We start from the raw sequence: 57,105 nt of genomic DNA, 5'->3' as shown, positions 1-57,105 counted from the left end.
TGTAATCGGGCATGGCGTCGTAATCGATGCCCGGGTCGTAGGCCGGTGGCGTTTCCTGGGGTGCGCTTTGCACCAGTTGGCTCACGGCTTCACCGCTGAGGCCGGTAATTTCGGTCAGGCGTTGACGCATCAGGATGCGCAGGTTGGCGCCCGGTACCTTGTCGATCAGCGGCGCCGCGAGGGTGGCCATGTGGGCCTTGCCTTCGAGCGAGCGCGGGTCCGACTCTTCGGTCAGTTGCTGGAAAAAATAGTCGGCCAGCGGCTGCGCATGCTGGTTGATTCGCGCACGGAAGGCGTCAGTGCCCTCGGAGCGGACCAGGGTGTCCGGGTCTTCGCCCTCGGGCAGGAACAGGAAACGTGCCCGTCGCCCGTCTTGCAGGCAAGGTAGTGCGGCTTCCAGTGCGCGCCATGCGGCGTTGCGCCCGGCCTGGTCACCGTCAAAGCAGAACAGTACGTTGGGCACGACACGAAACAGTCGCTTCAAGTGCTCTTCGCTGGTGGCGGTGCCCAAGGTTGCGACAGCATTGCGCAGGCCTTGCTGGGCAAGGGCGATGACATCCATGTAGCCTTCGACGACGATGATTTCGTCGAGGTTGCGGTTGTTCTTGCGTGCTTCATAAAGACCGTAGAGTTCCTGGCCCTTATGGAAAACCGGGGTTTCCGGTGAGTTCAGGTATTTCGGCTTGTCGTCGCCCAATACCCGGCCGCCGAAGGCGATGATGCGCCCGCGACTGTCGCGGATCGGGAACATCACGCGATCGCGGAAGCGGTCATAGCGTTTGCCGGTTTCGGCGTTCTCGATCAGCAGGCCGGCATCGATCATGGCTTTTTGTTGCAGGGTGTCGCTGCTCAGATGCTTGAACAGATTGTCCCAGCCGGGCGGAGCAAAACCGAGGCCGAAGTCCCGGGCGATCTCGCCGGTCAGGCCGCGACCTTTCAAATAATCCACCGCCGCTTTACGCGATGGATGGCTTTTCAGGGCCTGACGGTAAAAATCGGCGGCGGCGGTGAGCAGCGGGTACAGCGGCGAGTCAGTCGGTTGCCGCGGTTTATGCGGCCGGCCGCTTTCCTCGCGGGGGATTTCCATGCCGGCGGCTTTGGCCAGTTCTTCGACAGCCTGGACGAAGTCCAGATTGTCGTGGTCCATCATGAAGCCGAGGGCATTGCCGCCAGCGCCGCAGCCGAAGCAGTAATAGAACTGTTTGTCGGGACTGACGCTGAAGGACGGGGTTTTCTCTTTGTGAAACGGGCAGCAAGCGGTGTAGTTCTTGCCGGCTTTTTTCATTTGCAGGCGCGAGCTGACCACGTCGACGATGTCGGTGCGGTTCAGAAGGTCGTCAATGAAGCTCTGGGGAATTAGCCCGGCCATGGCGTTCTCGTCATCTGCGCTGAAATGGACCCAAAACGAAGGGCGGCCGAACGTGGGTCGTTGTTTGAGGCGCGCAAAGTGTGCGGCTCGACCAGTGTCGTCTGCGTAATCGCTGTCGGGAAGTGTATCTGCCGAAAATCCACTGACGTTAGTACCAATCAGCATTCGACTATTCGAAAGTGTTGCGCTGAATCCGGCGACGGCCAGTCAATGGCCTCGGATAGCTCAATAAGCGGGCACGCAAGCAGGTGCCTTGGGCTGATCGTCGTGAGAGGAATCAGTGGGTGTGCTCGTCAGTAGCCTTGTTAGGCTCGTCAGAAAAGACGTGCACCGCTGGCAAAAGAGCCAGGTCTGACGTGATGAAGCAGATTTGTCTCGGTCGCGTCGGCGGCTTTGACGGTGAAACATCAAGCGATGTACGCAAATGCCAATAGCCCGGCTGAGGGCCGGGCTTGGCAGAAGCTTGCTACGAACGTCTGTGTATTAGTACAGACGAACGGCGCGGCGCTGCTCGCGCTGAACTTTCTTGGCGTGACGCTTAACAGCGGCTGCTGCTTTACGCTTACGCTCAGAAGTCGGCTTCTCGTAAAATTCGCGGCTACGAACTTCAGCCAGAACACCGGCTTTTTCGCAGGAGCGCTTGAAACGACGCAGAGCTACGTCGAAGGGTTCGTTCTCTTTTACTTTGACGGCTGGCATCCAGAGCTACCTTCATTCATTACCGGGGTCAACATCCTCGCGGCAAAAATGCACTTGAAGACGTCGGTTTTTAAGGGTTGCGGATGTTAACCCCTCATCGCTCGGAATGCAAAGCCTCTGATCGAAAACAGCTGGTAGGGGCCGGAAGTGGCGACTATTATGCGCGCCTTCGAATTTAGCCTCTACAAGGCGCAAACCCATGCTAGTACTGGGATTAGAAACCTCCTGCGACGAAACCGGTGTCGCACTTTACGACAGTGAGCGCGGCCTGCTGGCCGACGCGCTGTTCAGCCAGATCGACCTGCATCGTGCCTATGGTGGCGTGGTGCCGGAGCTGGCTTCGCGCGATCACGTCAAACGCATGCTGCCCTTGATTCGTCAGGTCCTGGCAGAGGCCGATTGCGTGTCGACCGAGATCGATGCCATCGCCTACACCGCGGGCCCCGGGCTTGTCGGGGCGTTACTGGTCGGCGCCTCATGTGCTCAGGCGCTGGCGTTTGCCTGGGGCATTCCGGCCCTTGGTGTGCATCACATGGAAGGTCATTTACTGGCGCCGATGCTGGAGGAAAAACCTCCGGAGTTTCCGTTCGTCGCTTTGTTGGTTTCTGGTGGGCATACCCAGTTGGTTCGGGTCGATGGGATCGGCCAATACGAGCTATTGGGTGAGACACTTGATGATGCCGCCGGCGAGGCTTTCGACAAGACGGCGAAGATGATGGGGCTGAATTATCCGGGTGGGCCGGAAATCGCTCGGCTGGCGGCGCAAGGCGTTGCCGGACGTTTCGTCTTCCCGCGTCCGATGTGTGATCGCCCGGGTCTGGATTTCAGCTTCAGTGGCTTGAAAACCTTTGCCTTGAACACATGGCAGCAGTGCGTCAGCGCTGGGGACGACAGTGAGCAAACCCGTTGCGACATCTCGCTGGCCTTCCAGCAGGCAGTGGTGGAGACTTTGACCATCAAGTGCAAGCGAGCCTTGAAGCAAGCCGGCCTCAAGCGTCTGGTCATCGCTGGCGGTGTGAGTGCCAACAAGGCGTTGCGGGTTTCGCTGGAAAAAATGCTCGGTGACATGAAAGGCGACGTTTACTACGCACGTCCGGAGTTCTGTACGGATAACGGCGCGATGATCGCTTTTGCCGGTTGTCAGCGTTTGCAGGCCGGGCAGTGCGAAAGTCTGGCGATCAGCGTGCAGGCGCGTTGGCCGATGGAGCAATTGTCGCCGCTGTAGGCAGGTGTCATGTCGAGAGTGGCCGATGAATGTGAGCCGCTCTCATCATCAGGATTTAAAAATGCCGTTCGCGCCCGGCAAACAGGTCGCGTAGATTGCCGCGATGGCGCCAGACGATCAGTGCTGTGACTGCGCTCATGGGCAACAATGCGGCGGGCTCTAGCCAGGCAAGCAGTGGCAGGGTGAGCGGAGTGGCGATCAGGGCGGCCAGCGAGCTGGTGCGGGTGAGGTAGAAGGTCAGTAGCCAGGTACAGAGGGCCAGGAGTGCAGCGGGCGGATACAGCCCCAGCAGCATCCCGGCGGCGGTGGCGACGCCTTTGCCGCCGCGAAAACGGAAGTACAGCGGGAACAGGTGGCCGATGACGGCACATAAGCCGACCCAGGCCTGTTGCTGTAATGACAAACCCGCCAGGCTGGCGATCAGTACTGGCAGCAGGCCTTTGCAGAGATCGCCAAGCAAGGTCAGCACTGCAAGTTTTTTTCCGGCCAGGCGCAGCATGTTGGTGGCGCCGGCATTGCCCGAACCACTCATTCGCGGATCGGGGGTTCCGGTCAGGCGGCTGAGCAATATGGCAAAGGACAGAGAGCCAAGCAGGTAGGCGAGGATCGCCAGTAACCAAAACATGCTAACTATTCCGGGCGAGGACGCCCTGATTCTAACGGCGCATTGCGCCATTGTCGTGCTGCGGAGAAGAGTGCTTGGACAGAGTGTTTATCGAGGGCCTGGAAGTCGACACGGTGATCGGTGCCTACGACTGGGAGCGAGGCATCCGACAGTGCCTGCGTCTTGATCTGAGCTTCGCCTGGGATAATCGCCCGGCAGCCGCAGGTGATGACCTGACCCTGGCGCTGGACTATGCGAGCGTTTCTTCGCGTATTCAGGCATTTGCCGAGCAGGCACAGTTCCAGCTGGTCGAGACTTTCGCCGAGCGTCTGGCTGAAGTTCTGATGAGCGAATTCAACATCAGCTGGATGCACCTCAAGCTGACCAAGCCAGGTGCCATCCCGGCGGCCACGGGTGTGGGCGTGGAGATCGAGCGCGGATGTCGCTGACTCAGGTGTATCTCGGGCTCGGTAGCAATATCGAGCGCGAATCCCATTTGCAGGCTGGCCTGGACGCCCTGGCGGGTTTCCTGGTGGATCTGCGCTGCTCGGCGGTGTTCGAAAGCCAGTCGGTGGGGATCAAGAGCGGGCCGTTTTTTAATTTTGTGGTCTCGGCCTTCACCGATCTGTCGCTGATGGAGCTGGATCGACGGCTGAAGTTCATCGAGGCGGATAACGGCCGTTATGCGCCAGACCGAAAGGGCTTGCCGCTGGATATCGACGTGCTGCTGTTCGGCGATCTGGTGGGCAACTTTGATGGTTTGATCTTGCCGCGAGCAGAGATTCTGAAAAATGCCTTCGTGCTGTGGCCGTTGTCGCTGATTGCGCCGGACAGAGTGCATCCGGGCGTAGGCAAGACCTTTGCGACCCTGTGGCGCGAGGCGCAGATCGATCAGGTGTTGGCGCCGGTGGCTTTTGAGTGGCGCGGTGAGCAGTTGACCCCATCGAATTTGCTGTGACCTGACTGACGTCTTCGCGGGCAAGCCCGCTCCCACAGGGTTTGCACAATACCTGTGGGAGCGGGCTTGCCCGCGAAGCTTTTCAGGCTGACGCCGCCTCTTTGTAAGCCTTCAACGCCTTGAGCCGTTCACGCTTGATCGCCTCGCCCAATTCCGGTCCCTTGAATCCCTTCTCCAGCAACGGCTGAACCGCCACGCTTCGCGCCGCGGTCGCCGCCCCGCGCAAATAATCCGCCTGTGGATAACTTATCTGCTCCAGGCCTTTACGCCCCCGAGCGTCCATCTCGCACGCCGCGATAAACTCCTCAAGGCGTTGAGGTCGACGATAGACGTCGAAACTCTGCAGCAACCCCAGCAGGGTTGACGGTTTCAGCTCCAGTGCACGATGGCCGTGGGTGTGATATTCGCCTACCAGCAGCGCCAGTTCCTGACAGTCCTTCGGTGCCTTGAAGCGTTCGTTGACCGCTTTGATCAGCTTCAGGCCCTTGTACTCATGGGCAATGTGGCGGGGCCATTCTTCCTCGGGCGTCAATCCTTTGCCCAGGTCATGCACCAGGCAGGCCCAGCGTACGGTCAGCGGTTGTTTGTGCGCCGCCGCCTGCTCCAGCACACTCAGGGTATGCAAGCCCGTATCTATTTCCGGATGATGGGCTTCGGGTTGCGGTATGCCGAACAACGCGTCGACTTCCGGCATCAGCACCTTGAGCGCACCGCACTCGCGCAGCACCTCGATGAACACTTGGGGCTGGTCTTCCATCAACGCGCGGGAGATTTCTTTCCAGCTGCGTTCCGCGGTCAGCGCCTCGAGTTCACCTGATTCGCTGAGCTGGTGCATCAACTCCAGAGTTTCGGGGGCGACGGTGAAGCCCAGTCCCGCATAACGCGCAGCGAAGCGGGCAACGCGCAGAACACGGAGCGGATCTTCGGCGAACGCGGGGGAAACGTGACGAAGCAGGCGAGCCTCGAGATCCCGCTGACCATGGTAGGGGTCGGTCAGGTTTTGCTGATCGTCTTCAGCCATGGCGTTGATCGTCAGGTCACGGCGGATCAGATCCTCTTCAAGCGTGACCTCGGGGCTTGCGTGAAAGGTGAAGCCGCCATAGCCGCGTCCGCTTTTGCGTTCGGTCCGGGCGAGGGCGTATTCCTCGCCGCTCTGCGGGTGCAGGAATACCGGGAAGTCAGCGCCTACCGGGCGAAACCCCCTGGCAAGCATTTCTTCTGTGGTAGCACCCACCACGACCCAGTCGATATCGGTGACAGGCTTGCCCAGCAAGCGATCGCGCACCGCGCCGCCGACTTTATAAATCTGCATAAAAAACCTCCGTTAGCTCGACAGGATAACCCTTGCGTCGAACTTTCGGAGGCGTGGGGTGGAATCAAAGGTGGATGACGGCCAGATCCAGTCGGCCGTAATCGCCCTCGCCGTGCTCGTTCCTTGGCGGTACGTGGTGGGTTTTCATCACTTGGTCGCCTTGCAGGGTCTCCAGGTGAATATCGAAGCCCCAGAGCCGGTGCAGGTGCTTGAGCACTTCGTCGGTGGAGTCTCCCAGTGGTTTGCGGTCGTGCTGCTGGTGACGCAAGGTCAGCGAGCGGTCACCACGCCGGTCGATGCTGTAGATCTGTATGTTGGGTTCGCGATTGCCCAGGTTGTATTGCGCCGCCAGGGTTTCGCGAATGGTTCGATAGCCGTCTTCGTCGTGTATCGCCGGAACCAGCAGATCGTCCTTCTGATCATCATCGAGGATGCTGAACAGTTTCAGGTCGCGGATCACCTTGGGTGACAGGTACTGCAGGATGAAGCTCTCGTCCTTGAAGCTGCTCATGGCGAATTTGATGCTGGACAGCCAGTCGGTGCCGGCGATTTCCGGGAACCAGTGGTAGTCCTCTTCGGTGGGCTCTTCGCATATCCGCCGGATATCACGATACATTGCAAAACCCAGGGTGTAGGGGTTGATTCCGTTGTAGTAGGGGCTGTCGAAGCCGGGCTGAAAGACCACGTTGGTATGGGAAGTGAGGAATTCCACCATGAAGCCGTCAGTGACCAGGCCCTCGTCATATAAGTCGTTCATCAAGGTGTAGTGCCAGAAGGTGGCCCAGCCTTCGTTCATCACCTGGGTCTGGCGTTGAGGGTAAAAGTACTGCGCGATCTTGCGCACGATACGCACTATTTCCCGCTGCCATGGCTCCAGCAACGGTGCATGTTTTTCGATGAAATAGAGGATATTTTCCTGAGGTTCGGCGGGGAAGCGCGCATTGTCCTTGTCGCTGAATTTGTCTGCGCCTTTGGGGATGGTGCGCCAGAGGTCGTTGATCTGTTTCTGCAGATGCTCTTCCCGATCTTTCTGCCGGCGCCGCTCTTCCTCCGCAGAAATCGGATACGGGCGTTTGTAACGGTCGACACCGTAGTTCATCAGCGCGTGGCAGGAGTCCAGCAGGTCTTCTACCGCATCGATGCCATGACGCTCCTCGCATTGCATGATGTACTGCTTGGCGAACACCAGGTAATCGATGATCGAGCTGGCATCCGTCCAGGTACGGAACAGGTAATTACCTTTGAAAAAGCTGTTGTGGCCATAGCAGGCGTGGGCCACCACCAGCGCCTGCATGCAGATGGTGTTTTCCTCCATCAGATAGGCGATACAGGGGTCCGAGTTGATCACGATTTCGTAGGCCAGCCCCATCTGGCCGCGAGTGTAGGACTTTTCGGTGCTGAGGAAATGTTTGCCATAGGACCAATGGTGATAACCCAGAGGCATGCCCACAGAAGCATAGGCATCCATCATCTGTTCGGCGGTGATCACTTCAATCTGGTTGGGGTAGGTATCCAGGGCGTAACGGGCCGCGAGACGACTGATTTCGCGGTCGTAGGCCTGGATCAGCTCGAACGTCCATTCGGAGCCGGTGGATATGGGGATGCGTTTCTGCTCTCTGGCGGTCATGTCACTAACCTGCGCTGGAAGAGTTCACGGAAGACCGGATAGATATCTCCGGCCGAGACCAATTGTTGCTGAGCGAAGGTGTCGTCAAAGGCTTCGGCAATCCGTTCGTACTCGAACCACAGAGCCTGATGTTCGCGCGGGGTAATCTCTACATAAGTGTAGTACTGCACGAATGGCATGATCTGGTTGATCAGGATGTCGCGGCAGATCGGCGAATCATCGTTCCAGTTGTCGCCGTCGGAAGCCTGTGCCGCGTAGATGTTCCACTCATTGCTCGGATAGCGTTCGGCCATGATTTCCTGCATCAGCTTCAAGGCGCTGGAAACGATAGTGCCGCCTGTTTCACGGGAATAGAAAAACTCCTCCTCGTCGACTTCCCGGGCGCTGGTGTGGTGGCGGATGAACACCACGTCGATCTTCTCGTAATTACGCTTGAGGAACAGGTACAGCAGGATGAAGAAGCGTTTGGCGATGTCCTTGGTCGCTTGCGTCATGGAGCCGGAGACGTCCATCAGACAGAACATCACAGCTTTTGAGCTGGGATTGGGTTGTTTGATCAGCAGGTTGTACTTGAGGTCGAAGGTGTCGAGAAACGGCACACGATTGATGCGGGCACTAAGGCGCTCGATTTCCGCTTCCATTTCCTGAATATCGCCGAAATTATCCGGCTCTTCGCGTCTAAGGCGCTCCAGCTCGTCTTTTGCCTCACGCAGTTTTGCCCGACTGCTGCCGGACAGCGCGATTCGTCGGGCATGGGCTGAACGCAGTGTGCGGATGATATTGATCCGCGAAGGGTTGCCTTCGTTGCTGATACCGGCACGGACAGTTTTAAAGGTGTCGGTTCCAGTCAGGTTGCGTTTGACCAGGTTGGGCAGTTCCAGGTCTTCGAACATGAACTCGAGAAACTCTTCCTGAGTGATCTGGAAGACGAATTCGTCCATGCCTTCGCCGGAGTTACCGGCCCTGCCCGGTCCTCTGCCTCCGCCGCCGCCAGGTGGGCGGGGGATATGTTCGCCGCTGGTGAATTCCTTGTTTCCAGGGTGAACCACGGTCTGCTTGCCGCCGCGGCCATGGTGAAGCACCGGCTCGTCGATGTCGCGGCCGGGGATACTGATTTGTTCACCGTGCTCCATGTCGGTGATGGAGCGACGGCTGACGGCTTCTTCAACTGCTTTCTTGATGTGATCACGGTAGCGCCGTAGAAACCGTTGGCGGTTTACCGTGCTCTTGTTCTTGCCATTGAGACGTCGGTCGATCACATAGCTCATGACTGCTCCTTAGAAGCTGTCTTGAAAGCGGCGAACGGGTCTGGCGGCACAAGCAAGCTGGAGGCGGGCGATTAAGCCTCCCGAGCTGTTTGCACTGCCTGGACCTCGCTACCGACTTTCGACACCTTCCAGAAACCTGTGTAGCAGAAATCGCTGAAACAGGCTTCTGGCTAACGACAACCGGTGCAACCGGCAGCGGGTTACTGTGATTTTCTGACCCGCAGATACCACTCGGAGAGCAGTCGTACCTGTTTGTCGGTGTAGCCGCGCTCGACCATCCGTGTGACGAAGTCGTTGTGTTTCTGCTGGTCCTCTTTGCTGGCCTTGGCGTTGAAGCTGATAACCGGCAGCAGATCCTCGGTGTTCGAGAACATTTTCTTCTCGATAACCACCCGTAGCTTCTCGTAGCTGAGCCAGGTTGGATTCTTGCCATTGTTGTTGGCCCGGGCGCGCAGCACGAAGTTGACGATTTCGTTGCGGAAATCCTTCGGATTGCTGATGCCGGCCGGTTTCTCGATTTTCTCCAGTTCTTCGTTCAGGGCTACGCGGTTGAGGATCTCTCCGGTTTCCGGATCGCGGTACTCCTGATCCTGAATCCAGAAGTCTGCGTAGAGCACATACCGGTCGAAGATGTTCTGGCCGTACTCGCTGTAGGACTCGAGGTAGGCGGTCTGAATCTCCTTGCCGATGAACTCGATATAGCGCGGCGCCAGGTATTCCTTGAGGAAACGCAGGTAGCGCTCACGGGTTTCAGCCTGGAATTGCTCCTGTTCGATCTGTTGTTCGAGCACATAGAGCAAATGCACGGGGTTTGCGGCGATCTCGTGAGGGTCGAAGTTGAAGACCTTCGACAGGATCTTGAAGGCAAACCGGGTCGACAGCCCATTCATGCCTTCATCGACACCGGCGTTATCGCGGTATTCCTGAATCGACTTGGCCTTTGGGTCGGTATCCTTGAGGTTCTCGCCGTCGTACACGCGCATTTTCGAGTAGATATTCGAGTTCTCTGGCTCCTTGAGGCGTGAGAGTACGGTGAACTGCGCAAGCATCTTCAGGGTGTCGGGCGCGCAATGGGCCTTGGCCAGAGAGCTATTGAACAGCAACTTGTCGTAGATCTTCACTTCGTCGCTGACGCGCAGGCAGTACGGCACTTTGACGATGTAGATCCGGTCGATGAACGCTTCGTTGTTCTTGTTGTTGCGGAAGGTGTGCCATTCCGATTCGTTGGAGTGGGCCAGCAGGATGCCGGTAAACGGAATGGCGCCAAGACCTTCGGTACTGTTGTAGTTGCCTTCTTGAGTCGCCGTCAGCAATGGGTGCAGCACCTTGATCGGTGCCTTGAACATTTCGACGAATTCCATCAAGCCCTGGTTGGACCGGCACAGGGCGCCAGAGTAGCTATAGGCGTCTGCGTCGTTCTGCGGGAATTCTTCCAGTTTGCGGATATCGACCTTACCCACCAGAGCAGAAATGTCCTGGTTGTTTTCATCCCCGGGCTCGGTCTTGGCGACGGCGATCTGATTGAGGATCGACGGGTAGAGCTTGACCACCCTGAACTGGCTGATGTCACCGCCGAACTCGGCCAGTCGTTTGGTCGCCCAAGGCGACATGATGGTGTTCACATAGCGCCGGGGAATGCCGAAGTCTTCTTCGAGGATCGCGCCATCTTCGGTGGCGTTGAACAACCCGAGAGGCGATTCGAAAACAGGTGAGCCCTTGATGGCGTAGAAGGGTACTTTCTCTATTAATTGCTTCAGCTTCTCGGCCAGGGACGATTTACCGCCACCCACCGGGCCAAGCAGATAGAGGATCTGTTTCTTCTCCTCCAGGCCCTGAGCGGCATGGCGGAAGTAGGAGACGATCTGATCGATGCATTCTTCCATGCCATGGAAGTCTTCAAAGGCCGGATAGCGGCGGATCACCTTGTTGGAAAAGATTCGAGACAGCCGCGAGTTGGCAGAGGTATCCAGCAATTCCGGCTCGCCGATTGCCAGTAGCAGGCGTTCAGCTGAAGAGGCGTAGGCGCTGCGATCCTTTTTGCACAGCTCCAGATACTCCTGCAGCGAGAGTTCTTCCTGGCGTGTGGACTCGAAACGTTGTTGGAAGTGGCTAAAAATACTCATGACGTCACCTCGCTCGATACGTGGAGCCGGCGCCGGATCAGTCGATGCTGGTAAGCAGCTGAAATGCAGCTGCTATTTACCCCCCAGAACACCTTCAAAGCTCTCGACCTTGAAAGCAACTCCCGATGACCCGCATGCCGGTGTACCGGCTCTCCCCTATTTGGATGGCCTGTGCCTAAGGATAGTTCGTAATCTGAGAGGTAAAGGTGGAATGCGCAATTAGTTCGAGCTGACCGTTCGTCAGCTGGCGCGCAAACCCACGGGATGCGCGGGTTGTAGCTTTAGAAAAATATTATTCGCAAACGCTTTGCGCGGTTTCCGACGGATAAGTCGCACGCCAAAGTTCAAAGCCGCCGTCCAGGCTGTAGACGTCGCAGAAGCCCTGGCTAATCAGATAAGCCGCAGCACTTTGGCTGGAATTGCCGTGGTAGCAGACCACGACCACTGGCGCATCCAGGTCTGCATTGCGGATGAAGTCCGGGATGGAGTGATTGTCCAGGTGCAGTGAGCCGCTGATGTGTTTGGCGGCATAGGTCTGCGGGTCGCGAATGTCGACCACGACTGCGCCTTGTTCGCGCAGCGCTTGGGCTTGTTCGGGTGGGATGCGTTTGAATTCGCTCATGGCGGGCTCCTGTGGCCTGGCTGAAAATGCCGTTCAGTGCTTTGCGGTGGTCGGCAATTGTTCGGGGGTAGAGTGGGCAACGCGCGGCTCGATGTGGCCTTGGGCATCGCACTTGCACTGCAAGCGCTCACCGGTATCGACATTCAGCAGCGTCAGGGCGCCGCCCCAGACACAGCCAGTATCGAGCGCGAAGAGGCCCGGTTCATTGCATTGGCCGGCAAGGGCGGCCCAGTGGCCGAAGACGATTTTCAGGCCTTTGGTCTTGCGTTCCTTGTGCTGAAACCAGGGGGCATAACCGGGTGGGGCGGTGTCCGGACCTTCCTTGCCCTTCAGGTCAAGTTTGCCATCGCTGGTGCAAAAGCGCATGCGGGTGAAATAGTTGGTGATTACCCGCAGACGGGCGGTGCCTTTGAGGTCGCCGTCCCATTTCACCGGCTCGTTGCCATACATGCCATCGAGGTAAGGGGCGAAGAGGTTGTCGTCATGTAATGCTTCTTCGACTTCGGCAGCGCACTTCAAGGCTTTCTTCAGCGTCCATTGCGGCGGTATGCCGGCATGGACCAGTACTATCTCGCGCTGTTCGTCGTAGTGCATCAGCTTTTGCTGGCGCAGCCATTCAAGTAGCTCGTTGCGATCCGGTGCTTCGAGGATCTCGCGCAAGGTGTCGGCTTTCTTCAGGCGCTCGATGTTCTGCCCGACCGCCAGCAGGTGCAGGTCATGGTTGCCCAGCACGCACACCAGCGATTCGCGGATGCTGTAGAGAAAACGCAGGGTTTCCAGTGACTGCGGGCCGCGGTTGACCAGGTCACCCACCAGCCAGAGACGATCCTTGGCGGGATCGAAGGCAACCCGCTTGAGCAGGCATTGCAGCGGTTCGAGGCAACCTTGCAGGTCGCCGACGGCATACACCGCCATCAGTGCAGGGCTCCGGGCACCGCGAGACGGAAGGGCGCAATGATGGCGTCGAAGTGTTTACCGTCTTCGGCGAGCATCTGGTAACTGCCCTGCATGGTGCCTACGCGGGTGGTCATCACAGTGCCGCTGCTATAGGTATGGCTTTCGCCAACCCCGATCAACGGTTGTTGGCCAACAACGCCCGCACCGCGGACCTCCTCGACGTGCCCGTCGCCATCGGTAATGACCCAGTGCCGAGAGAGCAACTTTGCCGCCATCTGGCCGTTGTTCTTGACGGTAATGGTATAGGCGAAGGCAAATCGATTTTGCTCGGGTTGCGATTGTTCTGCCAGAAAGCGGGTGACGACGCTGACGTCGACCTGATAACGAGGATCGGACATGCAAAAGGCCTTAAAAGCAAAGCGGGACGCGGGACATAACTGATGGGATCAGTCTAGGCCAAGTATCGGGTAGTAAACCAGACATGGCGTCTGGTGTCTTACCCGATAACGATTATGGCGTGTCAGCTGGCGCTGGGCGCTTCGGTGACTTGCTCGCCGAGCTTGTCGGCCAGGCGGACGAACGCGGCCAGGTCGAGCTGCTCCGGGCGCAGGCTGCCATCGACGCCGGCGGCTTCGATCTCGGCGTTGCTGAGCAAGGCCTTGAGGGTGTTGCGCAGGGTCTTGCGGCGCTGGTTGAAAGCCTCGCGAACGACGCGTTCCAGCAGGCGATGATCCTTGGCCGGGTGCGGCAGCACGGCGTGCGGCACCAGACGGACAATCGCCGAATCGACTTTTGGTGGCGGATTGAATGCGCCCGGGCCGACATTGAACAGGTGTTCGACCCGGCAATGGTACTGAACCATGATCGACAAACGGCCCCAGTCACCACCGCCAGGACCTGCAGCCAGGCGCTCGACCACTTCCTTTTGCAGCATGAAGTGCATGTCGCGGATCAAGCCGGCGTTGCGCAGCAGATGGAAGATCAGCGGAGTGGAGATGTTGTACGGCAGGTTGCCGACTACTCGCAGGCTGTTCGGCGCGGCATTGAGGCTGGTGAAGTCAAACTTCAGGGCGTCGCCTTGATGCAGGTTGAAATTGCTTTTGCCGGCGAACTGCTGGTTGAGGATCGGAATCAGATCCTTGTCCAGCTCAACCACGTCCAGTTGCGCGCCGCTATTGAGCAGGCCTTCGGTCAGCGCACCCTGGCCCGGACCGATTTCCAGCAGGCGGTCTTCGGGGCGGGCGTGAATGGCGCGCAGGATGCGGTCGATCACCCCGGCATCGTGCAGGAAGTTCTGGCCGAAGCGCTTGCGCGCCCGGTGTTGGTAGTGCTCGGTCATAAACGGGTCTCGGCCATCTGGTAGGCGGTTTCCAAAGCGACTTGCAGGCTTCCGGTGTCGATTTTTCCGCTGCCGGCCAGATCCAGGGCGGTGCCATGGTCGACTGAGGTGCGGATAATCGGTAAACCGAGGGTCACGTTGACTGCGGCACCGAAACCTTTGTACTTGAGTACGGGCAAGCCCTGGTCGTGGTACATCGCCAGCACTGCGTCGCAATGCTCCAGATATTTGGGGGTAAACAGAGTGTCGGCTGGCAGGGGGCCACGTAGATCCATGCCCTCACTGCGCAGACGCTCTAAGGTGGGTTCGATAATGTCGATTTCTTCATGGCCCAGATGTCCGCCTTCGCCGGCATGCGGGTTGAGCCCGCAGACCAGGATGCGCGGTTGGGCAATGCCGAATTTTTGTTGCAGGTCGGCGTGCAGGATCCGTGTCACCCGCTCCAGGCGTTCGGGGGTAATCGCATCGGCAATCTGTCGCAAGGGCAGGTGAGTGGTGACCAGCGCTACTCGCAGGCCGCGAGTGGCGAGCATCATGACCACTTGCCGGGTATGCGTCAGGTCGGCGAGGAATTCGGTGTGCCCGGAAAAGGCGATGCCGGCGTCGTTGATCACACCCTTGTGTACGGGAGCCGTGATCATCCCGGCGAAATGCCCGTCCAGACAGCCTTGTCCGGCGCGAGTCAGGGTTTCCAGGACAAAGGATGCGTTGGATTTATCCAGCTGACCGGCGATGACCCTGCTCTGTAGTGGGGTGTCCCAGACATACAGGCTGTTAGCTGGAGCGGGTTGATCCGGCCAGCTATCCGGGGTGACCGGCAGCAGGTCGACAACCACGCCCAGCTGCGCGGCCCGCTCAAGGAGCAGGTCGCGGCTGGTAATGGCAATCAGGGGATGTGGCTGGGGTTGCGAGGCGAGTAGCAGGCACAGGTCAGGACCTATGCCGGCCGGCTCGCCGGGTGTCAGCGCAAAACGCTTGGGTTTCACTGTGGCGCCTGGTCGGCGCCAGGGAGCTTGATTTCAACGTAGGCTTCGTCACGGATCTGACGCAACCAGGTTTGCAGCTCTTCGTCGTATTTGCGGTTACGCAGCACGGTCATCGCTTGCTGTTCACGGGCCTGGGTGGTGCTGTCAGTGGCGCGACGGCCAAGGACTTCCAGTACGTGCCAGCCATAAGGGCTCTTGAACGGCTTCGACAGCTGACCCTGTGGGGTTTTGGCCATCACTTCGCGGAATTCAGGCACCAGGGAGTTCGGGTCGATCCAGTTCAGGTCGCCGCCGTTGAGTGCGGAGCCCGGGTCTTCCGAAAAGCTTTTCGCCAGTTCAGCAAAGTCTTCGCCGGATTCAATCCGCTCGTAGAGTTTCTGGGCCAGACGTTTGGTTTCTTCTTCGCTACGAATTTCGCTTGGTTTGATCAGGATGTGACGCACATGCACTTCGTCACGTACCTGAGTCTGGCCGCCGCGCTTTTCCAGGATCTTCAGAATAATGAAGCCACCCGGTGTGCGCATCGGCTCGGTCACTTCGCCGACCGACATCGAGCTCAGCATGCGATCGAACGGCGGTGGCAGTTGCGCAGCTTTACGCCAGCCCATGTCGCCGCCTTCCAGCGCAGTCTCACTGGCGGATCTGGCGATAGCCAACTGACCGAAATCAGCACCTTGCTTGAGTTGCTGATAAACATCGGCAGCCTGACGTCCGGCATTCTGAATGGCTTCAGAGTTGGCGCTTTCCGGCGTCGGGATCAGGATGTTAGCCAGGTGGAACTCTTCGGACAGCTGCATCTTGCCCAGGTCCGAGGCGAGGAAGTTCTTCACTTCCTGCTCCGATACCTGAACACGCTCAGCCACACGGCGCTGACGCACACGGCTGATGATCATCTCGCGGCGAACCTGTTCACGAGCGTCTTCATAAGACAGACCGTCGCGGCTCAGGGCGGCGCGGAACTGCTCCACGGTCATGTTATTGCGCTGGGCAATGGTGCCGATCGCCTGGTTCAGCTCCTCATCGGTGATACGGATGCCGGAGCGCTCGCCAATCTGCAGTTGCAGGTTTTCGACGATCAGGCGCTCAAGCACCTGCTGGTCCAGCACGCCCGCCGGAGGCAGGTTCGCACCACGTTTGGCAATGGTCTTCTGAACTTCCTGAACCCGTTGGTCCAGTTGGCTCTGCATGACCACGTCGTTGTCGACGATAGCTACCACTTTGTCGATGGACTGCACCGCAGCGTTGGCTGCGGTACCCAGTAACAATGCGCCCAGCATCAGCGGGCGCAGACAATCAGAAAGCTTGGTCTTCACGTTCACGATAACCTTGAATGCCTTTGTCGAGGAAACTCTCTACTTTGGCGCCGGTCACGCCGCCGAGTCCCTTCAGAACAATTTGTAGGAAGATGCCATGGTCGCCCTTTTCGTTTTGCGGCGCCTCTTGGCTGAATTCGTCATACGAGATCCAGTAACGATTGATCAGGCGCAGTTTCCAGCAGCAGTTGTCGTACTCGAAACCACCGAAGGCTTCCAGTGTGCGGTTGCGGTTGTAGTCGTACTGCCAGCGGCTGATGGCGTTCCATTGCGGCACGATCGGCCACATGACCGAGAAGTCGTGCTGCTGGATCTTGTAGTAATCCTTCACGTAGCCCGCAGTACCCGGAGTACCGTAGTCGCCGCCACCCACCGTCCACTTGCCGGTGCTCTGGTCATAACGGACCTGGTCATTGCGATAGCGATAACCGGCGTTGATGATTTTGTTCGGGTTGTCTTCTGGCTGGTAGTGGAACATCGCGCTACCCGAACGTGGGCTGCGGCTGTCCGGATCCCAGTTGTAGTCGGCAGTCGTGCGCCAGTCACGGTTGAAGCGGTACTCATACTCAAGCGCGTACGGTGAAACGTTGGCGTGGGCATCCTCGCGGGTCGCCGCATCGATGCCCGGCAACTGGACCTCGCGATCCTTGAAGTAAACCGCCTGGCCGACGCTGATGCGCTGACGCTCAAAGCCGTTCTCTTCGATCCAGCGGTTGGTCACGCCCAGCGACAGTTTGTTCTCGTCGCCGACGCGGTCGGAGCCGGAGAAACGGTTGTCGCGAAACAGCGAAGAATAGTTGAACGTGCTTTCGCCGGTATCGAATACCGGGATGTCGCTCTGGTCTTCCTCAGGTACATAGAGATAGAACAGGCGCGGCTCCAGGGTCTGGCGGTAGTTCTTGCCGAACCATTGGGTGTCGCGGTCGAAGTACAGGCCGCTGTCGATGCTCGCGATAGGCACGCCACGGCTTTGATTGCGGCTGTAGGTGCCGTTGAGTCTGTCAGCTTCGGCACTCTGTGCAGCGATCTGGCTCTTGCCTGTTCCGTCGAGATCCAGATCGTACTGGGTGTACTTGTACTTGAGCGATGGCTTCAGGAAGCCATAAGTCGCGTTGAGCGGCAGACTGACAGCTGGCTCGAGATCGAGACGATTGCCGTTGGCACGTGCCAGGCCCGTAACGTTTCTATCGAGTCGCGGAGCCGAGACTCCGTCTTCGTCAAAATAGTCGCCAGTTCGCAGATCCCGATCAAAGCGCACGATTTCGGTGTTGTACGCGAAATCCAGTCCGCCTGGATGGTACGGCAGCGCACCATTGAAGGTGATTTGCGGCAAGCGGTCATACGGCGTGATGCTCGAGACAGTCGCCAGCTCATAAGCCTGTGCATTGAGTCGAGCGGTATAGTTATCGCCACGGTAGCTGACGGCACCTTGCTGATTCACAAAGCTTCTGCTTTCGACACCGATCTGATCAGTTTGAAGATCCTGGAAGTAATACGGATCGCTGATCTTGGTGTAGTCGACCTGAGTCAGCACGCGCGAATCGAGCCCGCCCTTGTGCTGCCAGTTGAGCAGGTAGCGGGTTTTTTCGGCGTCGGACTGCAGCTCGCGCTCATCACTCTCGTCGTTGAGGTAAGCAGCGCCAAACTGACCTTCGCTGCTCTTGGTCAGGTAGCGGAATTCGCCTTCCATCAACAACCCGTGCTTGCTCATGTAGCGCGGATACAAGGTGGCGTCGTAGTTGGGCGCTATGTTGAAGTAGTACGGGGTGACCAGCAAGAAGCCGGTATCGCTGCCGCTGCCGATAGTCGGCGGCAGGAAGCCGGACTGGCGACGATCATCGATCGGGAAATAGATGTACGGGGTGTAGAGCACCGGAATGTCTTTGACCCGCAATGTCACGTTGGTCGCGGTACCGAAGCCGGTCGCCGGGTTCAAGGTGATGTTGTTGCCCTTGAGTTGCCAGGCGTTGCTGTCCGGTTCGCACGTGGTGTACGTGCCATCCTTGAGGCGGATGATGGCGTTTTCGGCACGTTTGGCGTACAGCGCGTTACCGCGTATGCGCGACTTGTGCATCACGTATTCAGCGTTGTCGATCTTGGCTTCGCCGGTATCGAGCTGCACATCGGCGTGGTCGCCGACGATCAGCGCGCCGTTGTCGCGAACACGAACGTTGCCGCTCAGCTCACCACGGTTTTCGGCTTGGTACAGGCTGGCCTCGTCGGCCTCGGCCTGCATGCTGCCCTGACGCATGACCACGTCGCCGGCCAGGGTTGCGATCTGTTTTTCTTGCTCATAACGCGACGCTTTGGCACCGATAAAGGTCGGAGCGTCACTTTTACTCGTCTTGTCAGTCATGCCAGGACGAATCGGTTCGATATAGGAACCAGAGCAGTAAGGACCGGTTTCGGCCAATTGCGCTGCGGTGAGATTCTCGCGCGGAACCCAGTCGAGGTGACTGTAGTCTGCACTACGCGACTTCAGGGCGCGGCCCTTGGACTCGGTAACCAGCACAGGCTTGGCGCCGGTGTCTTCGCTGGAAACAGCGCCTGCCGGGGCTTCGCCAGTGGCGGAGACTGCGCTGCCATCATGGACGGGACGCGGTGGCAATGCCGCCGCTGGCGCTTTCGGCGCACAGTCCCAGGCACCCGAAGCAGAGACTGAGCAGTCATACTGTTCCGCGGCGACCACGAACGAAGTGGCTAAAGGTTGCAGGGCCAGCAAACTGCCGGTAACCAACAACGGAAATTTTTTACGAAACGCGGGGGATTTCAATGCCATCTTATTAGTCCGGGCTTCCTGCGTGCCATCTGCCCGCGGTGTGGGCCGCACGCCTCTCGATGGTCTGAAAAAGATGCTGGATAATAAAGCATGACCCGCTTGACGGCTAGCGCCGTCGGAGACCCTTGCAATGCCTGATCAAGATGTACGCTTGCAACACCTGAAAGTTTGGCTCGATGAGCAATTGGCAACTCTATTTACCGCACAAGGTTGGGGCGTCGTACCCCCGGCTACGTTGACTGCGGCCAGCAGTGACGCGAGTTTTCGGCGGTATTTTCGCTGGGAAGGAGGCGGCCGCAGTTTTGTCGTGATGGATGCGCCGCCGCCCCAGGAAAACTGCAAACCCTTCGTGGATATCGCGGGTCTACTGGCGAAATCCGGAATAAATGTGCCGCAAATTTACGCAGAGGATCTGCCGCGTGGCTTTCTTTTGCTCAATGACCTGGGCAACAAGACCTATCTGGACGTGATCGACGGCGAAAATGCCGATGATTTGTTCAAGGATGCGTTGCAGGCATTGCTGGCCTTCCAGCAGTTGCCAATGGACGCTGTGCTTCCAGGTTATGACGTGGCGTTGCTGCGCCGCGAACTGGAACTCTTCCCCGAGTGGTACGTGGGGCGTGAACTGGGTATCGAGCTTGACCAGGAGCAACTGGCGCTCTGGAAACGGGTCAGTGATTTATTGATCGACAGCGCCCTGGCCCAACCCAAGGTGCTGGTGCATCGCGACTACATGCCGCGCAACCTGATGTTGAGCGAACCGAACCCGGGTGTGCTGGACTTCCAGGATGCAGTCTACGGTCCGGTCACTTACGACGTGACCTGTCTGTTCAAGGATGCATTCCTCAGCTGGCCCGATGCTCGGGTGCGTGGTTGGCTGGAAGATTACTGGCAGCAGGCCGGGAAATCGGGGATCCCGGTGCAAGCGGATTTTGAAGACTTTCTGCGGGCCAGCGATCTGATGGGTGTGCAGCGGCATTTGAAGGTGATCGGGATCTTTGCCCGTATCTGCCACCGCGACGGTAAGCCGCGTTATTTGGGCGATGTACCGCGTTTCTTTGCCTACATAGAAGCAGTGCTGGCCCGCAGGCCGGAGCTGGCTGAATTGGGTGAGTTGTTGGCGAGCCTTCGCCAGCCGGTTGGAGCGCCTGTATGAAGGCAATGATTCTCGCGGCCGGCAAGGGCGAGCGTATGCGTCCGCTGACGCTGACGACGCCCAAGCCGTTGATTCGCGTCGCTGGCGTGCCATTGATCGAGTACCACATTCGGGCATTGGCGACGGCCGGGTTTACCGAGATCGTCATCAATCACGCCTGGCTGGGTCAACAGATCGAGGACTACCTGGGTGACGGCTCGCAGTTCGGGGTGAACATCCAGTACTCGCCGGAAGGTGAGCCGCAGGAAACCGGCGGCGGTATTTTCCGGGCATTGCCGCTGTTGGGTGATGAGCCATTCCTGGTGGTCAACGGCGATATCTGGACCGATTACGACTTCTCAGCCTTGCGCCAGACGATCGTCGGTCTTGCGTATCTGGTGATGGTCGACAACCCGGAGCATCACACGAGCGGAGATTTCACCCTGGTTGATGCTCTGGTGCACGATAGAGAGCCGGGTTCGCCAGCACTCACCTACAGCGGCATCGCCGTTCTGCATCCGCAATTGTTCGCTGGCTGCACGGCAGGTGCTTTCAAGCTTGCGCCGTTGTTGCGCAAAGCGATGGCCGATGGACAGGTGAGCGGCGAGCATTTGCAAGGGCAGTGGGTCGATGTTGGCACCCATGAGCGATTGGCCGAAGTCGAACATCTGCTAGAAGCGAGCCGCTGATATGTTGTGGCCAGGGACTCTGATCGGAGCCGGAGCGGGCTTTGCCATAGCCAGCATTCCGGGGGCCATGCTCGGTGCATTGTTGGGGCAGGCGCTGGACCGGCGCATGCAACTGCACAGTTGGGCGCATTTGCGCGAACGGTTAGGCGGACGCCCGGCGCTGCGCAATGATGAACTGTTGTTCGTATTGCTGGGGCGATTGGCCAAAAGTGATGGTCAAGTGGTCGACGGCCATATCCAGCAGGCGCGTCAGGAAATGCGTTCGCTCGATATGAGTGAGCCGGCGCAAAAGCGGGCTGTCGCGGCGTTCAATCGGGGCAAGACCGGACGTGATCGCTTGCGCGGCTATTTGCGGCACTTGAGCGCGCAGCCGCATGCGGCAGAGGGCGTCTTGCGTGCCTGCTGGCGGATGGTCTGGGCCGATGGTCGAGCGAGTAGCGCCGAGCGTGAGCTGATTACCCTATGGGGTAAATGGCTGGGCTGGACACCCCGGCAAGTACAAGCGCTGGCCAGTGACTACGAGCCGCATAAAAAGCCGCTGACCAAGGGTGGGGCTTATCAGGAGGCGTTGCGAGTGCTGGGTGTGACGGCCACCAGCGAGCCATCGCAGATCAAGCGTGCTTACCGGCGCCTGCTCAGCCGCCATCATCCGGACAAGATAGCCGGCAGTGGTGCCGATCAGGTTCAGGTGCGTGAGGCGACCGAGAAGACCCGCGAGCTGCACAATGCTTATGCGTTGGTTCGTGAGCGGCGGGAATTTCGTTAAAACTTTGAATTCTCGTTGGCCGGTCTGCCGTTTTCACGCGGGCAAGCTCTGTTAAGGAGTTTTGAGTCGATTGCCTACTTGTGGCGAGGGAGCTTGCTCCCGCTGGGGCGCGAAGCGGCCCTAAATTCAGTCACCGCGCATTTTCAGATGGAACGAAGGTGCCGGTTTAACGACTGCTTCGCAGCCGAGCGGGAGCAAGCTCCCTCGCCACAGGTTCTAAGTAGGCCGCTTAATTTTCGATGTTCTGCGGGCTTAACCAGCCGCGAACACGCCGAAACAACTGCTCTTGTTCGGCGGCGCGATTTCCAGGCAATGCTTTCAAAGCAATCTGAGTAAAGTTGGCGTTCTTCAAACGTTTGCTCGCCTGCAGACGTTCCAGGGCGGCGTTACGCGCCAGCGCTTTATCCTTATAGAAGAAGTCGGCGCTGGCGACTTTCAGTGTCGGTGTCAGTTGCGCCAGCTCAGGTTTGCCATTAAGTGGCGTTTGCGCGGCGACCATCACGAACTTCGCTACTTGCGGCGGTTGTTTCTCGCTCAGGTAGCGCGCAGTCCAATAAGCGCCCGTGCCATGCCCCAGCAGCACAATACTGCGGGCGTTTTGCTGTTCGGCAAAGTCGATCGCAGCATCGATCCGGGCGAAGATTCGCTCGGCGTCAGCCTTGATTTGCTCCTCGGAACTTTCGGCGACGGCACGCTCAGTGACGTCAACCTCACCGCCTGCCGCCTGTTCGATGGGCTTGGGCGCAGCGGTGCTGGCATCTTTGCTGCTAGTGTCCACCGAGACAGGTACGGGTGCGACTTCGACAATGCGTGGCTGGCTGGCGTCGCTTTGCAGGTCAGGCAGGGTAATACTCAGGCTGCCCCAGTTGGCATCCGGCAATTTTCGACGCAATGGACTGATTGCCTGAGGCCAGTCAGCGGTTTCGCCGGCGCCGGGGATGATAATCACCGCGCCGCTGGGTTCGCTGGCATTGGCCGGCTTCCAGAGTGCGAGGAAACTGTCGCTGCCGGCCTGCAACTGTTGCTGCTCTTGCTGCGGAATTTGTCGCGCAAGGGCTGTCGCTTCTTCCTGACTACGCTCAAGCAGCGGTTGGCGCTCTACCGGTTTTTCTTCTGCGGTTTTTTCCGTGGCGCCGGGAGCCGGATCGGCGGCCTCGACGGAAAAGGCACAAGGCAGGATCAGCGACAGGCACAATGCGGGCAGTGCCGAGCGGTAGACAGGGGGCATCGGATATTCCAGGCCAGAAGTAATCCCGGCAGCCTAATGGGTTGGTCAGTATTTGTCAGTGTGTGAGACTTCAGATGATGCGTTTTCGCTGCCTGTTGGTTATCGGCTGTTTTTGCCTTCCCTTGATGGCGTTGGCGGCGCCTGCGCCTCGCGTGCCCGTCGCGCAGTTGAATGCCGAGCAGCGTCAGTGGCTCGAGCAACACCCCGAGCTGCGTGTCGGGTTGGTGCTGCAAGCACCCTATGCCCAATTCGATCGCCGCTTGCAGCGCTTGTCCGGGGCTAACGTCGAACTCATGAAGTGGTTGGCCACTGCCCTCAAGGTTGAGCTGCGCTGGCACAACTTTGCGGATCAGGCGCAACTGGACGCCGCTGTGCGCAACGGCGAAGTCGACCTCGCCCCGGGCCTGACCCAAACCCCTGTCGGGCTGAGACTCTGGCAGTTTTCCGATCCTTATATGCGTGTTCCGCAGCTGATCGTCAGTGCCCGCAAAGAGCCCGGCGCTGTCGAGCTGGAAAAGCTTGATAGTCAGACCCGTGTCGCTGTGCGCATGCCCAGCACGCTTGCCGATTATCTGCGCAGTACTTACGGCAATCTCAATTTGCAGGGCGTGCCACTGGAGCGCCAGGCCTTGCAGCTGCTCTTGAGCCAGCAAGCCCGGTACGCCGTGGTGGACGAAGCGCAACTCAGTCGCTTGTCGGTCGAGCCGGAGTTCGCCGATCTGGTGGTGGTCGGCGACATAGGCTTGCCGCAATTACTACGGGTCGCCACACGACGTGACTGGCCTGAGCTGGCAGGGATCGTTGAGCGGGCGCTGCATGCAATTCCAGCGAAGGATCTGGAACAACTGCACAGTCGCTGGCTGCAACCCAAATACCCGCGCCTGACCGAGTCACCGGGGTTTTGGCAAAACCTCTGTCTATTGCTGACCCTGTTGTTGCTCGCCAGCATGGCCATCGTCACCTGGCAGCGTCGTCAGCAACGCGGCCTTGAGCAACGCTTATTGGCCGCCCGAGAGGACATCGCCCTTCGCGAGGCCAGCGAAGAAGCCTTGCGCCTGACGCAGTTTTCCATCGATCAGAGCACTGTGGGTATTCTTTGGGTCAATTGGGATAGCCATGTCCGTTACGCCAATCGGGCCGCCGAAGAAATGCTCGGTTATGCACCGGGCGGCGTCATCGACCGGCCCTTGATCGATTTCGAACCCGGCCTGCATATGGATCGCTGGTTGACGTTGTGGAAGCGCGCCCGCGCCAGTGAGGAGGGGCCACAGAGTTTCGAAACCAACTGCGTTCGGGCCGATGGCAGCATCCTGCCTGCGGACGTATCACTGAGCTTCCTGCGCTTTCGCGATGGCGAGTATCTGGTGGTCTATCTCAATGATGTCACCGAGCGTCGGCGGGCCTTGGCCGCTTTGCAGGAAAGCGAGGCGCGACTGCAGGGTATTGCCGCCAATGTGCCTGGGTTGGTATTTCGTCTGGAGCGTGCGCCGGTTACCGGGCAGATCGACTTTGCCTACATCAGCGAAGGCAGTGAGAGCCTGGTGGGTTATTCCCCGGCGACACTCAGCCAGCGCGACAAAGGTTTGCGCAGCCTGGTCCATCCGGACGATAAGGCCAGTTATCACCAGACCCAGGATCAAGCACTGGACACCGACAGCGACTGGTCCTGGCAAGGGCGAATCGTGACGCGCCAGGGCGAGCAACGTTGGGCGGAGATCAAGGCGATTACCCGGCGTCTCGATGACGGCGCGGTGGTCTGGGACGGGATCGTCTGGGACATCAGCGAAAGCAAGCGGATCGAACTGGAGTTGGCCAGTTCTCGCGAGCAACTGCGTGAGTTGTCCGCTCACCTGGAAAGCGTGCGGGAAGAGGAAAAGGCCCGCATCGCCCGGGAAGTTCACGATGAGCTGGGTCAGATGCTGACTGTGCTCAAGCTGGAAACTTCCATGTGCGAACTGGCTTACGCACAGCTTGATCCGGGTTTGAACGAGCGGCTCAACAGCATGAAGCGCCTGATCGCGCAGCTGTTCCAACTGGTGCGCGATGTTGCCACGGCACTGCGTCCGCCGATTCTCGATGCGGGGATTGCCTCGGCCATCGAGTGGCAGGCCAGACGTTTCGAGGCGCGTACGCAGATTCCGTGTCTGGTCCAGGTGCCGGATAATCTGCCGGTCCTCAGCGATGCCAAGGCCATTGGCCTATTCCGGATACTTCAGGAGGCACTGACCAATGTCATGCGCCATGCTCAGGCGCATACTGTCGAATTGACCCTGGCTCTTGAGGGCAACGATTTGTGCCTGACCGTCAGCGATGATGGCCAGGGCTTTGTCCCGGCGCCAGGCCGACCGACTTCGTTTGGTGTGGTGGGCATGCGCGAGCGGGTGTTGATCATGGGCGGCAGTCTGTCGCTGGAAAGTGAGCCGGGCGAAGGCACGACGTTGAGCGTGCGAGTACCGTTGGATTAGGAGAGACGCGTGATCCGTGTACTGGTAGCCGAAGACCACACCATCGTTCGTGAAGGCATCAAGCAGTTGATCGGCCTGGCCAGGGATTTGATCGTGGTGGGGGAGGCGAGTAATGGTGAGCAGCTGCTCGAAACCTTGCGCCATGTTCCGTGTGAAGTGGTGTTGCTGGATATCTCCATGCCCGGCGTCAATGGTCTGGAGGCGATCCCGCGGATTCGTGCGCTGAACAATCCGCCGGCGATTCTGGTGCTGTCGATGCACGATGAGGCACAAATGGCCGCTCGGGCGTTGAAAGTCGGTGCTGCCGGCTATGCCACCAAGGACAGCGATCCGGCCTTGCTGTTGACCGCGATCCGCAAAGTCGCGGCAGGCGGGCGTTATATCGACCCGGACCTGGCCGACCGGATGGTCTTCGAAGTCGGTCTGACGGATTCGCGGCCGTTGCACTCGCTGCTGTCGGAGCGCGAGTTTTCGGTGTTCGAGCGGCTGGCCCACGGCGCGAACGTCAACGACATTGCCCAGCAACTGGCGTTGAGCAGCAAGACCATCAGCACCCACAAGGCGCGGCTGATGCAGAAACTCAACATCACCTCGCTGGCCGAGCTGGTGAAATATGCGATGGAGCACAAGTTGCTCTGACCCGTGGGAGCGGCGGTGCGGCGATCCGACTTGCCCGCGAAAGCGATCTGCCAGTCGACATATGTGTTGAACTTTGCGCCTTCTTCGCGGGTCGGATCGCCGCACCGCCGCTCCCACATTAGGGAAGGCGGCATATCCATTTACGACATCCCCGCAAGCCCGCTTTTGCCTGTTCTTGCGGCTTGCAGCTCAACGCATGCTGCTATCCCTTATCGACATGCCCAATCCCGCCATCCTTGTAGGGCAATCCCTACCCCGAACCTTCCATCCGGCTTAGGCGAATCTCTCATACCCCCCGATTTGCGTGCTCACAAGGGTCCACTAGGCTTAGTCCACAGCAGTCCTACATATAAAGAACACAAAGGTGCGGGTATGAGCGAGGTCGATTCAAGTGCTGGGGCGAATGATGTTCTGGTCAGCTTTCGTGGAGTGCAAAAGAGCTACGACGGCGAGAACCTGATCGTCAAAGACCTCAACCTGGAAATTCGCAAAGGCGAATTCCTCACCTTGCTCGGGCCTTCCGGCTCCGGCAAGACCACCAGCCTGATGATGCTGGCCGGTTTCGAAACCCCGACCGCTGGCGAAATCCAGCTGGCCGGGCGTTCGATCAACAACGTGCCGCCGCATAAGCGCGACATCGGCATGGTGTTTCAAAACTACGCGCTGTTCCCGCACATGACGGTCGCCGAGAACCTGGCGTTCCCGCTGTCGGTGCGCGGCCTGAGCAAGACCGACATCAGCGAACGGGTCAAACGGGTGCTGAGCATGGTTCAGCTCGATGCCTTCGCCCAGCGTTATCCGGCGCAGCTTTCCGGTGGTCAGCAGCAGCGTGTGGCCCTGGCTCGGGCGCTGGTGTTCGAACCGCAACTGGTGCTGATGGACGAACCCCTTGGCGCTCTGGATAAACAGCTGCGTGAACACATGCAGATGGAGATCAAGCACCTGCATCAACGCCTTGGGCTGACGGTGGTCTACGTGACCCACGATCAGGGTGAAGCGCTGACCATGTCCGATCGGGTGGCGGTGTTCCATCAGGGCGAGATCCAGCAGATCGCCGCCCCGCGCACCCTCTACGAAGAGCCAAAGAACACCTTCGTCGCCAACTTCATCGGTGAGAACAACCGCCTCAATGGTCGCTTGCACAGCCATGCCGGTGATCGTTGTGTGGTCGAGCTGGGGCGTGGCGAGAAGGTCGAGGCGCTGGCCGTGAATGTTGGCAAGACCGGCGAACCGGTGACCCTGTCCATTCGTCCGGAGCGCGTGAGTCTGAACGGCGCAAGCGATCAATGCGTCAATCGCTTCTCCGGGCGCGTGGAGGAGTTCATCTATCTGGGCGACCACGTCCGCGTGCGCCTGGAAGTCTGCGGCAAGACCGATTTCTTTGTGAAACAACCGATCGCCGAGCTGGACCCGGCGTTGGCGGTCGGTGATGTGGTACCGCTTGGCTGGCAGGTCGAACACGTTCGCGCGCTCGACCCACTTCTAGAGGCGAACTGATCGCCCCCTTGCTTCACCAACACCAACCTGCACGTGGAGAGAACAATAAATGTTGAGATCCCTGAAATTCACCACCCTGGCTCTGGGCATGATGGGTGCGGCGCACGCGATGGCGGCGGGCCCGGACCTGACTGTGGTGTCCTTTGGCGGGGCGAACAAGGCGGCTCAGGTCAAAGCCTTCTACGCACCCTGGGAAGCAGCGGGCCACGGCAAGATTGTCGCCGGCGAATACAACGGTGAAATGGCCAAGATCAAAGCCATGGTCGACACCAAGAGCGTGTCCTGGGACCTGGTGGAAGTGGAGTCGCCAGAGCTGTCCCGCGGCTGTGACGAAGACATGTTCGAGCAACTCGACCCGGCGCTGTTCGGCAAAGACGAGGACTACGTCAAAGGCGCTATCCAGCCTTGCGGCGTGGGCTTCTTCGTGTGGTCGACCGTGCTGGCCTACAACGCCGACAAGCTGAAAAGCGCACCGACCAGTTGGGTGGATTTCTGGGACACCAAAAAATTCCCGGGCAAGCGTGGCCTGCGTAAAGGCGCCAAGTACACCCTGGAATTCGCTTTGATGGCTGACGGCGTAGCGCCTAAAGACGTCTACAAAGTGCTGGCCGGCAAGGATGGTCAGGATCGCGCATTCAAGAAACTCGATGAGCTCAAGCCAAGCATTCAGTGGTGGGAAGCGGGCGCTCAGCCGCCGCAGTATCTGGCTTCCGGCGACGTCGTGATGAGCTCGGCCTACAACGGTCGGATCGCTGCCGTGCAGAAAGAAAGCAACCTGAAAGTCGTGTGGAACGGCGGTATCTACGACTTTGACGCTTGGGCGATTCCAAAAGGCCTGGATAAAACCCGCGCCGAAGCTGCGAAGAAATTCATCGCGTTCTCGGTCATGCCGCAACAGCAGAAGACCTACTCGGAAAACATCGCCTACGGCCCGGCTAACACCCAGGCAGTACCGTTGCTGTCCAAAGACATTCTGAAAGACATGCCAACTACTCCGGAAAACATCGCCAACCAGGTGCAGATCGACGTCAGCTTCTGGGCTGACAACGGCGAGCAACTGGAACAGCGCTTCAACTCGTGGGCTGCGAAGTAAGCACGACCCTGTAATGGTGGGCTCGCCCACCTGTGGGAGCGAGCTTGCTCGCGATTGCGGTGTGTCAGTCAACATCAATGTTGAATTTGATGGCGCCATCGCGAGCAAGCTCGCTCCCACATTATCGATCGATTAAAGATTTCCGGAGTTCGCTATGGCCATCACCGTTCCCTCGAACGAGGTCACCAGCCCCACCTTGAAGCAGCGTCTGGCACATGCCGAACGGGTCAACCGCTGGAAGGCCCAGGCCTTGATCGCGCCCTTGGTGCTGTTTCTGTTGCTGGTGTTCCTGGTGCCGATTGTGACGCTGCTCTACAAGAGCGTCGGTAACCCGGAAGTGGTCGGCGGTATGCCGCGCACTGTGGCGGCGGTGGCTGCCTGGGATGGGCGAGGCCTGCCGGCCGAGCCGGTGTACAAGGCTGTCAGCGAAGATCTGGCTGAAGCCCGCAAGAATCAAACCTTGGGCGATCTGTCCAAGCGACTGAACATGGAGTTGGCCGGCTATCGCAGCCTGCTGACCAAAACCGCGCGAGCGCTGCCGTTCAAGACTGAACCGACCTCTTATAAAGACGCGATGGAAAGTCTCGATGAGCGTTGGGGGGATCCGGCTTACTGGCAAGCGATCCGCCGCAACACCAGCAGCATCACACCTTATTACCTGCTGGCAGCCGTCGATCACCGTATCAATGATTTGGGTGAAGTGGCCCCGGCCACACCAGATCAGGCGATTTACCTCGATATCTTTGCCCGCACCTTCTGGATGGGCTTGATCATCACCGCGATCTGCCTGGTACTGGCTTATCCATTGGCTTACCTGCTGGCCAATCTGCCGTCCCGGCAAAGCAACCTGCTGATGATTCTGGTGCTGTTGCCGTTCTGGACCTCGATTCTGGTGCGGGTGGCAGCATGGATTGTCTTGCTGCAATCGGGCGGACTGATCAACAGCGGCTTGATGGCCATGGGCGTGATCGATAAACCGCTGGAGCTGGTGTTCAACCGCACCGGGGTTTACATCTCCATGGTGCACATCCTGCTGCCGTTCATGATTCTGCCGATCTACAGCGTGATGAAAGGCATCTCGCCAACCTATATGCGGGCGGCGATCTCCCTCGGTTGTCATCCGTTCGCCAGCTTCTGGCGGGTGTACTTCCCGCAAACCTACGCTGGTGTCGGTGCCGGTTGTCTGTTGGTGTTCATTCTGGCGATTGGTTACTACATCACACCGGCGCTGCTGGGTAGCCCGAACGATCAGATGGTCAGTTACTTCGTTGCCTTCTACACCAACACCAGCATCAACTGGGGTATGGCGACCGCGCTCGGTGGGCTGCTGCTGTTGGCAACTATCGTGCTCTACCTGATTTACAACTGGCTGGTGGGCGCCAGTCGCCTGCGTCTGAGCTAAGGAGAGAATCGAAATGCTGAGCCCTTACATGTCGCCCGTTGAGCGGGTCTGGTTCTACAGCTTGCGCATTCTCTGCGGGCTGATCCTGTTGTTCCTGATTTTGCCGGTGCTGGTGATCATTCCGTTGTCATTCAACTCCGGCAGCTTTCTGGTTTATCCGCTGCAAGGTTTCTCGCTGCATTGGTATCAGGACTTTTTCGCCTCGGCGGAGTGGATGCGTTCCCTGAAGAACAGCATCATCGTCGCCCCGGCGGCGACCGTACTGGCAATGATTTTCGGCACGCTGGCGGCCATCGGCCTGACTCGCGGCGATTTCCCCGGCAAACCGCTGGTGATGGCGCTGGTGATTTCGCCGATGGTAGTGCCGGTGGTGATCATCGGTGTGGCCAGTTACCTGACCTTCGCTCCGCTGGGGTTTGGCAACAGCTTTGTCTCGCTGATCGTCGTGCATGCGGTGTTGGGTGTGCCGTTCGTGATCATTACCGTGTCGGCTACCTTGCAAGGTTTCAACCAGAACCTGGTGCGTGCGGCGGCCAGCCTTGGCGCTTCGCCGCTGACGGCATTCCGCCGCGTGACCTTGCCGCTGATCGCACCGGGGGTGATTTCAGGGGCGCTATTTGCCTTCGCGACGTCGTTCGATGAGGTGGTGGTAACGCTGTTCCTTGCCGGCCCCCAACAGGCGACTTTGCCTCGGCAAATGTTCAGCGGCATCCGCGAAAACCTCAGCCCGACCATTGCAGCGGCGGCGACGTTGCTGATTGCCTTCTCAGTGATTTTGTTGCTGACGCTGGAATGGTTGCGTGGGCGTAGCGAGAAACTGCGTACGGCGCAGGTCTGACGGTTTGTGCCCCTCAGAAGGGGGGGCGCAGCCCATTTCACCGTTCGTCGGCACTGTCAGATCTGTCAGGTGCGGTGCGTGCTTTTCGCGTCGTAGTCTCGCCATGAGCACTCTCATGGCGATTGAACGACATGTCAGACCAACAGATTACTGAACTTCCCGCGCCGACTGTCCAAGCACCTCAGCGAAATGAAACGACGGGTTCCAATCCCACGATCAGCGGCATGTGCGCCGAAGGTGCCAGCGTCTGGGTGAAAAGTGCCCTGCCTGGAGAAAACTGGTGGGCGTATGCCGAAGTCACCGGTAACCAATGGAGTTACACCGCGTCCACAGCCTGGGGCGATGGGGAAAAGGCCATCAAGGTGCAGCAGAGTCTTGGCGGCGCTACCTCGCCCTACAGTGAGTCTCGCGCGTTCAGGGTTTTTGCAGTGCCAGTCATCCGTTCTCCAGCACCTGGTGCAGTGACGGGCAATAACCCGACGATCAGTGGCACGTGCGCCGAAGGTGCCAGCGTCTGGGTGAAAAGTGCCCTGCCTGGAGAAAACTGGTGGGCGTATGCCGAAGTCACCGGTAAACAATGGAGTTACACCTCGTCCACAGCCTGGGGCGATGGTGAAAAGGCCATCAAGGTGCAGCAGAGTCTTGCAGGCGTTACCTCGCCGTATAGTGAGCCTTTGAACTTCACGGTGGTTCTTTCCTCGTTAGTACCACCTCCGCTGATTTTGCGGCCGCTTCCCTATTCGTTCACTGTTCAGGATCAACTCATCACTGGCTCCGACCTGAGCGCTATAAACCTGCAGCTGTTGGATGAAACCGGTAAACCGATCGCCGGAGAGTTTTCAAAGGAGACAGGCCGTTGGACTTTCAGGCCTGCCAGGTTTTGGGAGCCAGGTTTGCATCAGATCAGGGTCAAGCGGGGGAGCGCTCTCAATGCACCGCAAAGCGAGTTGCGTGCATTCAGCGTGCGACCGCCCGTTCCGGTGATCACCGATCCGGCCGATCAAGGCAGTGCACACCCGGTGCAGGCCATCAAGGGCAAAGGCGCCCCAGGGGCTGTCTACACGGTACAGGATGTCTGCGGTGTGCCTGTCAAAGGGACTTTCCAGATTCACGGCGATGAATGGATTTTCACCCCCGTCGATTCTTGGCTGAGGGAAAACAAGGTGCGAGTGACTCAGACACTCAACGGCGTGAAGTCCGACCCCGGCAGTATTCATACGTTCTATCGAATTTGACCCGGCCTGGAATCTTGGTGAGGTGCAAGTATGGACACTGAAACAAACGTTTCTGACAGCATTCAGCGGGCTTACTCGATCCCGGCCAATAACAGAACCGGCACGCTGATGGATGTCGAACATGTGGTGATCCTCATGCAGGAGAACCGTTCCTTTAATCACTACTTTGGAACACTGGCCGGGGTTCGTGGTTTTGCTGATCGCTTCACCATTCCGGTGCCTCACGGGGGCAGTGTCTGGCAACAAACAACGGCGTCGGGCAGCCATCTGACGCCTTATCACCTTGATGGGCAGAGATATAACGCCCAGCGGGCGATCAGCACACCGCATGACTGGGTCGACGGTCAGAGCGCTTGGGGCGATGGGCGACTGCACGAATGGCCGAGGTACAAAAGAGCGGACTCCATGGGGTATTACCAGCAGGCGGAGATTCCTTTCCATTTCGCTCTCGCACAAGCCTTTACTCTGTGTGACGCCTATCACTGCGCGATGCATGCGGGCACCAATGGCAACCGTTCGTTCTTTTTTACGGGCACCAACGGGCCCACGGGCGCCAATGTTGCTTTCGTCAAGAACGAGTGGGACGTGCTGCGCGCCTCGACACTCGGATACGAGTGGAAGACCTACGCCGAGCGCCTTGAAGAGGCTGGCGTCAGTTGGATTTCCTATCAGAACATGCCCGACGAATGGGGCGACAACCTGCATTGCGCGTTCAAACAATATCGACGGGCGAACGAAGCCTCCAGCAATCCGCTTTCCAATAACAGCGGCGGGCCTTTTCGTGGATATGACCCGCTCATCGATAACCCTGGCAATCCGTTATACAAGGGGATCGCCAATACCATGCCGGGCCGCAATCCTGATGAATATCTGGCCTCGTTCAAACGAAATGTCGAGGAGGGCAGGTTGCCGCAAGTCTCTTGGGTTTCGGCACCGAAAACCTATTGCGAACATCCCGGCTCATCAAGTCCGGTGCAAGGAGGGTGGTATATCCAGGCCTTACTGGACGCTTTGACGTCAGTCCCGGAAGTCTGGAGTAAAACGGTGTTGATCGTCACGTACGATGAAAACGACGGATTCTTCGATCATATCCCTTCGCCGTCAGCCCCTTCACCGCAAGCCGACGGCAAAACATTCGCCGGCAAAACCACCTTGACGGACGAACAGATGGCTTTCGAGTACTTTCGCCAGCCCAAGCCACCAGGCTCTCAGGGGCAGCCTCAACCGGACGGGAAAGTCTTTGGGCCGGGGATGCGGGTGCCTTGTTTGGTCATTTCGCCCTGGAGTCGCGGCGGACGGGTCAACTCACAAGTATTCGACCATACATCGATACTACGATTTCTGGAGGCGCGATTCGGTGTGGACGAGCCCAATATCAGCCCATACCGACGTGCCGTTTGCGGGGATCTGACGAGCGTCTTCGATTTTGCAACGCCCAACGATGAGATCCCGTCGCTGGACGGTCGCAAATCCCGGACGCAAGCCGACCAGTTGCGTTCGGATCAGCAAAAACTGGGCTATACGCCAGTACCTCAGACGCCTGTCATGCCGCCCCGGCCAGCAGGTACCCGGCCTTCGTGCGCCCTGCCTTATGAGCTTTACGTCAGTGCTGAACTCAAGCCTGGCGAGAGGGGCATGCAGCTGTATTTTGTTAACCTTGGCGAGACAGGTGCCGTCCTGCATGTCTACGACAGGCTTCATCTTGATCGGCTACCCCGCCGATACATGGTTGGTGTTGGCGAAACACTGGAAGATGACTGGGACGTGTCGGGCAACTCGGGTTTGTACGACTTGTGGGTGCTGGGCCCCAATGGTTTTCATCGGCATTTCACTGGCAATGCCACACGGCTTGCGGAAAATGCCGCTCATCCGGAAGTTCGTGTTTATTACGTGGCGGATCGCTTGCACGTACGTTTGCTCAATACGGGATCGCAGCCATGCACGGTGACCCTGCGCCCCGAAGCTTATCGCAATGACAGCCCTTGGGCGGTTCGGCTCGAGAGCGGTCAGAGTGCCGAGCGGGTATGGTCGCTTGATGAGAGTGGCCGCTGGTACGACTTCAGCGTTAGCAGTGATACGGACAGCGCTTTTTCACGGCGTTTTTCGGGGCGCATCGAGACAGGCAGGTTCTCTATCAGTGATCCGGCGATGGGCGCCTGAAATCCTGTTGCAGGAGGAACTGTCTTGCCTTGGGCGGCGCAAGATGTCATTCACGCCCTGACTGGCAGACAACCCCAAATCCCCAGCTACGCTTGTGCTCAGCTCCCACATCTATAAGAGGCTGCGCACATGAGTCTTTGCTCTTTCAAAATTGCCCACAAACTGATAACCGGCGCCGGTGCCATCGAGCAACTGGCCGCCGAGCTGACCCGCCTGGATGTCGACAACCCGCTGATCGTCACCGATGCCGCGCTGGTCAAGTCCGGCACGGTCGAGCTGGCGCTGGCGCACATGGGCGAGCGAGTCTATGAGGTCTTTGACCGGGTGCTGCCCGATCCGGAAATCGCCATCGTCGAAGACTGCATGCGCGTCTATCGCGAGGGCGGCCATGACGGCTTGATCGGTCTGGGCGGCGGCAGTGCCATCGATATCGCCAAGAGTGTCGCGGCGTATGCCGGTTACCACGGTGCCCTCGAGGATCTGTTCGGCGTTGATCAGGTGCCGCGCAAAGGTCCGCCGCTGATCGCGATCCCGACCACCGCTGGCACCGGTTCTGAAGTCACCAATGTGGCGATTCTTTCCGACAAGGTCGCGCAACTGAAAATGGGCATCGTCAGCGATTACCTGCTGCCGGATGTGGCGCTGGTCAGCCCGCAGATGACCTTGACCTGCCCGCGCAGTGTCACCGCTGCCAGCGGCGTGGATGCGCTGGTGCACGCCATCGAGTCCTACCTGTCGCTGAATGCCTCGCCGATCACCGACTCACTGGCCATTGGTGCGATAAAACTGATCGCCAAAGCGCTGCCCAAGGCCTATGCCAATCCTTCCAATCTGCAGGCCCGCGAAGACATGGCCACAGCCAGCCTGATGGCCGGCATGGCGTTCGGTAATGCCGGGGTCGGCGCGGTGCATGCGTTGGCCTATCCGCTGGGCGGGCGGTTCAATATCGCCCACGGCGTCAGCAATGCCTTGTTGCTGCCATATGTCATGACCTGGAACAAGATGGCCTGCGTCGAACGCATGCAGGATATTGCCCAGGCGTTGGGCGTGAAGACCTCGGGTCTGAGCGCCAATGAAGCCGCCGACCAGGCTGTGCTGGCGATGACCTGGCTATGTGCCGCGGTAGAGATCCCCTTCGGCCTGCGCCATTTCGGTGTGCCAGAGGCGGCGATCCCGGCCATGGCCGTGGAGGCAGCGGGGATCGAGCGCCTGATGCGCAACAATCCGCGCAAACTGAGCGCTGTCGATATCGAGAAGATCTATCGCGCTGCCTATTAGGGCGTTTCATCCAATCATCGAGCTCTCAGTGCGCGCTGGAAAGCATGCGGTATACAATGCGCGCCATCGTGATTCTGCTCAAAAAAGGTGCGTCATGCAGTCCTTCGCTATTGCTCCGTCGATTCTCTCCGCCGATTTCGCCCGTCTGGGCGAGGAAGTGGACAACGTTCTCGCCGCTGGCGCCGACATCGTGCACTTCGATGTCATGGACAACCACTACGTGCCGAACCTGACCATCGGCCCGATGGTATGTTCTGCGCTGCGCAAATATGGCATCACCGCGCCAATCGACGCGCACCTGATGGTCAACCCGGTGGATCGCATCATCGGCGACTTCATCGAAGCCGGTGCGACCTATATCACCTTTCACCCGGAAGCCACGCTGCACCTCGACCGTTCCCTGCAAATGATCCGCGAAGGCGGTTGCAAGGCCGGTCTGGTGTTCAATCCGGCAACCCCGCTGGACGTGCTCAAGTACGTGCTGGACAAGGTCGACATGATCCTGCTGATGAGCGTCAACCCGGGTTTTGGCGGGCAGAAGTTCATTCCCGGGACCCTTGACAAACTGCGTGAAGCGCGGGCGCTGATCGATGCATCGGGGCGCGATATCCGCCTGGAGATCGACGGTGGGGTCAACGTGAACAACATTCGCGAAATCGCTGCAGCGGGTGCTGATACCTTCGTCGCCGGCTCGGCGATCTTCAATGCGCCGAACTATAAAGAGGTGATTGAAAAGATGCGTTCCGAACTGGCACTGGCTCGCCCATGAGTGGCTTTGAGCAGCTGTTCCCCGGGCGTCTGCCGCGGCTGGTGATGTTCGATCTGGATGGCACGTTGATCGATTCGGTTCCTGACCTCGCGGCGGCTGTGGATAACATGCTGCTCAAGCTCGGCCGTCCACCTGCCGGTATCGAATCGGTGCGTGAATGGGTCGGCAACGGCGTGCAGGTGTTGGTGCGCCGGGCGCTGGCGAATAATCTCGATCACCAGGGTGTCGATGAGGTCGAGGCCGAACAGGCTCAAGAGTTCTTCATGGCGGCCTATGAGGATGGCCATGACTTGACCGTGGTCTATCCCGGCGTGCGCGACACCCTGAAATGGCTGCACAAACAGGGCGTGGAAATGGCCCTGATCACCAACAAACCTGAGCGCTTTGTCGCGCCGTTGCTGGATCAGATGAAAATCGGCCGGTATTTTCGCTGGATCATCGGCGGCGATACCTTGGCGCAGAAGAAACCCGATCCGGCGGCGCTGTTTTTCGTGATGAAAATGGCCAACGTACCGGCGTCCCAGTCGTTGTTCGTCGGCGATTCGCGCAGCGATGTGCTGGCGGCGAAAGCGGCGGGGGTGAAGTGTGTGGCGCTCAGCTACGGCTACAACCACGGTCGGCCGATTGCCGAAGAGTCTCCGGCGCTGGTGATCGATGATCTGCGCTCCTTAATTCCCGGTTGCCTGGACCCGGCCGCTGAGATAACGTTGGCCGACGTTGCTCAACCCCCTCCAAGAGATTCCATCGTGGTGGTCACCCGCAAGCTCTGGATGAAAGTCATCAAGGCCCTGGCCCGTTGGCGTTGGCGCGCCTGACTTGATTCTGGCCGGTTATCCGGCGCGTTTGCACAACTGACCGTTAGACCCTCAAGCCACGAGGCTACTCATGATCCGCGAAGAATTCCTGCGTTTGGCCGCTGCCGGCTACAACCGCATCCCGCTTGCCTGCGAAACCCTTGCTGACTTCGATACACCGCTGTCGATTTACCTGAAACTGGCCGACCAACCTAACTCCTATCTGCTGGAGTCGGTGCAGGGCGGTGAGAAGTGGGGGCGGTATTCGATCATCGGCCTGCCGTGCCGCACCGTATTGCGCGTCCATGATCATCAGATCAGCGTGACCCACGACGGTGTGGAAATCGAAAGCCATCAATCCGAAGACCCGCTGACGTTCGTCGAAGAATTCAAGGCGCGCTACAACGTGCCGACCATTGCCGGATTGCCGCGCTTCAACGGCGGGCTGGTGGGTTACTTCGGCTATGACTGCGTGCGTTATGTGGAGAAGCGTCTGGGCAAATGCCCGAACCCGGATCCGCTGGGCGTGCCGGACATTCTGTTGATGGTGTCCGATGCGGTGGTGGTGTTCGACAACCTCGCTGGCAAGATGCACGCGATTGTTCTGGCTGATCCTTCCCAGGAAAACGCCTACGAGAATGGTCTGGCGCAACTGGAAGAGTTGCTGGAAAAACTCCGTCAGCCGATCACCCCGCGTCGCGGTCTGGACTTCAGCAAGCAGCAGACGGCTGATCCGGTGTTCCGTTCGAGTTTCACCCAGGATGACTACGAGCGGGCGGTGGACACCATCAAGGAGTACATCCTCGCCGGTGACTGCATGCAGGTGGTGCCGTCGCAACGGATGTCCATCGACTTCAAGGCGGCGCCGATCGATCTGTACCGAGCGCTGCGCTGCTTCAACCCGACGCCTTATATGTACTTCTTCAACTTCGGCGACTTCCATGTCGTCGGCAGTTCGCCGGAAGTGCTGGTGCGGGTCGAAGACAATCTGATTACCGTGCGGCCAATCGCGGGCACCCGTCCGCGCGGGGCCAATGAAGAAGCCGATCTGGCGCTGGAAGAAGACCTGCTGTCCGACGACAAGGAAATCGCCGAGCACTTGATGCTGATCGACCTCGGTCGCAACGACACGGGCCGGGTTTCGGAAATCGGCTCGGTAAAGCTCACCGAGAAAATGGTTATCGAGCGTTATTCCAACGTGATGCACATTGTGTCCAACGTCACCGGCCAATTGAAAGCCGGCCTGACGGCCATGGACGCGCTGCGGGCGATTCTGCCGGCCGGCACCTTGTCCGGCGCGCCGAAGATCCGTGCGATGGAAATCATCGATGAACTGGAACCGGTCAAACGCGGGGTCTACGGCGGTGCGGTCGGTTATTTCGCCTGGAACGGCAATATGGATACCGCCATCGCGATCCGTACTGCGGTGATCAAGAACGGCGAACTGCATGTGCAGGCCGGTGGCGGTATCGTTGCTGACTCGGTGCCGGCGCTTGAGTGGGAAGAGACGCTGAACAAACGCCGCGCAATGTTCCGTGCCGTGGCCTTGGCTGAACAGACTCCGGATAACTGATCCACAAAAAAAACGCGGCGCCTGTGAAGGCGCCGCGTTTTTTTGTGCCTGCCGCTTGCGGGATCAGAAGTCCAGACTGACCCCAACGTTCACACCTTGCTGAGTAAAGTTATCGTCCTTGCGGAACGTGTAACCACCACGCAACGCCAGATCGGCCGTCAACTTGTGGCTAACTCCCAGGCTCACGCGATTCAAGTGACTTTGCGGGGCATAGCCATCGAGCTTGAAGTCGAGAGTTGGCAGGCTGTTGAGCGCGATGTTGACTTTCTGAGTGTCATCCTCGTACTCACGCTCGTAGGCGTATTCGCCGAACACTTGAGTCTGCGGGGTGATCTGGTATTTACCCTGTAGACCGGCGCCCAGGCGTTTCGAGTCGCGTTTCTGGTCATCAAAGGTCAGCGCCGTGGAACGATTGCTGTTTTCCGAGTAGCCGTCGACTTCCACTTTCGCGTAGTCGGCGCTGATGAACGGCGACAGGTGCCACTCGCTGCCTGGTTGGGCAATGTCGTAGCCGAGGCGGGTGCTGAAGGCCCAGAGATGGCCGTCGGTATCACCCTTTTCCGCCCCTTCGCCGACACCCAGGTCGAATTTGCGTTTGAGGTTGTCGTAATCCAGCTTGCCGCCGGTCAACGCAGCATCGGCCCACCAGCGATTCTGCTGGAACTGGGCGAAGGCGGTGGCCAGGTAGCTGTTGAGTTTGTAGTCCGAATCATTACTGCCTGCTTGCAGGTTCTGACGATAGAAGCCCGCCGCCACACCGACGCGCCAGGCGTCATTGAGGCGATAGCTGCCGCCGATGTTCAGGTTGTATCCGCTGCCATCGGCACTGGCGCTGCTGCTTTGACTATCGACATCCAGATGCTGGCCGCCACTGGCGACAATCGCGCGCCATTGGCCGACCGCCTGCCAGTTCTCCCAGTCCGATTGCCATTGGCTGCGCAGTTCGTCCTGGTGCGCACGTAATGTGGCGTGGGCCATTTCCGGCAACAGCGTCAGTTCCCACGGCGCTGCCAGTAAGGAATAGGCGTAATCGGAAATCAGCTTCTGCCCGGTTTCGGTCGGGTGAACGCCATCGTTATAGATCAGCTTGCTCGGGTCCGGCGTAGCGCTGTTGATGCCATAGGTGGCGTTTTCGACACAGCCGTTACCGCTAAAACAGGTTGCGTTCAGGTTCTGGTCGGCGGCCAGTCCGAATCGTGCCGGATCGGCGAAGGTTTCCTGCAACAGCAATGGAACGTTCAGCGGGATGACCTCGGCGTCGATGCCCCCGAGTCGCGCCACCAGACGCTGGTTGAAGATGCCGCTCAGTTGCGAGATGGCTGTCTGCGAAGGAGTGCCATAGATAGCGGGCGTCAAACCCAGGTCGGGCAACAGCCAGACCATGATGTACCTGGCGCCGGCGGTCTGCAGAACCTGGGCACCGTTTGCCAGTCGATCTGCCGCAGCGTTCGCCTGGGACGGGTTGAGCACAAGGCCCTGAAGGAAGTCGTTACCGCCACCGGAGAGGAAATACAAAGCATTCGGGTCGGCGCGCAGGTTGTTGGCCGCCAGATAGCCAGGACGAGTGCGTTCGCCGGTGGCAGATACATTGGTGATCGAGTCGAGGATCTGGTCGGTGCGATAACCGCCCACGGCCCAGTTGTTGCCGTCAGGCAGGCCCTGGCTGGCACGCGCGGCCGAGGTCGAAGCGGCCGTCTGGTCCGTGGAAAACCCGAGTTTGCCACCCAATAGTTGTGTCGAGTTGGCGGAGTAGACTTCGCCGCTGCCATCGAGGTAGACCGGCCCGGTCCGGTTGGTAAAGCGCAGGGTTGCGCCGGCAGGACCGCCCGTGTCGGTAAACTGCCCGGCATCGCTGAGACTGTCGCCGAAGACGATGAAACTCGAGTAAGGGTTGGGCGCCGCGATCGCCTGGGTGCAGGCTATAGCGAGCAAGCAGCCGGCAAGGGGTACAGCCAATGTCTGTCTGAGCATGAGCAAGTCCGCTTGTTTATTGTTTTAGTAGGTGACACGACAGTGCCAAAGACTATAGAGGCTGTTGCCATTCGGCGCGAACCCTCGATTGTTTCACCGAGCTTCGATCGCGCCATATTGCACGCTCTGCCCAGCTAAGTTACTGTGCCAAGATGTATGAATGAGACCTTCCCCGTGTTGATCGTCAGCAAACTTCTGGATCAAGTCATCAAGGCACACGCCCGTTGGCGTTGGCGCGCCTGAATCCTTCTGCCGGCCCGGCCGGATCTTTACCGCTTTGCCTTCTTTACCCGTAAGACAAACCGCTTTGCTGCGCGATTCCAGCGACTGACAAAGCGCAGGACGCTGCGGGTGAATCATTCGAAGGCTGTATTCAAGTCAGTGAATTCAAGAGGTTCTTAACGCCATGTTGCTGATGATCGATAACTACGACTCTTTTACCTACAACGTTGTGCAGTACCTCGGCGAGCTGGGCTCGGACGTCAAGGTTGTGCGCAACGATGAACTCAGCATTGCCGAAATCGAAGCCCTCAACCCTGAGCGCATCGTCGTTTCCCCAGGCCCATGCACCCCGAACGAAGCCGGTGTTTCCCTGGAAGTCATCAAGCACTTCGCCGGCAAGTTGCCTATTCTGGGTGTATGCCTTGGGCATCAGTCCATCGGCCAGGCATTTGGCGGCAATGTGGTGCGCGCCCGTCACGTCATGCATGGTAAGACTAGTCCGGTATTCCACGAGGGCAAGGGTGTGTTCGCAGGCTTGAATCAGCCGCTGACGGTCACGCGGTATCACTCGCTGATCGTCAAGCTCGAAACCCTGCCGGAGTGTCTGGAGCTGACCGCCTGGACTCAACTTGAAGACGGCTCCGTTGACGAGATCATGGGCCTTCGCCACAAAACGCTGAACATCGAGGGTGTGCAATTTCACCCCGAGTCGATTCTCACCGAGCAGGGCCACGAGCTGTTCGCCAATTTCCTCAAGCAGAGCGGCGGCACGCGCTAAGGACTTTCCATGGATATCAAGACTGCCCTGAGCCGTATCGTCGGCCACCTGGACCTGAGTACTGATGAAATGCGCGATGTCATGCGCGAGATCATGACCGGGCAATGCACCGACGCGCAGATCGGCGCCTTTATGATGGCCATGCGCATGAAAAGCGAGAGCATCGACGAGATCGTCGGTGCGGTCTCGGTCATGCGTGAGCTGGCGGATAAAGTCGAACTGAAAACCCTCGACGGCGTGGTCGATGTAGTCGGCACTGGCGGTGACGGTGCAAACATTTTCAACGTATCGACAGCGGCCTCGTTTGTCGTCGCTGCGGCCGGTTGCACAGTGGCCAAGCACGGTAACCGCGCGGTGTCCGGTAAAAGCGGCAGTGCCGATTTACTGGAGGCCGCGGGCATCTATCTGAACCTGACGCCGGTTCAAGTGGCACGTTGCATTGATAACGTCGGCATTGGCTTTATGTTCGCCCAGTCCCATCACAGTGCAATGAAGTACGCCGCCGGTCCGCGCCGCGACTTGGGCCTGCGCACACTGTTCAACATGCTTGGCCCGCTTACGAATCCGGCCGGCGTGAAACACCAGGTGGTGGGTGTGTTCACTCAGGCGTTGTGCCGTCCATTGGCCGAAGTCCTGCAACGTTTGGGCAGCAAGCATGTGCTGGTGGTGCATTCCCAGGATGGCCTGGACGAATTCAGTCTTGCCGCTCCGACTTTCGTTGCCGAACTGAAAGATGGCGAAATAACCGAGTACTGGGTCCAGCCTGAAGACCTCGGTATTAAGAGTCAGAGCCTGTTCGGCCTGGTGGTCGAGAGCCCTGCGGCATCCCTTGAATTGATTCGCGATGCCCTGGGGCGTCGTAAAACCGAGTACGGCCAGAAGGCGGCGGAAATGATCGTGCTCAATGCCGGCGCGGCGCTGTATGCCGCTGATCTTGCAAGCAGTCTCAAAGAAGGCGTTGCCCTGGCTCACGATGCACTGCACACCGGGCTGGCTCGGGAGAAACTCGAGGAGCTGGGCGCGTTCACCGCGGTATTCAAGATGGAGAATGAAGGATGAGTGTGCCGACGGTTCTGGAAAATATTCTCGCGCGCAAGGTTGAGGAAGTCGCCGAGCGTAGTGCTCGAGTGAGTCTGGCTGAGCTGGAAACTCTGGCTAAAGCTGCCGACGCGCCCCGCGGTTTTGCCAAGGCACTGATCGATCAGGCCAGGCTCAAGCACCCGGCGGTGATTGCCGAGATCAAAAAGGCCTCGCCAAGCAAAGGCGTGATCCGCGAGAACTTCGTTCCGGCAGACATCGCCAGGAGCTACGAAAAAGGCGGCGCGACCTGCCTTTCAGTGCTGACCGACATCGATTTCTTCCAGGGCGCCGATGCTTATCTGCAGCAGGCCCGGGCAGCGTGCAAGCTGCCGGTGATCCGCAAGGACTTCATGATCGATCCTTATCAGATCGTTGAAGCCCGGGCGCTTGGCGCTGATTGCGTGCTGTTGATCGTTTCCGCCCTGGACGACGTGAAAATGGCCGAGCTGGCAGCCGTGGCCAAAAGCGTCGGTCTCGACGTGCTGGTTGAAGTGCACGACGGTGACGAGCTGGAGCGGGCCTTGAAAACCCTCGATACACCGTTGGTGGGGGTTAATAACCGTAACCTGCACACCTTCGAGGTCAATCTGGAGACCACTCTTGACCTGTTGCCGCGTATTCCTCGCGACCGCTTGGTGATTACCGAGAGCGGCATCCTCAATCGTGCCGATGTCGAACTGATGGAAATCAGTGAGGTGTATTCGTTCCTGGTCGGCGAGGCATTCATGCGCGCGGAGAACCCGGGGGCTGAGCTGCAACGGTTGTTCTTCCCTGAGCGTGGTGTGCTGGTGAGCGGCTCCACTCTCGACTGAACCTGATTGAGTGAAAAAGCCGGCGATGCCGGTTTTTTTCTATTTATAGATAGATGCATGTGCACCACTTCAAAGGATTCGTACTGCCATGACTCAACCCATTGCCTTGACCGTCGAAGCCGGCCTGCGCGCCGAGCAGGATTTGCTGGCCGCTGTTTGCGCCGGCGAACAGGAGTTCGGCCTGTTGTTCTGGCAGCCGAGTGATCGCGCGCTGGTCATGCCCAGGCGATTGAGCCGCTTGCCAGGCTTCGAGGCGGCCAGCATTGAGCTGGCCGCCAGTGGCTGGCCGGTGTTGTTGCGCGAGACCGGCGGTGAGCCGGTGCCGCAGTCTTCGGCAACCATCAACATTGCGCTGGTCTACGCACCGCCGCGCAGTGAAGGTGACCATGGCCGAATCGAAATCGCCTATCGCCGGTTGTGCGATCCGATCTGTGAACTGCTCGCTGAGCTCGGCGGCACACCTTCTCTGGGTGAAGTCGACGGCGCATTCTGCGACGGGCGTTTTAACGTCAATCTCGATGGTCGCAAGATGGTGGGCACCGCTCAGCGTTGGCGTCAGAGCAAGGGCAGCCAGCGTCCGGTGGGGTTGGTGCACGGCGCGCTGTTGCTGGACAACGAGCGCGAGTCGATGGTCGCGGCAGTCAACCGCTTCAATGAAGCCTGTGGTCTTGAACAGCGTGTTCGTGCCGAGAGCCACATCGCGTTGCATGAGCAATTCGCCGCCCCGGATGCAATCAAACGGCTGGATGCCCTGTATCGACAGCTGCTGGCAATGCTCGCGACTTAACGAGTGCCAAACACCACCATGGTCTTGCCTTTGACGTTCACCAGGTTGCGCTCTTCCAGATCCTTGAGCACGCGTCCGACCATTTCTCGCGAGCAGCCGACGATCCGGCCGATTTCCTGACGGGTAACCTTGATCTGCATACCGTCTGGATGGGTCATGGCATCCGGCTGTTTGCACAACTCCAGCAGGCAACGGGCTACCCGGCCCGTGACGTCGAAGAACGCCAGGTCGCCGACCTTGCGCGTGGTATCGCGCAGGCGCTGGGCAATCTGGCCGCTGAGCACGTAGAGAATATCCGGGTCTTGCCGGGACAGTTCGCGGAATTTGCTGTAACTGATCTCCGCCACCTCACACTCGATCTTGGCCCGCACCCAAGCGCTGCGTTGCTGTTCGTGACCGGCTTGCTCAAATAAGCCCAGTTCACCGAAGAAGTCACCCGAATTGAGGTAGGCGATGATCATTTCCCGGCCATCATCGTCCTCGATCAGGATGGTGACCGAGCCTTTGATGATGAAAAACAGTGTGTCCGAACGATCGCCAGCACAGATGATATTGCTCTTGGCCTGATAGCGTCGGCGTTGGCAGTGCATCAGCAGCTTATCGAGGTTCTTGATCTTGGGTGTGGGGGTAATAGCAACCATGGTTGAATCCCGAAAAGACTGCGCGGTGTGGTTTCTTTAGCTTTTTAGAGTGCGAGACGCTGTAAGCAGATGGCCAAGCGCCATTGGTTTGGCGCCAGCTTAACAGACGCATTCTGTGGAGATTCGGGAATTTATCTATCAAAAGCGGTAGCTCCTCGGATGGATGCAAAACGGCGTCTTTTCGGGGCCCTGTGCTAAGCTGGCGACCCTTTTTTAGCAGTGGAGTCTTGGCGATGAAGGCACGCATCCAATGGGCTGGCGAAGCCATGTTCCTCGGTGAATCGGGCAGCGGTCATGTCGTGGTAATGGATGGCCCGCCAGAAAGCGGTGGTCGTAACCTGGGTGTGCGGCCCATGGAAATGCTCTTGCTCGGTGTGGGCGGTTGCAGCAATTTCGATGTGGTCAGCATTCTGAAGAAGTCCCGTCAGGCGGTGGAAAGCTGTGAGGCCTTCCTCGAAGCCGAGCGTGCTACTGAAGATCCTAAGGTCTTTACCAAGATCCATATGCATTTCGTGGTCAAGGGCCGGGCGCTGAAAGAGGCTCAGGTCAAGCGCGCGATCGAGCTGTCGGCCGAGAAGTATTGCTCGGCATCGATCATGCTCGGTGCCGCCGGCGTGGTCATTACCCACGACTACGAGATTGTCGAACTCGGTTGAATCGACATTCAACTATCATAAAGTCAGTGCAGACTCTGGTGATCCCAGCCTGACGTCTGCATAATGCGCCACTTTTTTCAGGGCAGTGATCGCTTTCAGGGCAGGTCACTCGTCCGAACGAACAACCAAAATCGCCATCGCGAAGAGGTGTTAACCGTCCTACGCAGGTGCGTCGTTCGCATCTGACGGGCATGCTTGATCACGCGGCCAGCCCGCATACATAGAGAGTTTTTAACGGTGAAAAGCAAACTCAAGCTCCACGGGTTCAATAACCTGACAAAGACCTTGAGCTTCAACATCTATGACATCTGCTACGCGGAAACCCCGCAAGACCAACAGGCTTACGTCGAGTACATCAATAAAGAGTACAACGCCAAGCGCCTGACGCAGATCCTCACAGAAGTTGTCGATATCATTGGTGCCAACATCCTGAATATCGCCAGTCAGGACTATGAACCTCAGGGCGCCAGCGTCACGATTCTAATCTCTGAAGAGCCGGTGACCCCCACCGACAGTCAGATCGAAGAGTCTCCGGGCCCGTTGCCCGAGATTATCCTGGCCCACCTCGACAAGAGCCACATCACGGTGCACACCTACCCGGAAATCCATCCGGTGGACGGTATCGCAACGTTCCGTGTGGACATCGACGTGTCGACCTGTGGCGTCATTTCACCGCTCAAGGCGCTCAACTTTCTGATTCACCAGTTCGATTCGGATATCGTGACTGTGGATTACCGCGTGCGCGGCTTCACCCGTGACGTTGAAGGCAAGAAGCACTTCATCGACCATGAGATCAACTCGATTCAGAACTACCTCTCCGAAGACACCCGCGACGCGTACCAGATGACCGACGTGAATGTGTACCAGGAGAATCTGTTCCACACCAAGATGCTGTTGAAGAACTTCGAACTGGATAACTACCTGTTCGGCGACGCCACCAACAACTTGTCGCTCGAACAGCGCGCTCAGGTCACTGAGCGGGTGAAGCACGAAATGCTGGAGATCTTCTACGCTCGCAATATGCCGAGCTGAGATCTGCGAGTACAAAAAAGGCGGCTACCTTCGGGTAGTCGCCTTTTTTATTTCTGTTTGTCTGATGCTCCGTGCGACGGCTATCGCGAGCAGGTCGGATCGCCGCACCGTCGCTCCCACATTGAATCTTCGGTGTACACACAATTTGTGCCCAAAGAAGAGCTAATGTGGGAGCGAGCCTGCTCGCGATGAGGCCCTACAGAACGACGCAACCCTCAGATCCGATAAGTGCTCTTGGTCATGACCTTGGCCATCAGGCTCATGCCGAACTTGATCGGCGCAGGGAAGCGAAAACCGCCGGCATCCAGCGCGCTTTCGGCGTGTTGTTCTTCATCGATGCGCATCTGCTCAAGAATTGCCCGGGACTTTTCGTCTTCGGCCGGCAGTTGCTCAAGGTGTTCGTTCAAGTGTTTGCAGACCTGATCTTCGGTGGCGGCCACAAAACCGAGGCTGACTTTGTCGCTGATCAGCCCGGCAACCGCGCCAATGCCGAACGACATACCGTAAAACAATGGGTTCAACAGGCTGGTATGGCTGCCCAATTGACGGATGCGTTGTTCGCACCAGACCAGATGGTCGGTCTCTTCTTCGGCGGCCTGCTCCATTGCGGCCCGTACTTGCGGCAGCTTGGCGGTCAGGGCCTGGCCTTGATACAGCGCCTGGGCACAGACTTCACCCGTATGGTTGATGCGCATCAGACCGGCGACGTGCCGGGTATCCGCATCGCTCATCTGCACGTCAGGCTGCACGATGGCTGGCGATGGGCGATAAGGCTGGCCACTGAAGGGCAGCAGCGTGCGCATCGCGGTATCGGCTTGCAACAGAAGCCGGTCAATCGGCGAGTAGTGACGTTGGGTAGTCATGCTTACCTCCGGGAAGAATCACGGCGGCCAGTTTACCCCAATCGACAGGGGAAGGTTTGCGCTGGGTCATTGCGACGCGGTTACTTTGTGGGAGCGGGCTTGTGTGGGAGCGGGCTTGCCCGCGAAGGGGCCCTCAAAGCCGCCAAAAGCTTCGCGGGCAAATCGGATCGCCGCACCGCCGCTCCCACAGAATTTAACGCACTCAGCCCGGAGGCCAGTGCATCTGACGCTGACCGAGTACGTGCATATGAATGTGATAGACGGTCTGCCCGCCCAGTTCATTGCAGTTCATGACCACACGAAAGCCTTGTTCGCAGCCAAGCTCTTTGGCCAGACGTTGGGCGGTGAACAGCATGTGTCCGGCCAGCGCCTTGTCATCCTCGGTGAGGTCGTTGAGCGTGCGGACCGGCTTCTTCGGAATCACCAGAAAGTGCACCGGTGCCTGTGGGGCAATATCGTGGAAGGCCAGTACCTGGTCATCCTCGTAGATGATCTTCGCGGGTATTTCTCTGTTGATGATCTTGGTGAACAGAGTATCCACAGCTGTTTCTCCGTTGTGTTGGTCCGGGCTGAGTGTACTCAGGTGACCTGTCTGCGCCCAGCCCTTTGCGTGGTTGTGAGTTAACGCGGGCAGTAAGTCTTGTTGATGACACCGGCGACTTTTCGTATCAGCCAGCGCGAGCCAAGGCGCGGAACAAAGGCGCGCCAGCGGTTGCGACGCCCGGGAATGATGATTGCGCGATTCTTCTCCAGCGCGCGTACGGTATAGAGCGCGACTTCCTCGGGGCTCATCAGCAGCTTGCTGTGTTCCAGCTTGCCGGCGTCGAGCTGAGCGGTATGGAAGAAGGCGGTGCGAGTCGGCCCGGGGCAGAGCACCGATACCTTTACCGCGCATTTCTTCAGCTCTTCGCGCAGACCTTCCGAAAAATGCAGGACATAAGCCTTGCTGGCGTAATACGTACTCATCCAGGGGCCTGGATGAAAGGCCGCGATCGAGGCGACATTCAGAATCTGTCCGCCACCCTGCAGGGCCATGCTGTTGCCAATGGCATGGCACAAGCGGGTGAGGGCGAGAATGTTCACTTCGATCAGGTCTTGTTCGGTCATCCAGTCCTGGGCCAGAAACGGGCCGCAGGTGCCGATACCGGCGCAATTGACCAGCAGATCAATTTGCCGGTCGCCTTCTTCAAGCTCCAGCAAAAAGCCGGAGAGGCGCAGTGGCTCGCCCAGGTCGCAGGCACGGAACAATACCTCCACGCCAAAGCGCTGGGTCAGTTCTATCGCAATGCTTTCCAACTGATCACGCTGGCGGGCCACCAGAATCAGGCTGCGGCCGCGCCTTGCCAGTGCTTCGGCCATGGCCAGGCCAATGCCGCTGGAAGCGCCAGTGATCAGAGCGTAACGGGTCATGCAGTTCTCCATCGCAACGGCGCAGCGCCCCGGACTTGGTGTCCCGGGCGCTGAGCGCTGTTCATTGTTGCGCAGAGTCTACAGGTGGCTGGGCGGGTTCGGCTGCTTCTGTCGCCGGTTCGATGCTTTCATAGCTACTGTACGAGCTGCTCTCATACTTCTGCGTGAGGGTGGTGAGGCCGCCGGTGATTGCGCTGACGAGAACCAGGGCAAGCAATACCAGCCACAGCGAAGACAGCACTTTGACCGCGGTGCTGTTGGGCGGCGGCGGTGCGCCATAGCGGTTGGCGCCAGTATTGCCCGGCATGACCATTATCAGAATCGGGAACACACTGCCCACCAGCGGCACCAGGTTCAACAGCCATAACCAGCCTGACCAGCCAAGATCGTGCAGGCGCTGGACACTAATGGTGATATTTACATAGAGGTAGGCAAGCAGCGCAATCATGCCAAACAGACCTCCCAGCATGAACTGCTCGCCAGTGAACAAACTTATGGCAATGACACCTGCGACAGCCGCTGCGACCAATAGCGACACCAATGTCCAGGCCAGAAACCGCAGGCGCCCGATTCGTCCTTGAATGCTGAACACTTTCAGTTCGGAAAACTCGGGAAGGGCTTCACCGACCGCAGCGCGAGGAGGGCTGTAAGGCGATTCGTCGTCACTGGAGGGTGGCGCAGTGTCGGTAGAGGGCTGATGAGTCTCTGCGGGGCCGGGTTCGACCGGCTGTTCCGCCTCGATTCGGGCATCGATGCCGGTCTTCGACAGTGCATCAAGGTAAGTTTGCGCTTGCGCATGGGAAAGATCGCGCTTCAATGCGACGGGCTTTCCGCTGAACAGCCGCTCAATGGCTGAAACATCGCTTTTGAACAGATCGGCGAGGTTGAGCTTTGCTGTGGTGATCTCGACGCCGGGAAGTAGAGACCCGTCGAATACGATCTTGAAACGGCTTTCGCTCATGCCGGGCATCCTTGTCGTTTGAAAGGGGGACGTCACAGAGGGAGAGTTTAGGATCAGTTATGATCTCTTGGTCAAAAAAACACCGATTGCGTCAGCGCGGCCAGCGTTTTGACAGGTGTATGGCGTGCTCCTGCGCGCGGCGATATTCGGTGTCCAGTCGTGCTACCAGTTGATCGACGCTGGGCAGGTCATCGATTTCGCCAACACCCTGGCCAGCAGACCAAACGGTTTTCCAGGCTTTGGCTTCTTCGTTGAGGGGTTTGAGTTTCGAACCGAAGTTGACTTCACCCTTGCCCTGCAGCGCTGCCAGATCGAAACCGGCATTGACCAGGCTCTGGCGCATGAAGCTTGCGGGGACGCCAGACACTACCGGGGTATGAATGATGTCGGCGGCCCTGGCGTTCAGCAGCATCGCCTTATAGGCCTCAGGTGCATGGCTTTCGGTGGTACCGATAAAGCGTGTACCGAAATAGGCCAGATCCGCGCCAAGCAGTTGTGCGGCAAGAATCTCGTGGCCATGGTTCAAGCAGCCAGCCAGCAGCAGGGTCTTGTCGAAGAACTGGCGGATTTCGGCGACCAGCGAGAAGGGGCTCCAGGTCCCGGCATGTCCACCGGCGCCGGCGGCGACCGCAATCAGCCCGTCGACACCCGCCTCGGCGGCTTTTTCAGCGTGGCGACGGGTAGTGACGTCGTGAAACACCAGCCCGCCATAACTGTGTACCGCATCGACGAGCTCTTTCACCGCACCGAGGCTGGTGATGACAATCGGTACTTTGTGTTCGATACAGATCGCCAGGTCCGCTTCCAGACGCGGGTTGCTGTTGTGGACGATGAGGTTCACGGCATACGGCGCAGGATTTTCCAGCGTGGCCAGCCCTGCTTCGATTTCCTCCAGCCAGGCTTTGAAACCGCTGCTTTCACGCTGGTTGAGAGCGGGAAAGCTCCCGACCACACCGTTACGGCAGCAAGCCAATACCAGCTGCGGATTGGAAATCAGGAACATCGGCGCTGCCACCACAGGCAGGCGCAAACGTTGTTCGAGCAGAGCGGGCAGCGACATTGGAAGTCCCTCGAATAGTTGCGAGCAACAGGATTTAGAACGGTCGCACAACGACCAGAATGACAATAGCCAGCAATATCAGAACCGGCACCTCATTGAACCAGCGATAAAAGACATGGCTGCGGGTGTTTTCGCCACGGGCAAAACGTTTTACCTGTGCACCGCACATATGGTGGTAGCCGATCAGGATCACCACGAGGGTCAGTTTGGCATGCATCCAGCCGCCTTGGCCGAAGTAGGCGCTAGGGTTGAGGCCGATCAGCCAGATCCCGAACACCAGGGTGGCGATCATCGCCGGGCCCATGATGCCGCGATACAGCTTGCGCTCCATGACACTGAAGCGCTCTTTGCTGACGCTGTCTTCGCTTTGGGCGTGATAGACGAACAGGCGCGGCAAATAGAACAGGCCGGCAAACCAGCAGACCAGACTGACGATGTGAAAGGCTTTGAGCCACAGATAAAGCATTTTTGGTTATTCCCAGGTTCACGGTAGCCCGAATAGTAGAGGTTCGAGCGCCCGCACGTCACCTTGACGGTTGTCGCAGAGCGTTGCGCCCCCTATTATCGATGGCTTTCCAGTGGGTTCGTTGAGGGCAGGTATATGGTCAAGGTCGGTATCGTCGGCGGCACGGGTTACACCGGTGTCGAATTGCTGCGTCTATTGGCACAGCATCCGCAAGCTGAGGTGGTGGTCATCACTTCGCGATCCGAGGCAGGCCTGGCCGTTGCCGACATGTACCCGAACCTGCGAGGCCATTACGACGGCCTGGCGTTCAGCGTGCCGGACATCAAGACCCTGGGTGCCTGCGACGTGGTGTTCTTTGCCACACCGCACGGGGTGGCCCATGCGTTGGCCGGTGAGTTGCTGGCGGCGGGTACCAAGGTTATCGACCTGTCGGCAGACTTCCGTTTGCAGGACGCCGATGAATGGGCCAAGTGGTATGGCCAGCCCCATGGCGCGCCGGAGCTGCTGGAGGAAGCCGTTTACGGTTTGCCGGAAGTGAATCGCGAGCAAATCAAGCAGGCGCGCCTGATTGCGGTACCAGGTTGCTATCCAACGGCCACCCAGTTGGGTTTCCTGCCATTGCTTGAGGCCGGGTTGGCAGATACCACGCGCCTGATCGCTGACTGCAAGTCGGGTGTCAGCGGTGCCGGTCGTGGTGCCAGCGTGGGTTCGCTGTACGCCGAAACCTCCGAAAGCATGAAGGCTTACGCGGTCAAAGGGCATCGTCACCTGCCTGAGATCCGCCAGGGGCTGCGTCGCGCAGCGGGCAAAGATGTCGGTCTGACCTTCGTCCCACACCTGACGCCAATGATCCGCGGTATTCACTCGACGCTCTACGCGACCGTGGTGGACAGGTCGGTGGATCTGCAGGCGCTGTTTGAAAAGCGCTATGCCAATGAGCCGTTCGTCGACGTCATGCCTGCCGGCAGTCATCCGGAAACCCGCAGCGTGCGCGGTGCCAACGTCTGCCGTATCGCCGTGCATCGTCCGCAAGACGGTGATTTGGTGGTGGTGTTGTCGGTGATCGATAACCTGGTCAAAGGGGCGTCGGGTCAGGCAGTGCAGAACCTGAACATCCTGTTCGGTCTGGATGAGCGCTTGGGCTTGTCTCATGCAGGGATGTTGCCGTAAGGCTTTTATCCGGTCAGCAAAAGGCCCGTTAACCGGGCCTTTCTGCATTCTGCAATGAAGCTTTTGCCTATTGGTACACAATAACAATAGTTGACCGCTTTTCTAGGAGAAGCGGATAATGCGCGTCATCACGCATATGGCGGCGTAACGCCGGGAGATAGTCAGCATGAGCGTCGAATCCTTCACCCCCATGGCTTTGCAATTCACCCACGGTGCCGCGCACAAGGTGAAGAGCCTGGTCGATGAAGAGGGTAATGATCGCTTGAAGCTGCGCGTATTCGTTACGGGCGGCGGTTGTTCAGGGTTTCAATACGGCTTCACCTTCGATGAAGAAGTGGCCGATGACGACACCATCGTCGAACGCGAAGGTGTCAGCCTGGTCGTAGACCCGATGAGCTTCCAGTACCTGGCGGGTGCCGAGGTGGATTATCAGGAAGGTCTGGAAGGTTCTCGTTTCGTGATCAAGAACCCGAATGCCTCCACGACCTGTGGTTGCGGTTCTTCGTTCTCGATCTGATCGATCAGCGCTGTACTCGTTTCACGCGACGCCGCATGGCTTCAGGGCCTTGCGGCGTTTTGCTGTCTATCGATCAAGCGGGATAGATGGCGCCGAGTACGCGCAGGCCGCGAGCGCCGGTGACGCTGGGGCGATTGGTGGCAATGCCTTCCAGGCAGCAATGGGCCAGCCAGGCAAACGCCATGGCTTCGACCCAGTCTGGCTCTACGCCGTAAGCAGCGGTGCTGCTGACCTTGGCACTTGGCAGCAGGGTAGCGAGGCGATTCATCAGTGTAACGTTGTGGGCGCCACCGCCGCAGACCAGCAATGCTTGAGTTCCGCTTTGCGCTGCCTGTAATGACTCGACGATGGTCAATGCGGTCAGCTCAAGCAGCGTTGCTTGCACGTCTTCGGCAGCAAACGCTGGCAGGCGACTCAGATGTTGCTGCAGCCACTCAAGGTTGAATACTTCACGGCCGGTACTCTTTGGACCTTTGGTCACGAAGAAGGGGTCGCTGAGCAGCTCTTTCAGCAGGGCTGGTTCTACCTTGCCGCTGGCGGCCCATTGGCCGTCGCGATCGAAGTTATCGCCGCGCTGCGCGTGAATCCAGGCATCAAGCAAAACGTTCCCGGGGCCGCAGTCAAAACCCGCGACGGGCTTGCCGGTCTCGATCAGGCTGAGGTTGCTGAAACCACCGACATTCAGCACTGCGCGACTACCGGTACGCTCATCAAAAAGCGCTTCATGGAAGGCTGGCACCAGCGGAGCGCCCTGGCCGCCAGCGGCAACGTCACGGCTGCGGAAATCACTGACGACGGTAATGCCGGTCAGTTCAGTCAGCAAGGCAGGATTGCCGATCTGGACGGTGAAGCCTCGTGCAGGTTCATGGCGAATGGTCTGACCATGGCTGCCAATCGCTCGAATATCTTCAGGTTTCAGTTGTTGTTGATCGAGGAGGGTGCGGATGCCCTGGGCGGCCAGTCGTACCCAGTTCTGTTGGGCGATGGCCGAGCGGGCAATCTCGTCCGGACCGCTGGCGCACAAGCCAAGCAGCTCGGTGCGCAGGGTTTCAGGCATAGGGATGTAGTGCGTAGCGATCAGTTTGATCGCTGGTGCTTGCTCGATCAGCGCGATATCCAGGCCATCAAGGCTGGTCCCGGACATCACACCTATATAGAGGGCCATGGCTTAGCGTTTTCTCGAAGCCAGCGTGGTGGCTTTCTCTTGATCCATCCGCGCCATCAGCGGCTGGCTCTGCTGCTGGAAGCGTGCGCGTTCGGCTTTGGAGATTGGATCGGCCATCGCCACCTTCTGGCCCAGAGGGTCGACGTGCACGCCGTTGACCTGGAACTCGTAGTGCAAGTGCGGGCCCGTGGAGAGTCCGGTTGTGCCGATGTAACCAATCACCTGACCTTGCTTGACGGTGCCGCCAGTCTGGACGCCTTTGGCGAAGCCTTGCATGTGGCCGTACAAGGTGCGGTAGGAATTGCCGTGCTGGATGATCACGGTGTTGCCGTAGCCGCCACGGCGACCGGCCAATAGAACCTTGCCATCGCCGGCAGCCTTGATCGGTGTGCCGCGTGGGGCAGCGTAATCGACACCTTTGTGGGCGCGGATCTTGTTCAGGATCGGGTGCTTGCGGCCCATGGAGAAGCGCGAGCTGATGCGGGCGAAGTCGACCGGGGTGCGAATGAACGCCTTGCGCATGCTGTTGCCATCAGCCGTGTAGTAGCTGCTGTTGCCTTGTTTGTTGGTGTAGCGCACGGCGGTGTAGGTCTTGCCGCGGTTGGTGAAGCGTGCGGAAAGAATAGGGCCGGTGCCGACGGTCTTGCCGTTGATGACCTTTTGTTCGTAGATCACATCAAATTGATCGCCCTGGCGAATATCCTGGGCAAAGTCGACGTCATAGCCAAACACGCTGGCCATGTCCATGGTCAGGCTATGGGACAAACCGGCGCGCGCGGCGGACTGCGAGAGCGAGCTGTTGATCACGCCATGAACATAGGCGGACTGCACGGTTGGCTTGGTGGTGACGCGGTTGAAGGCGTAGCCCTTGGGGCCTTTGGTCAGGCTGATGCTCTCGAGGTCACTCACCTTGCTATGCAGGTTGTTCAGCTGGCCATCGGGGCTCAGTTCGAACTCGAGTTTCTGGCCGCGTTTGAGTTGCGAGAACTGCCTGGCCTGTTTATCGCTGGCCAGGACGTCATGCACCGAGGCTGCTGGCAGGCCGACTTTCTCGAACAGAGTGGAAAGCGTGTCGCCTTTGGCAACAATCACTTCTCTGTGGTCCGGGGCTTTTTTCTCTTCTACTTTCTCTTCTACAACAACCGCTGGAACAGGCTGTGCTTGAGCGGTTTCCTGGGTGTTTTCAGGGCTGTTTTCGATCTGTGCGAACGGAGAAGCTACCGCTTCATTTGTGGCTTGCTCCGCGTTGGAAGCGTCTTGATCTTGTGTCAGTTGTTCAACAGGACTTTCCAGCTCAAGGCTCAGCGTTGTCTTTTTGGCTTCAACGTCACTGGAAGGGAATACCAGAAGCGCCAGGCTGAGGAGGGCGGCGATACCACTTGCGGCGAGCAGGTGGGTCTTCGGATAAAGCGGTGGCGCTTTAGGCGGTTTGGAGGTCATAGGTATTCTTGACTTTGATAAAGATGAATTGGAAAAGATGAATGGCATGATGAAGACGAAATAACTGTATAAAATATAACCAAATCATCTATGAAGCAAGCCCGCGGACGCTCTGTTCGTGGATTGGCCTCCGTACGCCGGGCAAAACTTGTAATTAGTCCGCGATCTTGTATGGTTGGCTCCCTTTGAATCTGAGCCTTGCGGGTCTGTTATGAAGTCGGTTGAAGAGCAGCTAGCGCTGATCAAACGTGGTGCGGAAGAACTGTTGGTCGAGTCCGAGCTGATCGAAAAGCTCAAGCGTGGTCAGCCACTGCGTATCAAGGCTGGCTTCGATCCGACTGCGCCGGATTTGCACCTGGGTCACACGGTGCTCATTAATAAGCTGCGTCAGTTCCAGGATCTGGGTCACCAGGTGATCTTCCTTATAGGTGACTTCACCGGGATGATCGGTGATCCGAGCGGCAAGAGCGCAACTCGTCCGCCGCTGACTCGCGAGCAGGTTCTCGAGAATGCCGAGACCTACAAGACCCAGGTGTTCAAAATTCTTGATCCGGCCAAGACCGAGGTGGCGTTCAACTCCACCTGGATGGATCAGATGGGGCCGGCGGACTTCATTCGTCTCACTTCGCAGTACACCGTGGCGCGCATGCTTGAGCGCGACGACTTCAACAAGCGCTACTCGACCAATCAGCCGATCGCGATCCATGAGTTTCTTTATCCGCTGGTTCAGGGGTATGACTCGGTGGCGTTGCGTGCCGATATCGAGCTGGGTGGTACCGATCAGAAGTTCAACCTGCTGATGGGGCGTGAGTTGCAGCGCGCTTATGGGCAGGAGGCGCAGTGCATCCTCACCATGCCGTTGCTTGAAGGTCTGGATGGCGTGAAGAAGATGTCCAAGTCCCTGGGTAACTATGTCGGGATCCAGGAAGCGCCGGGTGTCATGTACGGCAAGCTGGTTTCGATCCCTGATGTGTTGATGTGGCGCTACTTCGAATTGCTCAGCTTCCGCTCCATGGATGAGATCGATGCATTGCGTGAGGATGTCGAGGCTGGCGCCAATCCGCGGGACATCAAGATCAAGTTGGCTGAAGAGATCGTTGCGCGCTTCCATGGTGAAGAGGCTGCGGCGAATGCTCATCGTGCGGCGGGCAATCGCATGAAGGATGGTGAGCTGCCGGATGATCTGCCAGAGATCGAATTGACTGCTACCGAAGATATGCCGATTGCCGCTGTCCTTAATAAGGCAGGCCTGGTGAAGAACTCGGCAGTGGCGCGCGACCTTCTTGGTTCGGGTGGTGTGCGTATAGATGGTGAGGTAGTTGATCGCACCTATATATATGCATTGGGCGCGACTCACGTATGTCAGGCCGGAAAGAAGGCATTTGCGCGTAT

52 protein-coding genes (2 of these 52 cut by a window edge) are annotated in these 57,105 nt (G+C 58.6%); 27 read left to right on the top strand and 25 right to left on the bottom strand.

Going from position 1 to position 57,105, the window contains the following annotated elements:
- Both dnaG and rpsU read right to left on the bottom strand, forming a co-directional pair.
- Positions 1-1,369 carry the 5' portion of a DNA primase gene (gene dnaG / locus AC3I0A_RS24735; RefSeq protein ID WP_489375143.1) on the bottom strand. It extends 611 nt beyond the left edge of the window, so the window shows 1,369 of its 1,980 coding nt (coding positions 1-1,369); the start codon lies at positions 1,367-1,369; the stop codon falls past the left edge of the window.
- Positions 1,370-1,852: 483 nt separating this feature from the next.
- On the bottom strand, positions 1,853-2,068 hold the full coding sequence (rpsU, locus tag AC3I0A_RS24730; RefSeq protein WP_002551877.1) for a 30S ribosomal protein S21: 216 nt from the start codon (positions 2,066-2,068) through the stop codon (positions 1,853-1,855).
- Positions 2,069-2,267: 199 nt separating this feature from the next.
- Between rpsU and tsaD the strand changes: the two genes are divergently transcribed.
- Positions 2,268-3,293 carry a tRNA (adenosine(37)-N6)-threonylcarbamoyltransferase complex transferase subunit TsaD gene (tsaD, locus tag AC3I0A_RS24725; RefSeq protein ID WP_489375142.1) on the top strand — a complete coding sequence of 342 codons (1,026 nt, stop codon included), beginning with the start codon at positions 2,268-2,270 and terminating at the stop codon, positions 3,291-3,293.
- A 55-nt stretch (positions 3,294-3,348) separates the two neighbouring features.
- Here the strand turns inward: tsaD and plsY are convergent, their stop codons facing one another.
- Positions 3,349-3,918 (bottom strand): glycerol-3-phosphate 1-O-acyltransferase PlsY, encoded by a 570-nt coding sequence (plsY, locus tag AC3I0A_RS24720; RefSeq protein ID WP_489375141.1) that lies wholly within the window; start codon positions 3,916-3,918, stop codon positions 3,349-3,351.
- A 74-nt stretch (positions 3,919-3,992) separates the two neighbouring features.
- Here plsY and folB point away from each other — a divergent pair, with 74 nt between their 5' ends.
- Positions 3,993-4,346, top strand: coding sequence for a dihydroneopterin aldolase (gene folB, locus AC3I0A_RS24715; RefSeq protein ID WP_489375140.1), 354 nt, complete (start codon positions 3,993-3,995; stop codon positions 4,344-4,346).
- A complete protein-coding gene (folK, locus tag AC3I0A_RS24710) occupies positions 4,337-4,855 on the top strand; it encodes a 2-amino-4-hydroxy-6-hydroxymethyldihydropteridine diphosphokinase (protein ID WP_489375139.1) in 519 nt (172 codons plus the stop codon). The genes folB and folK overlap by 10 nt, the downstream gene beginning before the upstream one ends.
- Before the next feature lie 82 nt (positions 4,856-4,937).
- On the opposite strand, the gene AC3I0A_RS24705 is transcribed toward folK, so the two are convergent.
- The 11 genes from AC3I0A_RS24705 to AC3I0A_RS24655 all read right to left on the bottom strand — a co-directional run bounded on the left by AC3I0A_RS24705 (position 4,938) and on the right by AC3I0A_RS24655 (position 19,121).
- Positions 4,938-6,167 (bottom strand): multifunctional CCA addition/repair protein, encoded by a 1,230-nt coding sequence (locus AC3I0A_RS24705; RefSeq protein WP_489375138.1) that lies wholly within the window; start codon positions 6,165-6,167, stop codon positions 4,938-4,940.
- 64 nt (positions 6,168-6,231) lie between these two features.
- Positions 6,232-7,794 (bottom strand): SpoVR family protein, encoded by a 1,563-nt coding sequence (locus AC3I0A_RS24700; protein ID WP_489375137.1) that lies wholly within the window; start codon positions 7,792-7,794, stop codon positions 6,232-6,234.
- The gene (locus AC3I0A_RS24695) at positions 7,791-9,062 is read right to left on the bottom strand and encodes a YeaH/YhbH family protein (protein ID WP_489375136.1); all 1,272 of its coding nucleotides are present in this window, start codon (positions 9,060-9,062) and stop codon (positions 7,791-7,793) included. Before AC3I0A_RS24695 ends, AC3I0A_RS24700 begins: the two co-directional genes overlap by 4 nt.
- Positions 9,063-9,262: 200 nt before the next feature.
- On the bottom strand, positions 9,263-11,185 hold the full coding sequence (locus tag AC3I0A_RS24690; protein WP_489375135.1) for a PrkA family serine protein kinase: 1,923 nt from the start codon (positions 11,183-11,185) through the stop codon (positions 9,263-9,265).
- Between the two features lie 292 nt (positions 11,186-11,477).
- Entirely contained in the window at positions 11,478-11,807 is a 330-nt protein-coding gene (gene glpE / locus AC3I0A_RS24685; RefSeq protein ID WP_489375134.1) for a thiosulfate sulfurtransferase GlpE, read from the bottom strand.
- Positions 11,808-11,840: 33 nt separating this feature from the next.
- On the bottom strand, positions 11,841-12,722 hold the full coding sequence (locus AC3I0A_RS24680; RefSeq protein WP_489375133.1) for a symmetrical bis(5'-nucleosyl)-tetraphosphatase: 882 nt from the start codon (positions 12,720-12,722) through the stop codon (positions 11,841-11,843).
- The gene (gene apaG, locus AC3I0A_RS24675; protein WP_489375132.1) at positions 12,722-13,102 is read right to left on the bottom strand and encodes a Co2+/Mg2+ efflux protein ApaG; all 381 of its coding nucleotides are present in this window, start codon (positions 13,100-13,102) and stop codon (positions 12,722-12,724) included. Before apaG ends, AC3I0A_RS24680 begins: the two co-directional genes overlap by 1 nt.
- A gap of 122 nt (positions 13,103-13,224) precedes the next feature.
- On the bottom strand, positions 13,225-14,043 hold the full coding sequence (gene rsmA, locus AC3I0A_RS24670; protein ID WP_489375131.1) for a 16S rRNA (adenine(1518)-N(6)/adenine(1519)-N(6))-dimethyltransferase RsmA: 819 nt from the start codon (positions 14,041-14,043) through the stop codon (positions 13,225-13,227).
- Complete coding sequence (pdxA, locus tag AC3I0A_RS24665; protein ID WP_489375130.1) at positions 14,040-15,029, bottom strand: 4-hydroxythreonine-4-phosphate dehydrogenase PdxA; 990 nt, start codon at positions 15,027-15,029, stop codon at positions 14,040-14,042. The genes rsmA and pdxA overlap by 4 nt, the downstream gene beginning before the upstream one ends.
- Positions 15,026-16,342, bottom strand: coding sequence for a peptidylprolyl isomerase SurA (surA, locus tag AC3I0A_RS24660; RefSeq protein WP_489375129.1), 1,317 nt, complete (start codon positions 16,340-16,342; stop codon positions 15,026-15,028). The genes pdxA and surA overlap by 4 nt, the downstream gene beginning before the upstream one ends.
- On the bottom strand, positions 16,323-19,121 hold the full coding sequence (locus AC3I0A_RS24655; protein ID WP_489375128.1) for an LPS-assembly protein LptD: 2,799 nt from the start codon (positions 19,119-19,121) through the stop codon (positions 16,323-16,325). The genes surA and AC3I0A_RS24655 overlap by 20 nt, the downstream gene beginning before the upstream one ends.
- A 130-nt stretch (positions 19,122-19,251) precedes the next feature.
- On the opposite strand from AC3I0A_RS24655, the gene AC3I0A_RS24650 reads away from it, so the two are divergent.
- The 3 genes from AC3I0A_RS24650 to AC3I0A_RS24640 are packed head-to-tail and all read left to right on the top strand — an operon-like array spanning position 19,252 to position 21,711.
- Complete coding sequence (locus tag AC3I0A_RS24650) at positions 19,252-20,277, top strand: aminoglycoside phosphotransferase family protein (protein ID WP_489375127.1); 1,026 nt, start codon at positions 19,252-19,254, stop codon at positions 20,275-20,277.
- A complete protein-coding gene (gene murU, locus AC3I0A_RS24645; RefSeq protein ID WP_489375126.1) occupies positions 20,274-20,945 on the top strand; it encodes an N-acetylmuramate alpha-1-phosphate uridylyltransferase MurU in 672 nt (223 codons plus the stop codon). Before AC3I0A_RS24650 ends, murU begins: the two co-directional genes overlap by 4 nt.
- A 1-nt stretch (position 20,946) precedes the next feature.
- Positions 20,947-21,711: a TerB family tellurite resistance protein gene (locus AC3I0A_RS24640; protein WP_489375125.1), complete on the top strand. Its 765-nt coding sequence runs from the start codon at positions 20,947-20,949 to the stop codon at positions 21,709-21,711.
- A gap of 229 nt (positions 21,712-21,940) precedes the next feature.
- Here AC3I0A_RS24640 and AC3I0A_RS24635 read toward each other — a convergent pair whose 3' ends face one another.
- Entirely contained in the window at positions 21,941-22,939 is a 999-nt protein-coding gene (locus tag AC3I0A_RS24635; protein WP_489375124.1) for an alpha/beta hydrolase family protein, read from the bottom strand.
- Positions 22,940-23,013: 74 nt separating this feature from the next.
- On the opposite strand from AC3I0A_RS24635, the gene AC3I0A_RS24630 reads away from it, so the two are divergent.
- The 12 genes from AC3I0A_RS24630 (at position 23,014) to trpE (ending at position 38,682) form a co-directional block, all read left to right on the top strand.
- A complete protein-coding gene (locus AC3I0A_RS24630) occupies positions 23,014-25,404 on the top strand; it encodes a PAS domain-containing sensor histidine kinase (RefSeq protein ID WP_489375123.1) in 2,391 nt (796 codons plus the stop codon).
- 9 nt (positions 25,405-25,413) lie between these two features.
- Positions 25,414-26,043, top strand: coding sequence for a response regulator (locus tag AC3I0A_RS24625; protein ID WP_489375122.1), 630 nt, complete (start codon positions 25,414-25,416; stop codon positions 26,041-26,043).
- A gap of 372 nt (positions 26,044-26,415) precedes the next feature.
- Positions 26,416-27,540, top strand: coding sequence for an ABC transporter ATP-binding protein (locus AC3I0A_RS24620; RefSeq protein ID WP_489375121.1), 1,125 nt, complete (start codon positions 26,416-26,418; stop codon positions 27,538-27,540).
- A gap of 49 nt (positions 27,541-27,589) precedes the next feature.
- Positions 27,590-28,633: an ABC transporter substrate-binding protein gene (locus AC3I0A_RS24615; RefSeq protein WP_489375120.1), complete on the top strand. Its 1,044-nt coding sequence runs from the start codon at positions 27,590-27,592 to the stop codon at positions 28,631-28,633.
- 154 nt (positions 28,634-28,787) lie between these two features.
- Positions 28,788-30,035: an ABC transporter permease gene (locus AC3I0A_RS24610; protein ID WP_489375119.1), complete on the top strand. Its 1,248-nt coding sequence runs from the start codon at positions 28,788-28,790 to the stop codon at positions 30,033-30,035.
- A gap of 13 nt (positions 30,036-30,048) precedes the next feature.
- Entirely contained in the window at positions 30,049-30,873 is an 825-nt protein-coding gene (locus tag AC3I0A_RS24605) for an ABC transporter permease (protein WP_489375118.1), read from the top strand.
- Positions 30,874-31,004: 131 nt separating this feature from the next.
- On the top strand, positions 31,005-32,108 hold the full coding sequence (locus AC3I0A_RS24600; protein WP_489375117.1) for an Ig-like domain-containing protein: 1,104 nt from the start codon (positions 31,005-31,007) through the stop codon (positions 32,106-32,108).
- Between the two features lie 30 nt (positions 32,109-32,138).
- A complete protein-coding gene (locus AC3I0A_RS24595; RefSeq protein ID WP_489375116.1) occupies positions 32,139-34,268 on the top strand; it encodes a phosphocholine-specific phospholipase C in 2,130 nt (709 codons plus the stop codon).
- Positions 34,269-34,397: 129 nt separating this feature from the next.
- Positions 34,398-35,546 carry an iron-containing alcohol dehydrogenase gene (locus tag AC3I0A_RS24590; protein ID WP_489375115.1) on the top strand — a complete coding sequence of 383 codons (1,149 nt, stop codon included), beginning with the start codon at positions 34,398-34,400 and terminating at the stop codon, positions 35,544-35,546.
- Between the two features lie 94 nt (positions 35,547-35,640).
- Positions 35,641-36,315 carry a ribulose-phosphate 3-epimerase gene (rpe, locus tag AC3I0A_RS24585; RefSeq protein ID WP_489375114.1) on the top strand — a complete coding sequence of 225 codons (675 nt, stop codon included), beginning with the start codon at positions 35,641-35,643 and terminating at the stop codon, positions 36,313-36,315.
- Positions 36,312-37,130: a phosphoglycolate phosphatase gene (locus AC3I0A_RS24580; RefSeq protein WP_489375113.1), complete on the top strand. Its 819-nt coding sequence runs from the start codon at positions 36,312-36,314 to the stop codon at positions 37,128-37,130. The genes rpe and AC3I0A_RS24580 overlap by 4 nt, the downstream gene beginning before the upstream one ends.
- A gap of 70 nt (positions 37,131-37,200) precedes the next feature.
- On the top strand, positions 37,201-38,682 hold the full coding sequence (trpE, locus tag AC3I0A_RS24575; RefSeq protein ID WP_489375112.1) for an anthranilate synthase component I: 1,482 nt from the start codon (positions 37,201-37,203) through the stop codon (positions 38,680-38,682).
- 63 nt (positions 38,683-38,745) lie between these two features.
- Here the strand turns inward: trpE and estP are convergent, their stop codons facing one another.
- Positions 38,746-40,653, bottom strand: coding sequence for an esterase EstP (gene estP / locus AC3I0A_RS24570; RefSeq protein ID WP_489375111.1), 1,908 nt, complete (start codon positions 40,651-40,653; stop codon positions 38,746-38,748).
- Between the two features lie 406 nt (positions 40,654-41,059).
- Here estP and AC3I0A_RS24565 point away from each other — a divergent pair, with 406 nt between their 5' ends.
- The 4 genes from AC3I0A_RS24565 (at position 41,060) to AC3I0A_RS24550 (ending at position 44,332) form a co-directional block, all read left to right on the top strand.
- A complete protein-coding gene (locus AC3I0A_RS24565; RefSeq protein ID WP_489375110.1) occupies positions 41,060-41,653 on the top strand; it encodes an aminodeoxychorismate/anthranilate synthase component II in 594 nt (197 codons plus the stop codon).
- A gap of 9 nt (positions 41,654-41,662) precedes the next feature.
- A complete protein-coding gene (gene trpD, locus AC3I0A_RS24560; protein WP_489375109.1) occupies positions 41,663-42,712 on the top strand; it encodes an anthranilate phosphoribosyltransferase in 1,050 nt (349 codons plus the stop codon).
- A complete protein-coding gene (trpC, locus tag AC3I0A_RS24555) occupies positions 42,709-43,545 on the top strand; it encodes an indole-3-glycerol phosphate synthase TrpC (protein WP_489375108.1) in 837 nt (278 codons plus the stop codon). The genes trpD and trpC overlap by 4 nt, the downstream gene beginning before the upstream one ends.
- A gap of 88 nt (positions 43,546-43,633) precedes the next feature.
- The gene (locus AC3I0A_RS24550; RefSeq protein WP_489375107.1) at positions 43,634-44,332 is read left to right on the top strand and encodes a lipoate--protein ligase family protein; all 699 of its coding nucleotides are present in this window, start codon (positions 43,634-43,636) and stop codon (positions 44,330-44,332) included.
- Here the strand turns inward: AC3I0A_RS24550 and crp are convergent.
- Positions 44,329-44,973, bottom strand: coding sequence for a cAMP-activated global transcriptional regulator CRP (gene crp / locus AC3I0A_RS24545; RefSeq protein WP_489375106.1), 645 nt, complete (start codon positions 44,971-44,973; stop codon positions 44,329-44,331). The genes AC3I0A_RS24550 and crp overlap by 4 nt on opposite strands.
- Positions 44,974-45,206: 233 nt before the next feature.
- Between crp and AC3I0A_RS24540 the strand changes: the two genes are divergently transcribed.
- Entirely contained in the window at positions 45,207-45,629 is a 423-nt protein-coding gene (locus AC3I0A_RS24540) for an OsmC family protein (protein WP_489357994.1), read from the top strand.
- Between the two features lie 237 nt (positions 45,630-45,866).
- Complete coding sequence (gene speD / locus AC3I0A_RS24535; protein WP_489375105.1) at positions 45,867-46,661, top strand: adenosylmethionine decarboxylase; 795 nt, start codon at positions 45,867-45,869, stop codon at positions 46,659-46,661.
- 215 nt (positions 46,662-46,876) lie between these two features.
- Here the strand turns inward: speD and coq7 are convergent, their stop codons facing one another.
- From coq7 to hemJ, 6 genes are all read right to left on the bottom strand, one after another.
- A complete protein-coding gene (gene coq7 / locus AC3I0A_RS24530) occupies positions 46,877-47,524 on the bottom strand; it encodes a 2-polyprenyl-3-methyl-6-methoxy-1,4-benzoquinone monooxygenase (protein WP_489375104.1) in 648 nt (215 codons plus the stop codon).
- 202 nt (positions 47,525-47,726) lie between these two features.
- Entirely contained in the window at positions 47,727-48,065 is a 339-nt protein-coding gene (locus AC3I0A_RS24525) for a histidine triad nucleotide-binding protein (RefSeq protein WP_489375103.1), read from the bottom strand.
- Positions 48,066-48,145: 80 nt separating this feature from the next.
- On the bottom strand, positions 48,146-48,934 hold the full coding sequence (locus tag AC3I0A_RS24520) for an SDR family NAD(P)-dependent oxidoreductase (RefSeq protein ID WP_489375102.1): 789 nt from the start codon (positions 48,932-48,934) through the stop codon (positions 48,146-48,148).
- A gap of 61 nt (positions 48,935-48,995) precedes the next feature.
- Positions 48,996-49,895, bottom strand: coding sequence for a DUF805 domain-containing protein (locus AC3I0A_RS24515; RefSeq protein ID WP_489375101.1), 900 nt, complete (start codon positions 49,893-49,895; stop codon positions 48,996-48,998).
- 91 nt (positions 49,896-49,986) lie between these two features.
- A complete protein-coding gene (locus AC3I0A_RS24510) occupies positions 49,987-50,955 on the bottom strand; it encodes an NAD(P)H-dependent flavin oxidoreductase (RefSeq protein ID WP_489375100.1) in 969 nt (322 codons plus the stop codon).
- Positions 50,956-50,989: 34 nt separating this feature from the next.
- Entirely contained in the window at positions 50,990-51,421 is a 432-nt protein-coding gene (hemJ, locus tag AC3I0A_RS24505) for a protoporphyrinogen oxidase HemJ (RefSeq protein WP_489375099.1), read from the bottom strand.
- Between the two features lie 135 nt (positions 51,422-51,556).
- Between hemJ and argC the strand changes: the two genes are divergently transcribed.
- Entirely contained in the window at positions 51,557-52,591 is a 1,035-nt protein-coding gene (gene argC, locus AC3I0A_RS24500; RefSeq protein ID WP_048397847.1) for an N-acetyl-gamma-glutamyl-phosphate reductase, read from the top strand.
- A 166-nt stretch (positions 52,592-52,757) separates the two neighbouring features.
- Entirely contained in the window at positions 52,758-53,108 is a 351-nt protein-coding gene (erpA, locus tag AC3I0A_RS24495) for an iron-sulfur cluster insertion protein ErpA (RefSeq protein WP_461974822.1), read from the top strand.
- A 73-nt stretch (positions 53,109-53,181) separates the two neighbouring features.
- Here erpA and AC3I0A_RS24490 read toward each other — a convergent pair whose 3' ends face one another.
- Positions 53,182-54,273 (bottom strand): anhydro-N-acetylmuramic acid kinase, encoded by a 1,092-nt coding sequence (locus AC3I0A_RS24490; protein WP_489375098.1) that lies wholly within the window; start codon positions 54,271-54,273, stop codon positions 53,182-53,184.
- 3 nt (positions 54,274-54,276) lie between these two features.
- A complete protein-coding gene (locus tag AC3I0A_RS24485; RefSeq protein WP_489375097.1) occupies positions 54,277-55,713 on the bottom strand; it encodes a peptidoglycan DD-metalloendopeptidase family protein in 1,437 nt (478 codons plus the stop codon).
- Between the two features lie 211 nt (positions 55,714-55,924).
- Here AC3I0A_RS24485 and tyrS point away from each other — a divergent pair, with 211 nt between their 5' ends.
- Positions 55,925-57,105, top strand: partial view of a tyrosine--tRNA ligase gene (gene tyrS / locus AC3I0A_RS24480; RefSeq protein WP_489375096.1) — the 5' portion only. It continues 19 nt past the right edge of the window; only the first 1,181 of its 1,200 coding nucleotides appear in the window; the start codon lies at positions 55,925-55,927; its stop codon lies beyond the right edge, outside the window.

The sequence above is a fragment of the Pseudomonas sp. KH_024_B2 genome (assembly GCF_057839965.1).
The sequence above is the reverse complement of the archived record's forward strand: the minus strand, read 5'-3'. Positions and strand labels throughout refer to the sequence as shown.

Bases quoted from the DNA above. Each gene is read 5' to 3' on its own strand.
- AC3I0A_RS24520 (WP_489375102.1), bottom strand. From the start codon at position 48,934: ATGACCCGTTACGCTCTGATCACTGGCGCTTCCAGCGGCATTGGCCTG.
- apaG (WP_489375132.1), bottom strand. From the start codon at position 13,102: ATGTCCGATCCTCGTTATCAGGTCGACGTCAGCGTCGTCACCCGCTTT.
- trpE (WP_489375112.1), top strand. From the start codon at position 37,201: ATGATCCGCGAAGAATTCCTGCGTTTGGCCGCTGCCGGCTACAACCGC.
- AC3I0A_RS24615 (WP_489375120.1), top strand. From the start codon at position 27,590: ATGTTGAGATCCCTGAAATTCACCACCCTGGCTCTGGGCATGATGGGT.
- trpD (WP_489375109.1), top strand. From the start codon at position 41,663: ATGGATATCAAGACTGCCCTGAGCCGTATCGTCGGCCACCTGGACCTG.
- AC3I0A_RS24630 (WP_489375123.1), top strand. From the start codon at position 23,014: ATGATGCGTTTTCGCTGCCTGTTGGTTATCGGCTGTTTTTGCCTTCCC.
- tsaD (WP_489375142.1), top strand. From the start codon at position 2,268: ATGCTAGTACTGGGATTAGAAACCTCCTGCGACGAAACCGGTGTCGCA.
- AC3I0A_RS24635 (WP_489375124.1), bottom strand. From the start codon at position 22,939: ATGCCCCCTGTCTACCGCTCGGCACTGCCCGCATTGTGCCTGTCGCTG.
- AC3I0A_RS24490 (WP_489375098.1), bottom strand. From the start codon at position 54,273: ATGGCCCTCTATATAGGTGTGATGTCCGGGACCAGCCTTGATGGCCTG.
- AC3I0A_RS24590 (WP_489375115.1), top strand. From the start codon at position 34,398: ATGAGTCTTTGCTCTTTCAAAATTGCCCACAAACTGATAACCGGCGCC.
- AC3I0A_RS24620 (WP_489375121.1), top strand. From the start codon at position 26,416: ATGAGCGAGGTCGATTCAAGTGCTGGGGCGAATGATGTTCTGGTCAGC.
- argC (WP_048397847.1), top strand. From the start codon at position 51,557: ATGGTCAAGGTCGGTATCGTCGGCGGCACGGGTTACACCGGTGTCGAA.
- hemJ (WP_489375099.1), bottom strand. From the start codon at position 51,421: ATGCTTTATCTGTGGCTCAAAGCCTTTCACATCGTCAGTCTGGTCTGC.
- AC3I0A_RS24655 (WP_489375128.1), bottom strand. From the start codon at position 19,121: ATGGCATTGAAATCCCCCGCGTTTCGTAAAAAATTTCCGTTGTTGGTT.
- AC3I0A_RS24690 (WP_489375135.1), bottom strand. From the start codon at position 11,185: ATGAGTATTTTTAGCCACTTCCAACAACGTTTCGAGTCCACACGCCAG.
- AC3I0A_RS24580 (WP_489375113.1), top strand. From the start codon at position 36,312: ATGAGTGGCTTTGAGCAGCTGTTCCCCGGGCGTCTGCCGCGGCTGGTG.
- AC3I0A_RS24605 (WP_489375118.1), top strand. From the start codon at position 30,049: ATGCTGAGCCCTTACATGTCGCCCGTTGAGCGGGTCTGGTTCTACAGC.
- estP (WP_489375111.1), bottom strand. From the start codon at position 40,653: ATGCTCAGACAGACATTGGCTGTACCCCTTGCCGGCTGCTTGCTCGCT.
- AC3I0A_RS24485 (WP_489375097.1), bottom strand. From the start codon at position 55,713: ATGACCTCCAAACCGCCTAAAGCGCCACCGCTTTATCCGAAGACCCAC.
- AC3I0A_RS24550 (WP_489375107.1), top strand. From the start codon at position 43,634: ATGACTCAACCCATTGCCTTGACCGTCGAAGCCGGCCTGCGCGCCGAG.
- coq7 (WP_489375104.1), bottom strand. From the start codon at position 47,524: ATGACTACCCAACGTCACTACTCGCCGATTGACCGGCTTCTGTTGCAA.
- plsY (WP_489375141.1), bottom strand. From the start codon at position 3,918: ATGTTTTGGTTACTGGCGATCCTCGCCTACCTGCTTGGCTCTCTGTCC.
- AC3I0A_RS24510 (WP_489375100.1), bottom strand. From the start codon at position 50,955: ATGTCGCTGCCCGCTCTGCTCGAACAACGTTTGCGCCTGCCTGTGGTG.
- AC3I0A_RS24610 (WP_489375119.1), top strand. From the start codon at position 28,788: ATGGCCATCACCGTTCCCTCGAACGAGGTCACCAGCCCCACCTTGAAG.
- AC3I0A_RS24515 (WP_489375101.1), bottom strand. From the start codon at position 49,895: ATGAGCGAAAGCCGTTTCAAGATCGTATTCGACGGGTCTCTACTTCCC.
- murU (WP_489375126.1), top strand. From the start codon at position 20,274: ATGAAGGCAATGATTCTCGCGGCCGGCAAGGGCGAGCGTATGCGTCCG.
- folK (WP_489375139.1), top strand. From the start codon at position 4,337: ATGTCGCTGACTCAGGTGTATCTCGGGCTCGGTAGCAATATCGAGCGC.
- rpe (WP_489375114.1), top strand. From the start codon at position 35,641: ATGCAGTCCTTCGCTATTGCTCCGTCGATTCTCTCCGCCGATTTCGCC.
- trpC (WP_489375108.1), top strand. From the start codon at position 42,709: ATGAGTGTGCCGACGGTTCTGGAAAATATTCTCGCGCGCAAGGTTGAG.
- AC3I0A_RS24680 (WP_489375133.1), bottom strand. From the start codon at position 12,722: ATGGCGGTGTATGCCGTCGGCGACCTGCAAGGTTGCCTCGAACCGCTG.
- rsmA (WP_489375131.1), bottom strand. From the start codon at position 14,043: ATGACCGAGCACTACCAACACCGGGCGCGCAAGCGCTTCGGCCAGAAC.
- AC3I0A_RS24595 (WP_489375116.1), top strand. From the start codon at position 32,139: ATGGACACTGAAACAAACGTTTCTGACAGCATTCAGCGGGCTTACTCG.
- glpE (WP_489375134.1), bottom strand. From the start codon at position 11,807: ATGAGCGAATTCAAACGCATCCCACCCGAACAAGCCCAAGCGCTGCGC.
- AC3I0A_RS24695 (WP_489375136.1), bottom strand. From the start codon at position 9,062: ATGAGCTATGTGATCGACCGACGTCTCAATGGCAAGAACAAGAGCACG.
- rpsU (WP_002551877.1), bottom strand. From the start codon at position 2,068: ATGCCAGCCGTCAAAGTAAAAGAGAACGAACCCTTCGACGTAGCTCTG.
- AC3I0A_RS24650 (WP_489375127.1), top strand. From the start codon at position 19,252: ATGCCTGATCAAGATGTACGCTTGCAACACCTGAAAGTTTGGCTCGAT.
- AC3I0A_RS24565 (WP_489375110.1), top strand. From the start codon at position 41,060: ATGTTGCTGATGATCGATAACTACGACTCTTTTACCTACAACGTTGTG.
- crp (WP_489375106.1), bottom strand. From the start codon at position 44,973: ATGGTTGCTATTACCCCCACACCCAAGATCAAGAACCTCGATAAGCTG.
- AC3I0A_RS24600 (WP_489375117.1), top strand. From the start codon at position 31,005: ATGTCAGACCAACAGATTACTGAACTTCCCGCGCCGACTGTCCAAGCA.
- AC3I0A_RS24705 (WP_489375138.1), bottom strand. From the start codon at position 6,167: ATGCAGATTTATAAAGTCGGCGGCGCGGTGCGCGATCGCTTGCTGGGC.
- AC3I0A_RS24640 (WP_489375125.1), top strand. From the start codon at position 20,947: ATGTTGTGGCCAGGGACTCTGATCGGAGCCGGAGCGGGCTTTGCCATA.
- erpA (WP_461974822.1), top strand. From the start codon at position 52,758: ATGAGCGTCGAATCCTTCACCCCCATGGCTTTGCAATTCACCCACGGT.
- AC3I0A_RS24540 (WP_489357994.1), top strand. From the start codon at position 45,207: ATGAAGGCACGCATCCAATGGGCTGGCGAAGCCATGTTCCTCGGTGAA.
- AC3I0A_RS24700 (WP_489375137.1), bottom strand. From the start codon at position 7,794: ATGACCGCCAGAGAGCAGAAACGCATCCCCATATCCACCGGCTCCGAA.